This is a genomic window from Sphingosinicella rhizophila (genome assembly GCF_032378825.1).
GTDB lineage: Bacteria > Pseudomonadota > Alphaproteobacteria > Sphingomonadales > Sphingomonadaceae > Allosphingosinicella > Allosphingosinicella rhizophila.
Genome location: NZ_JAVUPU010000001.1, coordinates 114746 through 169884, shown reverse-complemented (window position 1 = coordinate 169884; position 55139 = coordinate 114746). Strand labels below are relative to the sequence as shown.

The window sequence follows — 55139 nt, the reverse complement described above, 5'->3', positions numbered from 1 at the left end:
CGAGATGAAGAAGACGACGGCCATCGGGAACAGCAATGGATTGAAGCCGAAGCCGTTGATGATCCAGACATGGCTCTGCTGGGCCATGACGATGGCGGAAAGGTTGAATGTCCCCGCCCAAAGCACGACGGAGATCAGGACGAAGCCGATCGAGACCTCGTAGCTGACCATTTGGGCAGCCGCGCGAAGTGCCGAATAGAAGGGATATTTGGAGTTGGACGCCCAACCGGCGATGACGACGCCATAAACGCCGAGCGAGGATATGGCGAGGATGTAGAGCAGGCCGACATTGATGTCGGCAAGCACCATTCCAGGTCCGAAGGGTATGACCGCCCAGGCCACCAGGGCCAGGGTGAAGGTAAGGATGGGTGCGATGAGGAAGAGGCCACGATTGGCCGCCGACGGAATGATCGTTTCCTTGAGGAACACCTTCAAACCGTCGGCGAAACTTTGCAGCAGTCCGAACGGCCCCACCACATTGGGGCCGCGCCTCAGCGCCATCGCCGCCCAGATCTTGCGATCGGCGTAGATAATCATCGCCACCGCCAGCATCAGCGGAAGCGCGATCATCAGGATGAGGATCAGCGTCGCGACGAACCAGCCGAAGCCGTAGCCGATGGCGCCCTGAAACCATTCCGTCATTCGGCGGCCTCCGCAAAGACCTGGCCGTGCAGGATCTCGGCCGAGCAGCGCTGCAGCGTCGGTGAAGAGCGCGCGATCGGATTGGTGAGATAGAAATCCTGGATCGGATAGACGATGCCGCCGCCGAGCTTCGGCGCCGGCCCCTTGGACGCGACCGGAAGGTCAAAGGCCGTCAGGCCCGGTTGGACGAGATGGGGATGATCCCGGCCGATCGCTTCGCGCAGCTGCGACAGATCGTCGAACTGCAGAGGCTTGCCGATCACTTCGGACAAGGCTCGGAAAATGGTCCAATCCTCGCGGCCTTCCCCCGGGGGGTGGACGGCCTTCTCCGAAAACTGCACCCGGCCTTCCAGATTGACGTAGATGGCGTGCTTTTCCGAATAGGCTGCGGCCGGTAGGATGACGTCGGCATGGCGGACGCCGCGATCGCCATGGCTGCCGATATAGATGGTGAACGTGTCGGCAAAGGGATCCGTCTCCATCTCGTCGACGCCGAGCAGGAAAAGGGCCTTGAGACTTGTCGCTCGCGCCTTGATCGCCTCGACGCCGCCCTCGGTGGTGAAGCCCAGATCCAGGGCGCCGACGCGCGCCGCGACGGTATGGAGGAGGTTGAAGCTTGCGCCGAGCAATGTGGCCGTTGCCCGCGCAGCTGCATAGACGCCGTCATGCGCCAGAGCGCCCATGCCGACAATGACAGCCCCCGCACCCGCCGCGAAGGCTTCGCGCGCCTCGGGCGGCAGCTTGCCGAGGGCCGCCAGATCATCGCCAAGCTCGGTTACGGGGTAGGTAAGATCGACCTCGGGGCCGATACGGAAGACCTTGGCGCCGGCTTTCACCGCCTTGCGGATACGGGTGTTGACGAGCGGCGCCTCCCAGCGCGGATTGCTGCCGACGAGCAGGATGGCCGGTGCCGTCTCCACTCCGGCGATGGTCGCGTTGAAGCGATAGGCGGCCGGGCTCGACACGTCATATTGCGCGCCATCCTGGCGGCATTCGTGCAGGCTCGACCCGAGCGATACCAGCAGCTGCTTCGCCGCATAGACGGATTCGACATCCTGGAGATCGCCGGCAATCGCCGCGACCTCTTCACCGGATGCTCCTTTCAACTGCTTGGCAATGGCGGCGAACGCCTCTTCCCAAGTCGCCGGTTGCAGTTTGCCGCCTTTGCGCAGCCAGGGCCGGTCGAGCCGATTGCGGACGAGGCCGTCGACGGCGTGACGCGTCTTGTCATGCGCCCATTCCTCGTTCACCTCTTCGTTGATGCGCGGGAGCGCGCGCATCACCTCGCGGAGGCGGTGATCCAGGCGGATATTGGTGCCGACCGCATCCATCACGTCGATGGCGGGCACCTTGCGCAATTCCCACGGCCGGGCCTCGAAGCTGTAAGGCTTGGAGACCAGCGCGCCGACCGGGCAGAGATCCACGACATTGCCCGAAAGCTCGCTGGTGACGGCGCCTTCCAGGTAGGAGGTGATCTGCATATTCTCGCCGCGGCCAATGGCGCCGATTTCCTCGACGCCCGCGACTTCCTCGGCAAAGCGGACGCAACGCGTGCACTGGATGCAGCGGGTCATGATCGTCTTGACCACCGGCCCCATATATTTTTCCGTGACGGCGCGCTTGTTCTCGGCAAAACGGCTGTGTCCGCGACCATAGGCGATCGCCTGGTCCTGGAGGTCGCATTCGCCGCCCTGGTCGCAAATCGGGCAATCGAGCGGATGGTTGATGAGCAGGAACTCCATCACCCCTTCCCGCGCCTTCTTGACCATCGGCGACATGGTTATGATTTCCTGACCGTCGCTGGCCGGAAGCGCACAGGAGGCCTGGGGCTTGGGCGGTCCCGGCTTCACCTCGACCAGGCACATGCGGCAATTGCCGGCAATGCTCAGCCGTTCATGATAGCAGAAGCGCGGAATCTCCTTCCCCGCCAGTTCGCACGCCTGCAGAACGGTCGCGCCCTGCGGAACTTCGATCTCGACCCCGTCTACCTTGACTGTCGGCATTATTCCGCAGCCTCCAATGCCTGACCCTGTTTTTCGATGATCCGCCGCTCGATCTCCGGGCGGAAATGGCGGATCAGGCCCTGGATCGGCCAGGCGGCGGCGTCGCCGAGGGCACAGATCGTATGCCCTTCGACCTGCTTGGTGACGTCCCAGAGCAGGTCGATCTCGCCGATATCCGCATTGCCTTCGCGCAACCGCTCCATAACGCGCCACATCCAGCCCGTGCCTTCCCGGCACGGCGTGCATTGGCCGCAGCTCTCATGCTTGTAGAAATAGGAAATGCGGCTGATCGCACGGACGATGTCGGTCGACTTGTCCATGACGATCACCGCCGCTGTGCCGAGGCCGGATTTGAGGTCGCGCAGACCGTCGAAATCCATCGGCGCGTCGATAATCTCATGGGCGGGGACCAATGGCACCGACGAACCGCCCGGAATGACAGCGAGCAGATTGTCCCAGCCGCCGCGGATGCCACCGGCATGCTTGTCGATCAGCTCCCGGAACGGGATCGACATCGCTTCCTCGACCACGCAAGGCTTGTTGACGTGGCCGGTCAGCTGGAAAAGCTTGGTGCCTTCATTCTTCTCGCGGCCGAAACCCTTGAACCAGGCCGCACCCCGGCGGAGGATGGTCGGGACGACGGCGATGCTCTCGACATTGTTGACCGTGGTCGGGCAGCCATAGAGGCCGGCGCCGGCCGGGAATGGCGGCTTCAACCGCGGCATGCCCTTCTTGCCTTCGAGGCTTTCCAGCAACGCCGTTTCCTCGCCGCAAATATAAGCGCCGGCGCCGCGATGGACGAACACGTCGAAATCATAGCCGGATCTGGCGGCATTCTTGCCGAGCAGGCCATAATCATAGGCTTCCTGCACGGCGGCGAAGAGCGTCTCCGCCTCGCGGATGAATTCGCCGCGAATGTAGATGTAGCAGGCCCGGGCGCGCATCGCGAAGCCTGCGATCAGGGCGCCTTCGATCAATTTGTGCGGATCGTGTCGGATAATCTCCCGATCCTTGCAGGATCCGGGTTCCGATTCGTCGGCATTGATTACGAGGAAATTGGGTTTTCCCTCTTTAGGCTCCTTGGGCATGAAGCTCCACTTCATGCCGGTCGGGAAGCCGGCGCCGCCACGGCCGCGCAGGCCCGATTCCTTCACCGCCTCGATGATCGCGTCCTGGCCGATCGCCATCAGCGCCTTGGTGTCGTCCCAATCCCCGCGCTTCTGGGCAGCCTTCAATCCCCAGGACTGGTAACCGTAGAGATTGGTGAAGATGCGATCCTTATCGTCAAGCATCGCTGCCTCCGGGCGTCGGGAGGATGGGGTTCGTTGCGTGGATCATTTCCACTGCCCCCGATAATCGTGATTGTCGGTGACCATTTCCTTGAGCGTCGTCGGCCCGCCTTCCGGAGCACTGGTCTTGCGGTCGACCTGCGGACCCGGCTTCGGCGTGTCGCCGCGGGCAAGGGCGTCGAGCAAAGCAGCCGTGCTTTCGAAGGTCAGGTCTTCATAATTGTCGTCGTTGATCTGGACCATCGGCGCATTGGCGCAGGCTCCAAGGCATTCGACTTCGGTCAGGGTGAAGAGGCCGTCGGCGCTGGTCGTGCCTTTCTTCATGCCCTTGGTATAGCAGGCAGCGAGCACGTCGTCCGAACCGCGCAGCATGCAGGGCGTCGTACCGCAGACCTGGACGTGAAAGCGGCCCACCGGGACCAGGTTGAACATAGTGTAGAAGGTCGCGACCTCATAGGCCCGCATGTAAGGCATGGCCAGATAGGCAGCGACATATTCGATCACCGGAACGGGCAGCCAGCCCTGGGTATTCGTCTGTGTCCCCACCTGCCTTTGGGCAAGATCGAGCAACGGAATGATCGCGCTGTGCTGGCGGCCAGGCGGATAGCGACCGATGACGACCTTGGCCTGCCGTTCATTCTCCGCGGTCCAGGCGAAGCCACCCCAACGGGCACGCAATTCACCGATGTCGGCGACGGGATTGGAGACATTGTCAGCCATCAGATCGTCTCGAGCTTCGAGCGTGTATATTCGGAAAGGGCACCACCCGTATTCGGTTCCCCATCCCGGTCGAGGAGCAGGATCTCGCATTCTTCCCGGGCGACGGGCCGGTGCTCCACGCCCTTTGGAACGACCAGTATGTCGCCGTTTTCGAGATGCCGGATGCCATCCCTGAATTCGATATCCAGCGCGCCCGACACGACCATGAACATCTCGTCTGTGTCGGCATGGCTATGCCAGGTGAACTCGCCCTTCACTTTCGCGACCCGCAGCTCGTTGCCGTTATAGTCGCCGACGATTCGTGGATTCCAATGATCCGAAAATGTGGCGAGTTTCTCGGCGATGTGAATGATTTGGGGAGGCATTATCGGTCCACTTCCCCGAAGACGATGTCCATCGCGCCCAATATGGCCGTGGCGTCGGCAAGCATATGGCCCTTGCTCATGAAATCCATGGCCTGGAGATGGCTGAAGCCGGTCGGGCGGATCTTCACCCGATAGGGCTTATTGGTGCCGTCGGAGACGATGTAGATGCCGAATTCGCCCTTGGGGCTCTCGGTCGCGACATAGACTTCGCCGGCAGGAACGTGGAAGCCCTCGGTATAGAGCTTGAAATGATGGATGAGCGCTTCCATCGACTGCTTCATCTCGGCACGCTTGGGCGGCACGACCTTCCGGTCGAGCGAGGCGATCGGCCCTTCCGGCATTTCATTGAGGCATTGCCGCATGATCCGTGCGGACTGGCGCACCTCCTCGACCCGCACCATCATCCGATCGTAGCAATCGCCGCGCGTGCCGACCGGCACCTCGAAATCCATCCGGTCATAAACGTCGTAGGGCTGGGACTTGCGGATATCCCAGGGAATGCCCGCAGCGCGGATCATGGGCCCGGAGAAGCCCCAAGCCAGTGCGTCCTCCTTGCCGACCGTGCCGATATCGACATTGCGCTGCTTGAAGATGCGATTGTCGGCCACCAGGCTGATCGAATCCTCGAACAGGCCGGGCAAACGCTTGTCGAGCCAAAGACCTATATCGTCCAGATAGCCTGCAGGCACGTCCTGGTGAACGCCGCCGGGACGGAAATAGGCGGCGTGCATGCGCGCGCCGGAAACCCGCTCGTAGAAGTTCATGATATCTTCGCGAAGCTCGAACAGCCACAGGTTCGGAGTCATCGCGCCGACGTCCATGACATGACTGCCGATGTTGAGCAGGTGATTCTTGATCCGCGTCATCTCGGCAAAGAACACGCGGAGATATTGGGCTCGGAGCGGCACTTCCAGGTCGAGCAGCTTCTCGATGGCAAGCACGTAGCTATGCTCCATCGACATCGGCGAGACGTAATCGAGCCGGTCCATATAAGGAAGCGCTTGAAGATAGGTCTTATATTCGCACAATTTCTCGGTGCCGCGATGAAGCAGGCCGACATGGGGATCGACCCGTTCGACGATCTCGCCGTCCAGCTCCAATATCAGCCGGAGCACGCCATGCGCCGCCGGATGCTGCGGCCCGAAGTTGATCGTATAATTGGCGATGTCGGACCGGGTCGCCCCCGTCGTGGCGGCTTCCTTCTCGGTCCAGATCTCGGTGGAGGCGCTGGTCATTTCTTGATCTCCTCCGCCTTCAACGGAGTCGGCGCGCCGGGTGCTTCGGGGACTTTCTCGTCACCCGGCAGAATATAGGCCGCGCCCTCCCAGGGGCTCAGGAAATCGAAGCTGCGGAAATCCTGGGCGAGCCGCACGGGTTCGTAGACCACCCTCTTCTGTTCTTCCGAATAGCGCAGCTCGACATAACCGGTGAGTGGGAAATCCTTGCGCAGGGGATGGCCACGGAAGCCATAATCGGTGAGGATCCGCCGAAGATCCTGATTGCCCTCGAACAAGACCCCATACAGGTCGAATACCTCGCGCTCGAGCCAGCCCGCCACCGGCCATAGGCCCGTGACGGAAGGCACCGGCCGTTCCTCGTCGGTCGTCACGCGGACGCGGACGCGGTGGTTCTTCGTCACCGACAGCAGATGATAGACGACATCGAAGCGCTCCAGGCGCTGCGGATAATCGACGCCGGCAATCTCCATCAGTTGCTGATATTCGAAGGTATCGCGAAGTATGCGGCAGACGTCGACGATAGCCTCGCGACGGACAGTGAAGGAAATCTCGCCGACTGCATCCTTGGCGTCCAGGAGGGAATCGCCAAGGGCGGTCCTGACCTCGTCAATCAGGCCTTCGCGTGGAGCGATCAAGGGTGCGGGGCTGCTCATTCCTCAACGCTCGATCGTGCCGATGCGGCGGATTTTCCGCTGCAATTGCATGATGCCGTAAAGAAGGGCTTCTGCCGTCGGTGGGCAGCCCGGGACGTAGATGTCGACCGGAACGATCCGGTCGCAGCCGCGCACCACCGAATAGCTGTAATGATAATAGCCGCCGCCGTTCGCGCAACTGCCCATGGAGATGACGTAGCGCGGCTCCGACATCTGATCGTAGACGCGGCGGAGAGCCGGCGCCATCTTGTTGCAAAGCGTGCCCGCGACGATCATGACGTCGGACTGCCGCGGAGAGGCACGCGGAGCCGCGCCGAACCGTTCGAGATCGTAGCGTGGCATATTGACGTGGATCATCTCCACCGCGCAGCATGCGAGCCCGAACGTCATCCACCAGAGCGAACCGGTACGGGCCCATTGGAACAGATCTTCGGTCGACGTGACCAGGAAGCCCTTGTCGGCGACTTCGGACTGGAGATCATTGAAGAAAGCCGCATCCGGCTGCTGCAGGTCGGACGGCAACGGATTTTCATGCCGGGGATCCAGGATCACTCCCATTCGAGCGCTCCTTTCTTCCAGGCATAGACGAAGCCCAGGGTGAGTTCGACCAGGAACAGCATCATCGCCGCCCAACCGGCAATGCCGATCGCGCCCAGCGATACGGCCCAGGGAAAGAGGAAAGCCGCTTCGAGGTCGAAGATGATGAACAAGATGGCCACCAGATAGAAGCGGACATCGAACTGCGAACGGCTATCCTCGAAGGCAGGGAAACCGCATTCATATTCGGCGAGCTTGTCCGGATAGGGGTTGTTGGCGCCAGTCAGCCGAGACACGATCATCGGCAGAAAGACGAACGAGGTCGACAGGGCCAAGGCCACGCCGAGAAACAGCAGGATCGGCAGATATTCGGCGGCGGTGGACGCCATCGAGAGTCTCCAGGGCACGTAAGTTGCGCGGCTTCTAGGCTAGCACTCCCGTCATCGCAACCGCTGTTGGCGCCATTGACAGCCCTTTTGGGGAGGCACAATTTGCGATCGGGCAGAAAAGGGGAACGGGAATGAAATCCGTGGCGCTTATCGCGGCCGGGCTGCTGGCTTTTCAAGCCGCGCCGGCCGCCGCCGAGATGGTCATGGCACAGGATCCGGAGTCGCTCGTAAAGGCGATGCAGGCGGAGGGCTATGCGGCCAAGCTGGGCACGGACAAGCTCGGGGATCCGATGATCACCAGCGGCGCTTCGGGGACGGCCTTCCGAATCTTTTTCTACAATTGCAAAGAAAATAAGGATTGCGCGACAGTGCAATTTTCCAGTGGCTATGATTTCAAGGAAGCACTCCCGCTTGAAAAAATCAACGAATGGAACAGCAGGAACCGTTTCGGCCGTGCCTATCTGGACAAGGAAAATGATCCGGTGCTCGAGATGGACGTGGATCTCGACGATGGTGGCATGTCTAGGGAATTGTTCATCGACAATGTCGAATTCTGGACCATCATATTAGGAAATTTCGAGCGGCATATCGGCTATCGCAACTAAGACGGCGCGCTTTGCGCGTCGGCAAAGGCCGGTTGGGAGCCAGTGGATGCCGATCACCGTCCGGATTTGCCGGAGCCCCGAAGACTGGCAGGCCGCCCGTTTGCTGCTTGGCGAATATTGGGCCTGGCTCGATCAGCCCCCGGGATTTCAGGATTTCGAAACGGAAAAAGCGACACTGGAGGGACTTTATTCGGGGCCCGCCGGCTGCTTCCTGCTCGCCTCATCCGATTGCCGACCCGTCGCGTGCGGCGCCTATCGCCGGCATGACGCAGCACGTTGTGAGGCGAAGCGCGTCTTCGTCAGGCCGGCATTTCAGGGTTCCGGTCTTGGCCGGATCATCGTGGAACGGCTGATCGGCGAAGCGCGGGAAGCAGGCTACAGTAACATGGTCGCCGACACGATGCCGTTCATGACCGCCGCGCTTGCCCTCTATCTGGATATGGGGTTCGAACGGCGCGGACCATATTCCGGCAAGCCGACACCCGGCGCGATATTCCTGACGCGGGCTCTTTGAGCTGAGACCGTCCCGGGAGCGCGGTCACCCGCGCAGTGCGCCGGCCAGCAATTTGTGCAGGCGGGAATGGAGCTGGTCGTTGGCGGCAAGGATCTGACCGCCGGCGATGCCGCGGTCGCCACCTTTATAGTCGGTCACGAAGCCGCCCGCCTCGCGCACCAGCAGAAGGCCGGCCGCCATGTCCCAATATTGGAGATCCTCCTCCCAATAGCCATCGTAACGGCCTGCGGCGACCCAGGCGAGATCGAGCGCCGCGGAGCCGAAGCGGCGGATGCCGGCCACCTCGGGGGAGAATGCATCGAGGATCCTCTCGAATCGCGCCAGATCGCCTCTGCCCTTCCAGGGAACGCCGGTCGCGATCAGCGCATCGGCGAGGTCACGCCGCGCGGATACGCGCAGGCGCCGTTCATTGAGCCATGCCCCCCTGCCCTTTTCGGCCCAGAAGCTTTCGTCGGTCAAAGGCTGATACACCAGCCCCTGGGTGATTTCGGGTCTTCCGCCGGGGCCCATCGGATCCTCGACCGCGATCGAAATGGCGAAATGCGGGATGCCGTGAAGGAAGTTGGTTGTGCCGTCGAGCGGGTCGACGATCCACCGCGGCTTGGCGGGATCGCCGTCGATCGATCCCCCTTCCTCCAGTGTCAGCCGCCAGTCCGGCCGGGCATGGCGAAGTTCTTCGACGATCACATCCTCGGCACGCTTGTCGGCCAGCGACACGAAATCAGCCGGACCCTTGCGGCTCACTTGCAGCTGTTCGACCTCGCCGAAATCCCGGCGAAGGCGCGGCGCAGCCTTCCGCGCGGCGCGCTGCATGACGGTGATGAGGCCGGAATGGGAAACCAAGGATTTGAACTCCGATATGTGCCAATTCTCCCCTCCTGCTTGCGGGAGGGATCAGGAAGATCAATCCGCCCGCTTCACATATTCCTGGTTATAGACGTCGACGACGATGCGGGTCCCGCTGCTGATGTGCGGCGGCACCATGACGCGGATGCCATTATCGAGGATGGCCGGCTTGTAGCTGGATGAAGCCGTCTGGCCCTTCACCACGGCATCGGCCTCCACGATCGTGGCTTCGATCTGGTCGGGAAGCTGGACGGAGATCGCGCGCTCCTCCCAAAGCTCCATGACTACGTCCATTCCGTCCTGCAGGAAGGCAGCGGCATCGCCGATCAGATCGCGCGGCAGGGTGACCTGCTCGTAATTTTCCTTGTCCATGAAGACCAGGCTGTCGCCCTCGGCGAACAGGAACTGGAAATCCTTCGTATCGAGGCGAACGCGCTCAACCGTCTCCGCCGAACGGAAGCGGACATTATTCTTGCGGCCGTCGATCAGATTCTTGAGTTCGACCTGCATATAGGCACCACCCTTGCCGGGCTGCGTGTGCTGAATCTTCACCGCGCGCCAGATGCCGCCTTCATATTCGATGATGTTGCCGGGACGAATGTCCACGCCGCTGATCTTCATGCATGTCTCACAAGGTTGGAAAGAGCCGGCGCCGCCTTTAGCGAACCGGCCTGTTTCCGGCAAGGAGCGGATAGGGATTGACCGGGGAGCCCTCGTGCCACTTCTCGCCGGGCGCCCTGCGAAGGATGGCGAAATGGAGATGCGGGCCGTCCGGGCTGGCATTGCCGGTGCTCCCCACCGTGCCGATCCGGTCGCCTCTCCGAAGCGCCTGCCCTTCGTGCAGGCCGGGCGCATAGGCATTCAGATGGGCGTAATAATAAGTCCAGCGGCCATCGGGGGAGCGGACATAGGCCGTGATGCCCCCACCGCCTTCGCTGAAAAACAGCCTCTCCACCCGGCCAGGCGCTGCGGCGATGACTGGAGTTCCCCGCGGCGCCATGATGTCGATTGCGTCATGGACACGGGCTCCTCCGGCGCGAGCCTGCGTGAAGGTGTCGACAAGCTTCTCCGGGGCGATGCCTGCCACGGGAATGGCCAGGCCGGCGGGTCCGACCACGAGGCCTTCGGCAACCTCGACCCGCGGCTTGCCGACGACGACACTGTCACCCGCCGGCTCGACCTTGCCATCGCCATCGGTCGCGTAGAGCGCCATCCAGAACATGCTGGTCAGCGTCGCGACCGCAACGGCAGTCATCGCGTTGGTGGCGATGAGTTTGAATTTGCTCAAGCTTCGAAATCCCCTTCATTCTGTCATGCACTACGTAAGGGAGCCGCACCATGCCTCCGTCGTCGAGCAGGACGGCGGAGCCAGGCCCACGCCCCTTGCAACGCGCCAGCGGGAAACTTCTTTCCCCGCAGCGCCGTTCGTTGCGACATGACTGTGCTCGGCAAAATCAGGATCGGCTGTTCGGGCTGGAACTATCGCCATTGGCGCGGACTCTTCTATCCCGAGAAGATGGCGGCGAGGCGCTGGTTCGATCATTATGCGGCGAGTTTCGAGACGGTGGAGCTCAACACCAGCTTCTACCATTTGCCGAAAGCAGAGACGTTTACCAAATGGAAGGAGCAGGCACCGCCGGGCTTCCGATATGCGGTCAAGGCGTCGCGATTCATAACGCATATGAAGAAATTGAAGGATTGCGACGAGCCGCTGGCGACGCTCTTGGGCCGCGCCCGAAACCTGGGCGAGGCGATCGGTCCCATTCTTTATCAGCTGCCGCCCCGCTGGACTTTCGATCGACAGAGGCTGGTGGATTTCATCAGCCTCCTTCCTGGCGATCTCGTCCATGTGTTCGAGTTTCGTGAAAAGAGCTGGGTCTGCGAGGAATCGCTTGCGCTGCTCGGCGCACATCACATTTCCTTTTGCGTTCACGACATGCCCGGTTCCGCGACGCCCCGATGGGCATCCGGTCCGATTGCTTATCTCCGCTTCCATGGAGGCACCGGGAAATATCGTGGCCGCTACGCCGAACGGGATTTGCTCGAATGGACCGACTGGATCCTTGCCCAGGCAAAATCGGGCCGGGACGTCTGGGCTTATTTCAACAACGATATTGGCGGGGCGGCGATCGAGGATGCGCTCACGCTACGCGCGATGATCGCGCAGGCGAGCCTCTAGGCTCGATGCGAATGGTTTAGGATCGGTCGAGTAGCGGTGCGAAAGCGCGAACGCCCGCGCCGGGTCCATCGGGATGCGTCCAGACCGCTCCGCACACTGCGAGGAAATCGGCCCCCGCCTCGACCAGGATCCTGCCATTGTCCGGGGTGATGCCGCCGATCGCGACACAGGGTAATTCGAAGAGAGTGGACCACCATCCGAGAATGGAAGGTTCGGCTCGATGCAGGACTTCCTTGGTTGTGGTCGGAAAGAAAGCGCCGAAGGCGACATAATCGGCTCCGGCCTCTCCCGCCTCCATCGCGAGGTGGCGGCTGTCGTGGCAGGTGACGCCGACTTGGGCAGCAGGACCGAGTATGGTTCGCGCTTCGCGCGGATCCCCATCTCCCTGGCCAAGATGAACGCCGTCGGCGCCAAGCCTTTTGGCGAGGCTTATGCTGTCATTGACGATGAAGGCCACATCGCGCTCGGAGCAGGCAAGCTGCAGCGGTTCGGCCATGCGGGCGATGGCATGTTCGTCCAGCCCCTTGAGACGTAGCTGGAAGGCCGCCACCGGGCCGGCATCGAGGGCCTCCGCAAGGATTTCGGCGAAATCCTCCGTGATTCGTGGCGGCGATACAAGATAGAGCTGGCAGCGCGAGCGCTGGCCCCGATCGAAGCGGGCCGGAAAGTCGGGGTCAAGTGTGAGATCGTCGTCCATGGGCCCCGTTCGCATCAACCGCATTCGCGCTCAAGCTTTAGCTCGTCGCGCTGGAGATGCGCGAACCCGCTTTGGTGATCGCGACCGTCATCACTCAGATCATCGGCGCAAGGCTGCGATGATAGGAAAAGGAGAGCGAAAACCCGGCGGGTGTCGCTCTCCCTTCCAGTTCATTCCTCGCCTTTGTAGATGCGAACCAGGCGATCCAGCATCGCCAGCGCATCGTCGCGTGAGCGCTGGAAGGTGTTCCGGCCGATGATGGAGCCGTTGCCGCCGCCGTCGCGAATGTCGCGGGCATCCTGGTAAACCGCATCGGTGCCCTTGGCCGCCCCGCCCGAGAACACAACCAGGCGTCGGCCGTTGAAGCAGCTTTGGACGACGTGGCGGACCCGGTCGGCCTGCGCCGACCAGTCGCTGCCTTCGTAGGACTTCTGGGCATCCTTCTGCTCGATATGGTTGCTTGGCAGCTTCACCTTGATGATATGGGCACCGAGCAGGGCCGCCATGTGCGCCGCGTAGGCACCGACGTCGAGTGCCAGCTCGCCATCCTTGGAAAGCTTGCCCCCGCGCGGATAGGACCAAATGACGGTCGCGAGTCCGGCAGCTTTGGCTTCGGCCGACATCTCCCGTATCTCCTCCATCATCTCGAAGATGCCGTCGGAACCAGGATAGATGGTGAAGCCGATTGCAGAGCAACCGAGCCGAAGCGCATCATCCACTGTGCCGGTGACGGCCTGGTCGATCGAGGTCGCCCAGCTATTGGAGCTGTTGACCTTGAGGATGGTCGGGATTTGGCCGGCAAAGGTGCTTGCCCCCGCTTCCAGCGCGCCCAGCGGCGCCGCATAGGCGTTGAGACCCGCGTCGATGGCGAGCTGGTAATGGTAATGGGGATCGTAAGCGGGGGCGTTGACCGAGAAGCTGCGGGCCGGACCATGCTCGAAACCCTGGTCGACCGGCAGGATGATCATCTTGCCTGTGCCGCCCAGGCGACCATGCGTCAGGATGCGCGCGATATTGGCCTTGGTCCCTGGATTGTCGCTTTCATAATTGTCGAGAATTGCTTTGACAGCTGGCGTGAAGGTCATCTCTTAAATCCCTGTCCTACAATTAAATCTATCGAGGCGTCCATGGCGGCCCTTTGAGTTCGACGGTATTTCCCTCCGGATCCATAAGGTAGACGGAGGGGCCGTCTCCCTCCGCCCCGTAGCGGGAGACGATCTCTGCCTCAATGCCGTGCCGCCGCAGCTGCGCCAATATGAGCTCGCCGTCCCATGGCATGACCCGGAAGCAGATATGATCGACGTTGCGTCCTTCCTTGCCGGGGGCAGCGCCACCCGCTCGGCCAAGTTTGCCGTCGACGGGCACAAGATCGATCAGGGCGTTGCCGACGCGGAGCTGGTAAAGGCCGATTTCCGGTTGTTCCTTCTCCGTCCGCGCACCCAGAACCTCGACATAGAAACGGGTCATGCGCTCGAGGTCTGAAATCCGGAGCACGACATGGTCGATGTCCCGGATGTTGATCATCCGGCTTCCAGCGCTTTCACTCCGGGCAGCTCCTTGCCCTCCATCCACTCCAGGAAGGCGCCGCCGGCAGTGGAGACGAAGGTGAAATCGCCAGCCACACCGGCATGATTGAGCGCCGCGACCGTATCGCCTCCGCCGGCGACCGATACGAGCGCTCCGCTTTGTGTCAGGGCTGCGGCCGTTTTGGCGAGTGACACGGTGGCGGTATCGAAAGGTGGCGTCTCGAAGGCTCCGAGCGGACCGTTCCAGACGAGTGTCCGGCAGGTCTTGAGCACATCGGCCAGCGCCTCGGTTGCTGCCGGGCCGACGTCGAGGATCATCTCGTCCGCAGCCACTTCGTGAACATTGACCGTCCGCATCGACGGCGGGCGGGCGGCGAATTCCTTCGCCACGACGACGTCATATGGCAGATGGACGGTGCAATCGGCGCGCTCGGCCGCGTCCAATATGGCAAGCGCCACGTCGGCCAGATCATGTTCGCACAAGGACTTGCCGACATTGATGCCGCGGGCGGCGAGGAAGGTATTCGCCATGCCACCGCCGATGATCAGGTGATCGACCTTGGCCACGAGGTGCTTGAGCACGTCTAGCTTGGTCGAGATCTTAGCACCGCCGACGACGGCCGCCACCGGACGTTCTGGCGCACCGAGGGCCTTTTCCAGGGCCTTCAGCTCCGCCTCCATCGCCCGGCCTGCATAAGCCGGCAATAGATGGGCCAAGCCCTCGGTCGATGCATGGGCGCGGTGCGCGGCGGAAAAGGCGTCGTTGACGTAGAAATCGCCCAGCTCGGCCATCGCCGCGGCCAGCGCCGGATCATTCTTTTCCTCCCCGGCGTGGAAGCGGGTGTTTTCGAGAATGCCGATATGGCCGCCTTCCATGGTGGCGATGGCCTGTTTCGCGCCCTCCCCCTCGCATGCGTCGATGAAACGGATCGGGCGACCAAGCACCTCGCCATAGGCGCGGGTCACGATCGACAGCGACATGTCCGGACGCTGGACGCCCTTTGGACGGCCGAAATGAGACAGGAGGAGGACGATCGCGCCACGATCGGCAAGCTCCGTCACCGTGGGGATCGTCGCGCGCAGCCGTGTGTCGTCGGTCACCTCGAGATCCGTCATCGGAACGTTCAGGTCGACGCGGACGAGGGCTACCTTGCCCTGAACGTCATCGAGATCGTCAAGGGTACGAAATGACGCCATGACGTCAGATCAACGCCGCCATGGCAGACGCCGTGTCGACCATCCTGTTGGAGAAACCCCATTCATTGTCGTACCAGGAAACCACGCGCACGAGCTTGCCTTCCAGCACTGCCGTCTCGAGGCTGTCCACCGTCGAACTGGCCGGATTGTGATTGAGATCGATCGAGACCAGTGGCTCGTCGGTATAGTCGAGGATGCCAGCGAGCGGTCCTCGTTCCGAGGCCGCTTTCAGCGCCCCGTTGATCTCGTCCACATTCGTGTCGCGAGACGGCGTGAAAGTGAGGTCGACGAGACTCACGTTCGGGGTCGGAACGCGGATGGCCGAGCCGTCCAGCTTGCCCTTCAGCTCCGGCAGCACTTCCGCCACGGCGCGCGCGGCGCCCGTGGTGGTCGGGATCATCGACATGCCGGCGGCGCGCGCACGGCGCATGTCCGGATGGATCTGGTCGAGAATCTTCTGGTCGTTCGTGTAGGCATGGATCGTCGTCATCAGGCCGCGCTCGATGCCGACCGTGTCGTGCAGCACCTTTGCGACCGGAGCCAGACAATTGGTCGTGCATGAAGCGTTGGAGACGATCAGGTGCTCGGCCGACAATTTGTCATGATTTACGCCATAGACGACGGTCAGGTCCGCTCCCTTGGCCGGGGCGGAGATCAGCACGCGCTTGGCGCCGGCGTTCAGGTGCGCCCCCGCTTTTTCGCGATCGGCGAAGAAACCGGTGCATTCAAGGGCGATGTCGATGCCTTCTTCGCCATGCGGTAGCTTGGCCGGATCGCGCTCGGCGGTCACGCGGATCCGGCGGCCGTCGATGATGATGTCGTTGCCTTCGTGGCTGACATCGCCCGGATAGCGCCCGTGGACGGAATCGCGCTTGAAAAGCAGCGCGTTCGACTTCGCATCGGCGAGGTCGTTGATCGCGACCAGCTCCAGCCCGCTATCGCCATTTTCGAGGATGGCGCGCGCGACAAGCCGCCCGATCCGTCCGAAACCGTTGATCGCAACTCTGGTCGCCATGTTATTGATCTCCTGCTGTTTTAAGTGCCGCCACGATTTGCGGCACAATCGCCTGGGCAGTGAAGCCAAAGCGTTCGAAAAGCTGCTCCGCCGGGGCGGACGCACCGAAACGGTCTATGCCGATGCGAAGGCCTGTCGGGCCGACATAGCGTTCCCAGCCCATGGTCGTACCGGCCTCGATCGACACACGGAGTGCATGCTCCGGCAATATATCGTCGCGATAGGCCCGCTCCTGCGCGTCGAACAGGGACCAGCACGGCATCGATACCACATCGGCGCCGATTCCCTGTCCTTCCAGATCCGCGGCGGTCGCCAGGGCAACCTCGACTTCGGAACCGGTCGCGATCAGGACGATTCGACGAGACGCCGAGGCAGAGCGGACGCGATAGGCTCCGCGGGCGCTGAAATTTTCCGACACCTGATCGCGAAACTGGGGCAAATTCTGTCGGGTGAGCGCAAGCAGGGACGGTCCGTCCTGCCGCTCCAGCGCCAGCGCCCAGCATTCGGCCGTTTCCACCGCATCGGCCGGGCGATAGACGGCGAGATTGGGAATCATGCGCAGGCTCATCACATGTTCGATCGGCTGGTGGGTCGGTCCATCCTCGCCAAGTCCGATCGAATCATGTGTCATCACATAGACGACACGTGCATTTTGCAGCGCCGACAGGCGTATTGCCGGCCGGCAATAATCGGAGAAGACCAGGAAGGTGCCGCCATAAGGAATGACGCCGCCATGCAACGCCATTCCGTTCATGGCTGCGGCCATGCCGAATTCGCGAATGCCATAATAGATATAGCGTCCGGAATAATCCTCTTTCGTCAGAGGCTTCTGATCTTTTGTTTTTGTATTGTTCGAACCCGTCAGATCCGCTGATCCGCCCAATGTCTCCGGCAGAGAGGCGTTAATGGCGCCGAGGGCAAGCTCCGAAGCCCTGCGGGTGGCGACTTTCTGCGGATTCGCCGCGAGGCCGGTCAGATAATCACCAAGCCCGGCTCCTTCGGGAATGCGGCCTTCCATGCGACGGACGAATTCGCTGCGCTGGCCGCTGGCAGCCAGCCGGGCGCGCCAAATTTCATGCGCCTCGCTGCCACGGCTGCCCGTTTGCCGCCAGGTCCGGACAATCTCTTCGGGTATCTCGAACGGAGCCGAGCTCCATCCCAGATTTTCCCGGGCTGCAGCGACCTCGTCGGGCCCCAATGCCGCGCCATGCGTCGCCGACGTGCCCTGTTTGTTGGGCGCGCCCCATCCGATAATAGTACGGCAATCCACCAGCGACGGGCGCGGATCGGCGATCGCTTCGTCCATCGCCCGGCGGATGTCCGCAAAATCATGCCCGTCGCACGAAACGACGTGCCAGCCGCACGCACGGTAGCGGCCCGGAATGTCTTCCGACGTCGAAAGATCGGTCGCGCCGTCGATCGTGATCTTGTTATTGTCCCACAGGACGTTGAGGCGACCGAGCTGGAGGTGGCCGGCCAGCCCCACCGCCTCGTGATTGACGCCTTCCATCAGGTCGCCGTCGCCCGAAATGACCCAGGTGCGATGATCGACCAGATCATCGCCGAAAACCGCATTCAGGTGGCGCTCCGCGATCGCCATGCCGACCGCCATCGCGAATCCCTGGCCGAGCGGCCCAGTGGTCGCTTCGACGCCCTTGAGCATGAAATTCTCCGGATGTCCGGCACAAGGCGATCCGGTCTGCCGGAAATTGCGGATCTCCTCCATCGTCGGATGGGCATAGCCGGTCAGGTGCAGGAGCGAATAGATCAGCATCGACCCGTGCCCGGCCGACAGGACGAAGCGGTCGCGATCGTGCCAGTCGGGATCGGCAGGATCAAATTTCAGATATTCGGTGAAAAGTATGGTGGCGACGTCCGCCATTCCCATCGGCATGCCGGGATGACCCGAATTGGCTGCCTGAACCGCGTCCATGGAAAGCGCGCGGATGGCATTGGCAAGCAGTCTCGGTTCGAGGGCCATATTCTTCCCTGGATGGAATGAAGAGGAGACTCGGAGCGCTCCCCGTTGGCGCTCCTTTAGGGTCCGTACCCAAATCCCGCAATGGCCGGGACCAGCGCTCGGTCGGCAGGCGTTTGCGGCGCCGCACCGCCATGCTATGAAGGCCTTATGGGGGATCAGCGCATGGACATGGCGATCGTGCGGATCGAACGGGCACTGGCCCGAATCGAAGCGGTCGCTGCGCATCAGCCGGCGCGCCCCGAGGATGACGGCGAAGCCAGGCGACTGCGCGAGGAGCATCAGGCACTTCGCGCCCGTGTCGCGGAGGCTATATCGCAGATCGACGAGCTTCTCGCTTCCCGGAGCCAAAGCTGATGGCGAGCATCGAAATCGAGATCGCAGCGCGAAAATATCTGGTGTCCTGCCGGGACGGGGAGGAAACGCATCTTCGCTCCGTCGCAGCCATTGTGGACCGGAAGGCGCAGGAGGCATCAGCAGCGCTCGGCAACCTCACCGAAGCACGGCAATTGCTGTTCGCCTCCTTGCTGCTCGCGGACGAGATCAAGGAGCATCGTTCCGGGACGGTATCCGCCCAGGCGTCCGAGCCCGATCCGGCGGTGGCCGAGGCGTTGGAACAGCTGGCTCAGAGGATGGAAAAGCTCGCCGACGCGCTGGAGGGTAGCCCAACGGGAGGCTAGCGCATGATTCGCGCCCGGCGCATGTTGCGGCAGCCCGTCAGTCACCCTAGATAGGCATTGACGGGTACTGCCCGGTACGAGCTTTTGAGAACATCCCTGAGGCGATATTGACATCCTCGGGGGCTGTCCCTGAACCGGGTCCTGGCCCGGAGCATATGGTCCCCACCTGACGTTGAGGCGTCAGAGGATATTCCAGCAAACGGCCATGGCGGTCCCGTCACTCCCCAAAAGCGCGCAACGCATGCAGGCTCTTGCGGCACGCCGCGACTATGCGCATGCGCTGACTCCCGCACTCAGGAGCGATCTGGAGGCGAAACTTGCCAGGATCGTACTGCCGCATCTGATCGGCGCCCGCATCATCGCTTTCTATCATCCCTTGAAGGCCGAGATCAGCCCCTACCCTATCCTTGCCGGGATCGGCGCCGACCAGAAGGCGGCTTTTCCCTGGTTCCTGGATCGTGACGCCCGGATGATGTTTCGGGAGGCCCCGGCGGTCACGCCGAGCCCTTGGGGCGTTCTCCAGCCGTCGGCCGAAGCCGAAGCGCTGGCGCCGGACCTTGTGCTGGTGCCTTTGGTGGCGGCCGATCGGCACGGTACCCGCATCGGTCATGGCAAGGGCCATTATGACCGCGCGCTCGCTCATCTGCGGGAAAGCGGAACCGTCTTCACCATAGGTCTCGGCTGGGAGCCTCAGATTGTCGAAGATCCGATCGAGGCCGATTCCTGGGATATCAGCCTCGACGCGATCGCTACTCCGGCGGAATGGATAATCACGAAATGAACCCATCCTGGCGCAAGCCTGCGGGCGTCGGCCTGATCCTGCTGCTCATCCTGCTTTGGGCGATCCTGGTCGTCAGCGTTGCCGGGTGGCTCGACGGCCTGCCTTGGCCGGTCCATGCCGCCTATTATCTGGTCGCCGGAATCATCTGGATATTGCCGCTAAAGCCATTGCTCCGGTGGATGGAAACCGGAAAATGGCGCGAGTGACGGGGCTCGAACCCGCGACCTCCGGCGTGACAGGCCGGCGCTCTAACCAACTGAGCTACACCCGCTTGGGAGCCGGCGACCTAGGAGATGGTCCGAAGGCTGTCAAGCAAGCTGCGATCAGTTCCGCAAAAGTGTATTTGGGAGGGCCTGGAAAGACGGGACCTGGCGCTTAAAGCGTAGACGCGGGGTGGACGTTTTCGTCGGCATGCTCCTCGGCATGATGCCCGGTCAGGGTTCCTTCCTCAAACAGGAATCCTGCGATGTCGGGCTTTCCCGCGGCGTCCAGCACCGTCTTCATGATGATCAGCAGCGGCACTGCCAGCAAGGCCCCGGTCGTCCCCCAGACCCAGGCCCAGAAGCTCAAGGCGACCAGGATCAGGAGCGGATTGATGGTCAGGCGCCGCCCCACCAGCATGGGAGTGATCAGATTGGCTTCCAGCAGGTGGATCGCGGCGAAGCTGAGCGCAGGAAGCAGGGCGTACCAGGGATCGGCGAACGCCATCAGGCCACCCAGCGCCAGCAGGACTACCGAGGCGATGGGGCCGAGATAGGGAATATAGTTGAGCACGGCGACGATGCCGCCCCACATCAGCGGCGTCGGCATGTCGAGCAGATAGAGGACAAGGGCCACGACGGCACCCATCGTCACGTTCACGATGGTGATCGTGCCAAGATAGGTCGAGGTGGCATCGACCACCTGCTGGATCGCGCGCGCGGTGGTCATCGCACCGTCGAAACTCGCGCGGGTGGTGATGGTTCGCCGCCGCATCCGCGTCCATCCGGCCAGGAAGAAGAAGATGACGAGAATCGCGAAGAACATCTGGATCGCCGCGAAGGGCGCCGAGGTCGCGACGATGTCGAGCAGCGAATTGGGCGTCTCCAGCGCAACCATACGCTGCCCGGCGCCCGGCGCCACTTCGAACTGACGGAAAATATCGTCGATGAAACGTTCGAGATTGGCGTAGACGTCGAGCAGCGGATCGAGGGTGTCCCGGATTCGTCCGATCCTTTCCGGCAGGAGACGGACCCATTCCGCCGCCGGCAGAACGATGGAAGCGACGGCGATATTGGCCACGGCTATCAACAGGATCACGCACAGCAAAGCGGCGAGCGCCGAGGGTACACTCCTCCTTTCCAACCACTCGAGCAGCGGCACGAGCGCGACCGCAATGACGAGGGCGGCTGTCACCGGCAGGAAGAATTCGGCCCCTGCCCTCAAGGCGAACGGCAGAGCCAATGCGAAACCGGCGCCGGCAATCAGGGTCAAGGCGGCGAGCAACCGGTCGCGGCGATAGGCGATCATCGCCGGTTCGAGCTGGTCGTCATGCGCCTCGGCTGGCCGTGACGTCGAGCCATCGATGCCCCCGGCCTTGTTCATTTCGCCCGGCACATGGTCTGGGCCACGATTTTGTCCCTTGTTTCGATGACGAATATGTTCACCGACCATGCCTGCTTATCGCGCGGCTTACCAGTGGTTCGGAGCTGCCGGGGCGCTTTAGGCTTACAATTTTCATTTCCGGCTACAGCGCGCTTGAGCAAGCCAAATTTTCCGGGCAAGCATTGGGCATCAAATCGGAGCCCGTTATGCAGTGAAGGCGCAAGACGCCTCCCTTGCGCGGATTCCTGCCAACTGGAGAAGATGAATGAAAAAGCATGTGCGCAATTTGTTGCTGGGAGCGTGTCTGGCGCCGCTGTTCGGTGCCGTTCCGGTGGCAGCGCAAGGGTCCGGATACGACATCGTTATCAAGGGCGGGCGGGTCATCGATCCGGCGAGCGGACGCGACGAAATTGCAGATGTCGGCATCAGCGGCGGGACCATCGCCGCCATTTCCACATCGCCGCTCAGCGGAAAGCGGGTGTTGGACGCCAAGGGACAGGTCGTTGCTCCCGGCTTCATCGATTATCACGCCCACGGCCAGGATCCCAGGAGCCAGAGCTTCCAGCTCCTGGACGGGGTCACTACCGCCATGGAAATGGAATCCGGCGTAATGCCGATCGCCCAATTCTATGCCGGCAAGCAGGGCAAGGCGCTGATCAACTTTGGCGCCACCGCGAATTTCATCTGCGCGCGCATGGAGGTGCTGACCGACTTGCGCTGTGGTCAGTCCACGTCCGACGAGACGACGATGTCGCGGGATGCCCTCCTCAAATCCGCCAATGAAGAGGAAGAAGGCCGAATCATCGCGGCCGTGGAGCGCGAAATCGACGCAGGCGCCCTCGGCATCGGAATCGGCCTCGAATATGCGCCGGGCACGGGCCGTCGGGAGATTTACAAGGCGTTCAAGGCCGCTGCGAAGCATAAGGTGCCCGTCTTCGTCCACGTCCGGATGCGCGAAGAAAGCCGCGCAACCGGCATGCCCATTGCTGTCGCCAACGAGCTGATCGCCGATGCCGCCGCTACGGGTGCCGGCCTGCAGTTGGTGCATGTGACTTCGACTGCGCTCGGCGATACGCCGACGGTGATCGAGATAATGAAGGGCGCTGCCGCCCACGGCGTCGACGTAACCACCGAAGCTTATCCCTATGAGGCGGGATCGACCGCGCTTGGCTCCGAATTCTTCTCGGAAGGGTGGCAACAGCGATCGGGCATCACCTACAAGGATCTGCAATGGACCGCGACCGGCGAGCGGCTCACCGAGGAGACGTTCAACAAATATCGGAAGGAGAATCCAACCGGCACCGTCGTCGTCTTCATGATACCGCAGGCCGCGATCGATGCCGCCATGGCCGATCCTTTCGTCTCGATCGCTTCGGACGGCATGGTGATGAGCGATCCGAAGGTCCATCCGCGCGGCGCCGGAAGCTATAGCCGCGTACTCGGCCACTATGTCCGCGATCGCAAGCTGCTGGACCTCAAGACCGCTCTCACGAAGATGACGATTCTCCCCGCCCGCCGGCTGGAAAAGGTAGCGCCGGCCATGGCGCGCAAGGGACGCATCCAGGTCGGTGCGGATGCCGACATTACCGTCTTCGACCCTGCCACCGTCAAGGACAATGCCACTTATGAAAACCCGCTCCAGGCCTCCAGCGGCTACCGCTACGTCCTGGTCGGCGGAAACGTGATGGTCCAAAACGGCAAGATCACGCCGAACCTCTTCCCCGGCGTCGGCATCAAGCGCGGAGCCAAATAATACCGGTGGGCCCCGGCTGCGTCCGGGGCCGACGCTTCGAACCGAGCTGGTCGGACCGTCCCGGGAGCGAGATTCGTAGCGGAAATGCAGACGCGATCCATCTATGGAAAGGGTGGGAGGCGGATGCGTTATGTGGCTTGATGACCAGGTGATGAGGCTGGCGGCCCGTGGCTGCCGGATCATGCGGCAGCTGCGCCTGCACATTGTGGTGCCGATGGCCCTGCTTGGCGCCGGTTCCGTCGCGGTCCTGGCATCAGGCCCTCCCCCCGCGAGCGGAACGGTCGTGCTGAGGGCGGCGCGGATGTTCGATGGCACGAGCGAGAGATTGCGCGAAGATGCCGTCATCGTCGTGCGTGGTGGCAAGATCGTCTCTGTCGGTGGGAATCCTGAAATCCCGGCGGGCGCCGATATAGTAGATCTCGGCGACGCCACTTTGCTTCCCGGCTTCATCGACGCGCATGCTCATCTGACCTTGGAGCCCGATTCCGATTATTACCGCAAGGCCTATAACGAGCTGATGCGCACGCAATCGGAACAGGCTTTTTATGCCGCCGTAAATGCTCGCAAGACACTGGAGGGCGGCTTCACGACCGTGCGCCACGTCGGCGCGCGCTATTTCATCGACGTCGGCCTCCGCAACGCCATCGATGCAGGTTTGACGCCCGGCCCGCATATGCTGACCGCCGGCAACGCGATCACCGCCCGGGGAGGGAGCTGCGATCAGGCCCCCTTCCCGCCAGAACGCGTGCCGCCGAAGACGGTCGTCGACGGCGTCTGTTCCGGCCCCGGAGAATGTCGGGAAGCGGTGCGCAGCCAGATCAAGTGGGGTGCCAGCGTGATCAAGCTGTGCGTCTCCGGCGGCGTCCTGTCCCACGACCCGGTCGACGTGCCACAGCTTACCGCCGAGGAAATGAAGGCGGCGATCGAAGAGGCTCATAATTGGGGGCGCAAGGTCGCTGCACATGCCCATGGCGACACTGCCGCGAGAATGGCCGTCGAAGCGGGGGTCGATTCCATCGAACATGGCAGCTTCCTCAGCGAAGAGACCCTGAGCCTCATGAAGAAGAAGGGCGTGTTCCTGGTGCCCACGATCACTGCGCTCGACTGGGTTTCGAGCAATGCCGGAAATTACCCCCCCAATATCGCCGAAAAGGCTCGGGTGGCTGGTGCCGCCTCCGGCGCAATGTTTCGATCCGCGCTCCGGTTGGGCGTCCCCATCGCGCTCGGCACCGATATCACCGTCCGTCCCAACGACCATGGCAAGAACGCCATGGAGTTCGTGCTCATGGTCCGTCACGGCATGCGGCCCGCGGCAGCCCTCTTGGCCGGGACGCGGGAAGCCGCGCGCTTGCTCGGTCTGGAACGGGATATCGGTACCCTGGAGACGGGCAAAACCGCTGATATCGTTGCCGTTGCCGGCAATCCGATCGCCGACATAGGGGCGACCGGGCATCCGGTCCTGGTGATGCAGGCCGGCCGTCTGGTGACGAAGCGGCCCTGAACCGTCCATTCCGCTTCTCACGGCGAACGGAACGCCGACAAGACGGCGGTGGTGCCCCTGGCCCGAGTCGAACGGGCACTCCTTGCGGAACTCGATTTTGAGTCGAGCGCGTCTACCAATTCCGCCACAGGGGCACGGCAAGTGGTGCTAGCGAAGGCACCCTCGCGCCGCAACCATCAGTTTCCCCTGACCGCCATATAGGTTGGTATTGCCCATTCCATGCATTTGTGCATTTAATGTGTGCGATGACGTGGAGCGTCGGGCCTTTGGGGGGATATTGATTATGGACCAGAAAGTTGACCGCAGGCAGTTCATTGGCGGTTCGATCGCTGGAATGGCAGCTGCCGCTTCACTTTCATTCGCGTCCGGCAGCGCCAACGCACGTGTCACGGGAACGGGGGCCTGGAGCCCGCCTTCCGACGAGGAGCGCCGGAGCCTCATCTCGACGGCCGAATTCGGGCGCAAGAAGAGCGTCGCGGGCAAACAGGGCGTTGCCATTTGCACGCATCCTCTCGCCACCTCGGTCGCGATCGACATTCTCGAGATGGGCGGGAATGCCTGCGACGCGATCTGCGCCGCTTCGCTCGCGCAGACCGTGGTCGAACCGCATATGACCACGCTCTCGGGCGTCTTTTCGATGCTCCATTACGACGCTCGCAGCGGGTCTTATTCCTACGTCAACGGTTCCATGAACGCGCCGAAAGCCCATCCCATTTTCAAGGGCGGAACGAAAGCGTTCGAGGCCTTGGTGATGTCGGGACAACGGGACGGCACCCTCGTTCCCGTACCGGGATTCTGGGGCGGCGTGGAAGCGTCACATGGCAAATACGGGCGCTTGCCGATGAAGACGGTGATGGCGCCGGCCATCCATTATGCCCGGCACGGGTTCGAAATCCATCCGTTCCTCTGGGGCGAGATGTTCGTCGAATCCTCCACCTTGGGGGCGGTGGCCCAGGGCCAGGAAATGTATTTCAAGGATCGGCGCCTATTGAACGTCGGCGAAAAGCTGGTTCAGTCCCGGCACGCGGACACGCTCGAGCGGCTGGCCGAAGAAGGCAGCGACTATTTCTATCGTGGAGAATTCGCACGCAAATATGCAGAAGCGGTGCAGAAGGCCGGGGGCTTCCTGACCATCGAGGACATGGAAGCTTGGCGACCGATCATCGATGAGCCGGTTCGATCCTCATATCGCGACTATGAACTGATCGCCGCGCCTGCTCCGGATTTCGGCGGCCAGGCGCTCATCGAGATCATGAACATGATCGAACTGATGGACGTCCAGAAGCTCGGCCCGGCCTATGCCTCGGCGGAAACCACCCGCCGCCTGCTCCAGATCATCAAGAAGGTCTATGCCGACGCGGCGACGCAGCGCCGAAACGGAGCCGTTGAGCCGGTCGAAAAAATGATCTCGAAAGCCTTGGCGGCCCAACGCTTCGCAAGCCTGGATGAAAAGCCGGCCGCGGCGCCCCCAGCCCTCGCTCCTCCAGGGTCGGCCCACATCACCGTCGTCGACGCGGACGGCAATGTCGCCACCGTGCTTCATTCGGTCATGTCGATGCCTTACACGACCGGTATCTTCGTCGATGGCGTCTATGTCTGCGCCGGACTGCTTCATCTCGCCTCGGGCACTCCCGGCCCGGACGGCCGGGTTCACTCGCGCATCGCGCCCAACATATTCGCACGAGACGGAAAGCCCGTCTTGGCGTCCGGCTCGCCCAGCGTCTCGCTGACCGAGAATATTGTTCAGAACACGATGAACATGCTCGATTTCGGCCTCGACATAGAAGCTTCGGTGCACAAGCCGCGCTTTGGCGGTTCGGATCTCAAGGTTCCCGGCGCGAACATGATAGAAGTCGATATGGGCCAGGATCTTATCGGCCAGGTCAGGGCGCGCGGAGAGATGCTGGTAGGCACCAGCCCATGGGACTGGATGCATGGATCGTTCGACGGGATCCGGATCGCCGAGAATGGCATGGCATCGGCCTGCGGCGATCCTCGCCGCACGGCGCAGGCCATGGCGCGCTGAAGCAATGACCTGTCCGAGACTATGATCGATTCAGATTGAATCAACCTGAAGCGCAAATCATGGTTTCAACATTTGGATGGAGCCTCGACGGGCAACGGGTTCAGCCGTCGGCCGACCAATTCTCCAGGACCTCCACGAAGCGGCTGAGCCAGGTGTTAGTCTGGTGCCCGTCGACCACGCGATGGTCGATCGTGAGCGAGACGTAGGACATTGGCCGGATCTGGATCGTGTCGGCGCCGTCCACCTCACGCACGACCACTCTCTTTTCCAGTTTGCCGACGCCGAGGATCGCCGATTGCGGCTGATTGATAATGATCGGTGCGGCGAAGAGGGAACCCGACACGCCGTGATTGGAGATAGTGAAGGTGCCGTCCTTCACGTCCGCAGCGGTCAGCTTCTCGGCTCTCGCGCGGGCGACCTGTTCCTCCAAGGCAGAGGCGATGCCTTTCAGCGAAAGCTTCTGCACCTGGCGCAGGACCGGTACGATCAGGCCTTTATCGCCCAGAGCGGTGCCGACGCCGATATTGATATCGTCGTAAATCTCGAGCCTGTCGTCATGCCAGCGGCTGTTGATCGCCGGCGCGACCTTCATCGCTTCCGCGCAGGCAGCGACGAGGTAGGCGGTGTAGCTGAGCTTCACGCCTTGCTTTGCCCATTGGTCCTTGTGGCGCGCGCGGTGGCGGATGATGGCGCTGAAATCCGCCTCGAAGACGGCCGTGACATGCGGCGCACGCGTGACGGAGCCAAGCATGTTTTCGGCAATGCGCAGCCGCATCCTGTCGTGCGGCACGCTGTGCGAGGCAATGCCGCTGGACGCCCGCGGGATTACGCCTTCAACAGGGCGCGCCTGGGTCGCTTGCGCTGCGGCGCGGTCCACGTCCGCCCGGGTGATGCGCCCCCCCCGCCCTGTGCCTTCGATCACAGCCGGGTCGATATCGTGCTGCAGAAGGGCGCGCTTCACCGCCGGCGACAATCGCAGCTCCGGATCGAGCTGGGCGCGCCTGTTGCCAGATTCCGCTGACTTCGGCCCCGCGGCGGGAGCCGCCGACGTCACCTGCTCGGTCGCGCCAGAGGCCTCGTCACTTTCATGCCCGGTGACCTCGGCAAGCGGCGCGATCCGGCCCAGCACGGCACCCGGCACGGCCTCGGCATCGCTTTGCAGCAGGATTTCGCGGAGGACGCCGGCGGCCGGCGCAGGCACTTCCACAGCCACCTTGTCGGTTTCGAGTTCGACCAACGGATCATTTTCCTCGATCCGGTCACCGACCTTGCGGAGCCACGCGCGGACCACGGCCTGCGTGCCTTCCTGCTCCAAGGGAACCAGGATATCTATCATCAGAAGCTCACCAGCTCGTCTATCTTGGCCCGGATCCGCTCCGGTGAGGGCACCGCCCAGTCGAGGAGGACCGGATTATGCGGGCTTGGAATGTCCGGCATGGTCAACCGCGACACCGGCGCGTCGAGATCCAGGAAGGCCTCGTCGGCGACCACCGCCGCGATCTCGCCGCCGAAGCCGCCCGTCCTCAAATCCTCATGCACGATCAGGCAGCGCCGCGTACGCTTGACCGATTCCAGCACCATCTCGCGGTCCCACGGCATCAAGGTGCGAAGATCGATGATGTCGACACTCCGGTCCGCGGCTGCTTCCTCGCAGCGTGGCACCATTGCGCCCCAGGTGACGATGGTCAGCTCGTCCCCTTCCTTCACCTTCTTGGCGCGGCCGAACGGCAGGACATAATCGTCGCCCGGATATGGCCGCCGCGCCCAGCTATCGTCGAGCATGGCGCGATGTTCGAAGAAGATGACCGGATCGTTGCCGCGAAGACCGGCGCGAAGGAGGCCGACCGCATCCTCGGCATTACTCGGCACCGCCACCAGCCAGCCGGGATTGTGGACGAACTGCACCTCGTTCGTCTGGCTGTGCCAGGGATCGCCGCATTTGAAGAAGCCGCCGGGAATGCGGAGCACCATCGGCGCCGCGAAGCGGTTGGCGGTACGCCAGCGCATCGTCCCGCAATCGTTGATCTGCTCCAGCGCGGGTTCGGCATATTTGCGGAACTGGATCTCCGGCACCGGCATCAGGCCAGCCAGCGCCATCCCAACCGCGCGGCCGACAATTCCTTCCTCCGAGAGGCTGGTGTCGAAAACCCGCTCCACTCCATATTTGGCCTGCAGGCCCAGGGTCACGGCGTGAACGCCGCCCTTTGGGCCGATATCCTCGCCGAACATCAGTACCCGCGGGTTGATCTCAAGCTCATGGTCAAGGGTTCGGCGGATAGCCGTCACCATGTTGATCCTCTGGCCTTCGGGACGAGGATCTTCGTGGCAGGCGGGCGGCTGATAGCCGTGCGACCATTGCCCGCCAATGGCCTGCATCTCGCCTTGGTAGAAGACATTGTCGAGCACGGTTTCCGGCCGGGCGACGGGCCTGGCCTCCGCCTGCTCCCGCGCCCCTTCCACGGCCTCACCCGCTTCGCGAGCGATCCTGTCCCATTCGTCTTCGTCCATGACGGGCCCGACCAGGAAGGATTTGAGTTTCGGCAGCGGGTCGCGCGCCCATTCCGAGCGCACGAAGGCTTCGTCCTTGTAGGTCTGCGTGTCCTGAAAACTGTGGCCCTGCAGGCGCGGCACCGTCAGCCTGAGGAGAGCGGGCCCCTTCCGGCCGCGGACATGCGCTACAGCTGCCTTTTGCAGGCGCGCCGCCTCCGCCGGCTCTGTGCCGTCGCCCGAGAAAATCTCGAGATTGGCAAAGCTGGCAAGGTTGCGCGCGATATCGCCCCCCGGCGTCTGGTAGGTGGAGGGCACGGAAATACCGTATTGATTGTCTTCGATATAGAACAGCATCGGCAGCTTCTGGGTCGTCGCTACCGTCAACGCCGCCCAGAAGCCGTTGGTCGCGACCGAGGCGTCGCCGCCCAGCACGACCGCCATCGCATCCCCATGAGGGTCGCTGCCCAGCACCGTTCGATAATATTCGATCGCCTGCGCCCAGCCCACCGTCGGCGTATATTGGGCGCCCACGCCCCCGCTCATGGGAAGCGCCGGCGGTCCACCCAGATTTGGATAATTGAAGACGACGCCGATGTCGCGGCCGTCGGAATAGCCGCCGGCCCGGCCCATGCCGGAGGCGAGCGCGTCCTCGATGGGGACGCCAAGCGCCAACAGCAGGGGCCGGGAACGATAATAGCCGCAGGCAGCGTCTTTCGCGTTGGTCAGCTGGCTGCCCAGCATGACCTGAGCCATGTCATGGCCGCGCGCCGAAAATTGGTAGAGAACCTTTCGCTCGGGAACGAGCTTCTCTTCCTCCAGCTTGTCCATCGCTCGGCTGAGCTGGACGAGATAGGCGATCCGGCGCCAATCGAAATCGGGGTCAGGGGCGTTAGCCTGGCTTGCTCGCTTCTCCAGAATAACACCCTCCGCCATTAAAGCTTTTCCACCACGGCCGCCGCAAAGCGATCGACGCTCTCGTCCGACAGGCCGACAACGTTGAAGCGGCCGGAATCGGCCATATAAATTCCATGCTCCGACCTGAGCGCCACGACGGCTTCCTTGCTCAAGGGCAGCATCGAAAACATGCCGTTCTGGCCGTCGATATAAGCGAGCCGGGGATCGAAGGCCGCCAGGCGGGCCCTGAGCGCCCGGATTCGGGCGCACATTTCCTGGAGCTCCGTGTTCCAGTCGGCGCGCAGCTCGGCATCGTCGAGGATGATGCGGACCACTGCAGCGCCATGGTCCGGCGGCATGGACCACATGGTCCGGGCAAGCGACATAAGATTGCCGAACACCTTCCCGGCCTCGGTCCGATTCCTGCCCTTGATGAAGAGCGAGCCCGTCCGTTCGCGATACACCCCGAAATTCTTGTCGCAGCTATGGGCGACCAGAGCCTGCTCCGCGGCCTCGACGACGAGCCGGGTGCCGGCGGCGTCGGGTTCAAGGCCATTGCCAAGACCCTGATAGGCGAGGTCGACGAAGGGCACGAGACCGTTGCGGGCGACAAGATCGGCCACCGCTTTCCATTGATCCAGGTCGAGATCCGCGCCGGTGGGATTGTGGCAGCAGCCATGCAGAAGGAGGAGATCGCCTGCACGCGCTTCGTTCAATGCGTCCATCATCGCATCGAATGTTATCGAGCGGCTGTCGCGGTCATAATAAGGATGGGCGACCATCTTGACGCCAGCGCACTCGATCAGCGGCATGTGGTTAGGCCATGTCGGCTGCCCCACAAAGATACGCGCCTCGGGATTGGCCTTGGCGATCAGGTCGGCGCCGAGCCGAAGCGCGCCGCACCCACCGGGTGTCTGAACGCCGACGATGCGATCTTGATCGCCGGCGTCGCCGAAGATGATCGGGCGGAGCAGTTCGACATAATGTGCGTCGCCCTGAGATCCCAGATAGGTCTTCGTCTGCTGGGTCTCGAGTAGGATCTTCTCCGCGGCCTTGACCGCCCGCAGGATCGGCGTGCCCCCCGCGGAGTCGCGATAGACGCCGACGCCGACATCGATCTTCTCCGGTCGCGGATCGGCGTTGCACATGCCGATCAGCGCCAGCAATGCGTCAGGCTTTTGCTCTTCAAGCCCGCCGAAAAGATTTGCGTCCTTCGTCAATGTGGAACCGTCTGCCATTTCTACTCCCCGTCTCGCCCGGATTGGGCGCGAGGCGTGCGTTACAGCTATCGCGCCGCCGCTCAAAATATTTCTCAAAGAGACGTGCCTTGATCACAGATATGAAACATTTTACGCTGCTACAGGTGAATTATGAAAGAGAATAATCAAATGGATGCGATCGACCGGAAAATCGTCCGGGAATTGCAGCGAGATGCGAGTCTCAGTCACGCCGCATTGAGCGAAAAGGTCGGCGCCTCGGCGGCCTCGGTGTGGCGGCGGGTTCGCAGCCTCGAAAAGGCGGGCGTGCTCGGCAAGACCGTAAGGCTGGCCGATCCCGAGCATCTTGGGCGCGCGGTCAACGTGCTCTGTCAGGTCCGGATGACGCGCCAGACCGTGTCGGCGCGGTCGGAGTTCGAGGAGTTCATCCAGTCCCGGGAAGAAATCGTCGAATGCTATGCGATGTCTGGCGAATGGGATTATCTGCTGCGCATCGCCGTCCGCGATGTGGCCGATTACGATCGCTTCATCATGCGCGGCGTGCTGACCCATCCAAGCGTCGCCCATGCCGCGTCGAACTTCGCACTTCGGCAGGTGAAATATACGACCGAAATTCCAGTCTAGAATCTGACCGTTCGAGGGGAAGCGCCTCGCGCTTCGGCCGACGACGCGGATCAGGCGCCTTTCAAATGTCCAGGAGATTGCGGGAACCGCTCCCCTCCCCGCGGATTGAATGGTTCGCAATAGGATTGGAGGATCGAGATGGCCGCGCGCGCCTATTGGAAGGGACAGATCAGGCTGGCATTGGTCTCGATCCCCGTCGAAATATTCTCCGCCACCAAGAGCGGTGCCACCATCGCCTTCAACCAGATCCACGAGCCCACCGGCAAGAGGATCAAATATGAAAAGGTGGTGCCCGGCGTCGGCCCGGTCGAGGCCGAGGATATCGTCAAGGGATTCCAGTATGAGAAGGGAAGCTATGTCCTCCTCGAGGAGGATGAACTGGAGGCGGTGAAGCTCGAATCGAAGAAGACGCTCGAACTCACCCAGTTCGTCGATCATGATGAGATCGACGTCCTCTATTACGAAAAGCCTTATTATGTCGTGCCCGCGGACGATCTCGCCGAGGAGGCCTTCATCGTCCTTCGCGAGGCCTTGCGGCGAACCAAGAAGGTCGGGCTTGGTCAGCTCGCATTGCGCGGCCGCGAATATGTTGTCAGCATCAAGCCGTGCGGCCGCGGCATCGTTCTGGAAACGCTCCGTTACGCGGATGAAGTCAACAAGGCGCAGGGCTATTTCCGGGACATAGCCGACGCCGCGCCGGACGAGGAATTGCTCGATCTCGCCGAGACGCTGATCGAGAAGAAGACCGCAGCCTTCGATCCATCCAAATTCCACGACCGCTATGTGGATGCGCTGCACGATCTGATCGAACGCAAGCGAAAGCTGAAGGGCGGCAAGATCCATGCCGAGGAAGAGGAGGCGCCGGCCCGCGGCTCCAACGTCATCGACCTGATGGCGGCGCTCAAGAAGTCGATCGAGCGCCCCGGCGGGAGCGAGGGGGGACGCAAGGCCAGCACCGCGAAAAAGCCAGGCGCGAAGAAGCCGCCCGCAAGAAAGGCGCCCACCAAATCCGCGCCGGCTCGCAAGCGAGCCTGATGGATGGCGCGCAAGCCCGGCCCCCTGGCAACCTACAACAAGAAGCGCGACTTCACGAAAACGGCGGAGCCGGCCGGCAAGGTTGGGGACCAGGACGGCTTCAATTTCATGGTCCAGAAACATGATGCGACCCGGCTCCATTATGATTTCAGGCTGGAGCTGGACGGCACATTGAAAAGCTGGGCGGTGACGCGCGGCCCAAGTCTCGACCCGAACGACAAGAGACTGGCGGTCCGCACCGAGGACCATCCGTTGAGCTATGCCACCTTCGAAGGGACGATCCCGAAGGGGCAATATGGGGGTGGTACCGTCATGTTGTGGGATCGCGGCACCTGGACGCCGCATGCGGGCAAGGACCCCCGCAAGACCCTGGCCGAAGGCCATCTCCATTTCAGCCTCGATGGCGAGCGGATGAAAGGGGAATGGGTGATGTTCCGGCTCAAGCCTCGGTCCGGCGATCGCACGGAGAATTGGATCCTTCGCAAGGTCGAGGATGAGCATGCCGGCAGCTCCGCCGGCCTCACCGAAAAATATCTCACCAGCATCAAGACTGGCCGGACCATGATCGAGATAGCGGACGGCAAGAAGGCGAAGCTTCTGGCGAGCTGGACGAAGCCGCCCAGGCGCGGTGGGCCAGCCGGTGGGACCACGCGCCGCCGCGCGCAATCCGGATCGTCGACCAAGGCCCGATCGTCGACCAGGCCTCCGCCATTTCGCGAACCGCAAAAGGCCACGCTGGTCGACGCTGTCCCGGCTGGAACGGGATGGATCCACGAAATGAAATTCGACGGCTATCGCTGCCTCCTGGGCATCGGCGGCGGCAAGGCGAAGCTCTACACCCGTTCCGGGCTGGACTGGGCGGACAAATTCCCGGAGATCGCCGAAGCCGCTCTTGGCATCGAGGCCGATTCCGCCTTGCTCGACGGGGAGATCGTCAAGCTCGACGACCAGGGAAGAAGTGGATTCTCCGCGCTCCAGCAAGCGATCAGCGAGGGGGGGCGTGGGCTCACATTGTTCCTGTTCGACGCGCTGCAGATCGATGGTGAGGATTTGACCCGCCTTCCCAATATCGAGCGCAAGCAGAAGCTGGCGTCCCTTTTAGGCGACGGACGGCCGCCCTTCATTCTCTATGCCGACCACATCGTCGGCCACGGCGAAAAGCTGTTCGACGCCATGTGCGAAGCCGGCCAGGAAGGGATCATTTCGAAAAGGGCCGATGCGCTCTATCGCGGTACTCGGACCAAGTCCTGGCTGAAGGTCAAATGCACCCGTCGGCAGGAATTCGTGATCATCGGATGGTCGGAGAGCGACAAGAAATCGCGAGCCTTTCGCGCCTTGCTGCTGGGTCTCCACGAGGACGGCAAGCTTCGCTACGCCGGCAAGGTCGGTACCGGCTTTTCGATGGCCGTGCAGCAGACCCTCATCGAGGAATTGCAGGCATTGCAAACCGACAAGGCGCCTGCCCCGGTTCCGCGCCCGGAGGCACGCGGCGCACATTGGGTGAAGCCACAGCTGGTGGCAGAGGTGGCTTTCGCCGAATTCACCGCGGACAATGTCGTCCGCCATGCCAGCTTCCTCGGTCTGCGCAGTGACAAGAAGGCGTCGGCAATTGTCGCGGAAACGCCGCAGCCGCTTCCAGGCTCTCAGACCGATGCCGAGGCCGAGGTGAAGATCACCAATCCGGATCGGCTGATCTTTCCCGATGGCAACGTCACCAAAGGGCAGTTGGCCGATTATTATCGCCAGGTCGGGGCCCTGATGAGCGAATGGACGGCCAATCGGCCGATCAGCCTCGTCCGCTGCCCGCAGGGGCGCGAAAAGAAATGCTTCTTCCAGAAACATGATGCCGGCAGCTTCGGCAAGCATGTCCATCATGTTCCGATCCGGGAGAAGAATGGGAAGACCGAAGATTATCTCTACGTCGCCGACGTGGCGGGGATACTCGCCTGCGTACAGATGGGAACGATCGAGTTTCATGGCTGGGGCAGCAAGGTCGACGATGTCGAACGTCCGGACCGGCTGATATTCGATCTCGACCCGGACATCGGGCTCGGCTTCGACGAAGTGAAACGGGCGGCCCGCGATCTCCACCGGCACCTGGCGGACATGGGGCTTCAGGCATTTCCCTTGCTTACGGGCGGCAAGGGCCTGCACCTGGTCGTCCCGCTGACACCCAAGGCCGAATGGCCGGAGGTCAAGGATTTCGCCCAGCGTTTCGCGATCGCTCTCGCCACGGCCGAGCCCGATCGATTTACCGCCAACATGGCCAAGGCCAAGCGAAGCGGACGGATCTTCCTCGATTATCTGCGCAACCAGCGCGGCGCGACGGCGATCATGCCCTATTCGGCGAGGGCGCGCGAAGGCGCGCCCGTTTCGGCGCCCGTGAGCTGGGACGAACTCGATGACATGACGAGCGGCGCGCGTTTCACGGTGAAGGATGTTGAATTGCTGATAGAGCGCGCCTCGGCCCGTCCCTTGCAAGGCTGGGGAGAAGCTTCGCAGGTGCTCCCGAACCTCTAATGTATCGCCAGCGGGCGCTAACTTCGATCAGTGAAATCGTGGCCGTAGCGCGGAACGCGTCCTGTGCCGAAGGGTTGTTCCGACAAAACCCACAGATAGGACCAAGTCACAATGGCTACGGCATTCAAGGCCGCCCAACCCCTCGCTTTCACCTCGCAATTCCTGACAGATACATTCCAGCAGGGCCTGGCGGCCTGGAACCGTCAACGACTCGCACCGGCATTTCCGACACCCGATTGGCAGCTGACGCTCGAGCGCGACGCTCGGATGCTCCGGCTCGAAGGCGATTTCCTGGAGGAGCTCAGGGATGAGGTAGCGGAAGAGGCAGCGGCGGTCCCATCCGATCCCGAAGGGTTCATCGCCTGGTTCGAGGGATTGAAGGAGAGCGGCCCGGGCCAGGGCGATCCCCTCTTTCCCTGGATCGCCGAGCAAGCCAATCGGGAAGAGCTGCGATGGTTCCTCGAACAGGAAGCAGCCGGAGAAGCCGGCTTCGATGATCTGGTTGCCTATACTCAGGTCAAGATCCCGATGCGCGCGAAACTGGAGCTCGCGCGAAACTATTGGGATGAAATGGGCCGCGGCAATCCGCAGGGCGTCCATGGGACGATGCTGGACAGTCTGGTCCAGAACCTGGAGTTGCAGCCGCGCATCGAAAATACGGCCTGGCAAAGTCTGGCGCTTGCCAATGCCATGACGGCGATGGCAACGACCCGCCGTTACGCCTGGCACAGCGTCGGCGCGCTCGGGGCCATTGAGCTCACCGCGCCGGATCGTTCCGCAGCCACCGCCGCGGGTCTCAAGCGACTCGGCTTCTCCGGCAAGGACAGCCGCTATTTCAATGTCCACGCCGTTCTCGACGTCAAGCATAGCGAAGCCTGGAATCGCGAGGCATTGCGCCCGCTCGTTGCAGAGGATCCCCGCCGCGCCGTCGCCATTGCCGAAGGTGCGTTGATCCGGCTGAATTGCGGGGCGCGCTGCTTCGACCGCTATCGTTCCGAATTCTTCTGATCGCGGTCATTGCGCCGCTCAGCGCCGCTGCGTCGGCTGGCAACGCAGCGCCAGTCCCGATAGTGTCGGGCAGGATGCCGACGCCCATTCATGCTTCGCTGCCTGATAGCGATGCGGTCCGAGCCGATGCGATATTGGCCGAGTTGCTCTCCTTTCTGGAGGATCGGCACTATCGCTTCGTGACGCCGACGCCGGCGACCCATAGGCGGGTGCTGGAAAGGCCCGGCAAGGATCTTGCGCGGGACTTGCGCGATGCGCTTGGCTGGAGCCGTCCATTCGAGAAAGACCTGTTGCCGCAGCGCCTCCTGGAATTGCTGATGGAATATGGATGGTGCGGCAGTTGGAAGGGAGCCCTGAAATTCGGCATCAGGGTTTCGACGATCTCTGATCGCCTGTTCGTGCATTCCGCTTTCCCCACCGACGATCCGAACTCGGTATTCCTTGGGCCGGACAGCTATCGTTTCGCGGATTTCGTCCGCCGCGAGCTGATCCAGCACCCCGGCGGGAGCCGCCTCGTCGATATTGGCGCGGGCGCCGGCGTAGGTGCGATCACGGCGGCTCCCCTCCTGCCCGGCGCCCGGCTCGCGCTGACCGACATCAATCCGCTTGCGCTGCGTTTCGCCCGTGTGAACGCGTTCCATGCCGGGATTGAAGTCGAAACCTTCGAGGGGAGCTGCCTGGAAGGGATATCGGGCCCGATCGATCTCGCAATCGCGAATCCGCCCTTCATCGTCGATGACGGCAAGCGTGCCTATCGCGATGGCGGCTCGATGCATGGCGCCGAGCTTTCGCTGATGTGGGCCAAAGCCGCCATGGCGCGGCTCGAGCCCGGCGGTCGAATGCTCCTCTATACCGGCAGCGCCATTGTCAATGGACGCGACGCGCTCGAGGATGGGCTGAAGGCAGAAGCCGGCCGGATCGGCGCCAAGCTTCGCTATCGTGAGATCGATCCGGATATTTTCGGGGAAGAGCTGGACCGCCCAGCCTATGCGACGGTCGATCGGATCGCGGCCGTGGGGGCCGTCATCCGCTGCTGAGCCTGACAATTCGAGGCTGAAAGCGAATGAAATCTCAAGCCACAGCCAACTGACAGGCATGCAGGGCTGGGCGTTTGCACTGCTCGCGCCAATGTGTCTGGGAATTCAATATCCATGGAGCCAGGTCCTGCGCTCGCATCGGTCTCGCCATCAGGAATCCTTGCGCCTGGTCGCAGCCGAGATCGACCAGAAACTCGAACATTTCCTCGGTCTCGACGCCCTCCGCGGTGGCGACCAGGCCCAGACCATGGGCAAGGTCGATGATCGATCTGACGATCAGCCGCGCTTCGGGGTCATCGGCCACATCCCTGATGAAGCAGCGATCGATCTTCAGTTCAGTATAGGGAAGCTGGCGGAGCTGGAGCAGAGACGAATAGCCGGTGCCGAAATCGTCGAGCGCGAGGCTCATACCCTTGATTCGAAACCGCGTGAGTGTGTCCAGCAGCCTTATCGCGTGCTGGGTGGCGCCTTCCGTCACCTCCAGCGTCAGTTCCTCGCAAGGCATGCCTTCGATCTGGCAGAGCCGTTGCAGATAGTCGGGAAAATGGACGTCGCGCAACGTCAGGGCTGATATATTATAGGCGATGTTGATCTTGAATCCCTGTTCTCGCCAATCGAGCCACTGCCGGATCACCTGCCGCACGCCCCAGTCGGTAAGGCTGTCGATCGCGCCCGACCGCTCCGCAATCGGAATGAACTCGGAAGGCTTCATCAGGCCGAATGCCGGGCTTTCCCATCGAAGCAATGCCTCCACGCCTGCCAGTCCACCGGTGACCAGGTCGATCTTCGGCTGGTAGAGGAGGAAGAGCTCCTGCCGTTCGGCGGCCAGTTGAAGCTCGGCTGCGGCTGCGGCCTCGCGGGCGGGAACGATCTTCATCGCGTGGATCCTTTCACCGTCTCCAGCAGTGCCTCGAGCTCGTATAGCCGCACCGGCTTGGACAAGGGCCCGATCATCCTCAGGCCGAGCGCCCTGCCCAGGCGCATTGCCGAATCCAGTACCCGCCGATCGAAGCCACTGATGATGATGATCGGCGCTTCGCATTTTTCCTGGGCCAGAAAGCGGAGTAGCTCGATCCCGTCCGCGCCGGGAATGGCCAAGTCCAGAGCCAATATATCCGGGCGCAGCAGCCTATATTCCCGCCGGAAGCTCTCGGGGCTGATCGTTGCCAGCGCCCGGCACCCGCATTCCTCGGCGGCATGGGCCAGGAAGCGGCCGACGCTTGGCTCGTCGTCGATCAGCAGCATCAGCGGCGAGGCAGGCACCGGATTGGGTGCTGGTGCATGCGCGCGGCTCTTATCGACGGCTTTCCGCTGGGCCGTCTCAAACATGCCGGTGCCCCCAGCTGCGCGCATTCTTGCGGCTGCTTTCGCCCTTCTTCCGCTTTCGGTCGGCCAGTTTGAAAATCTGGAGATGGGTGGTTTGCAGCCCGCGAACGCCGTGACGGTAGAGCGCCTTTTGCCAGCTGTTAAATTCTTCGAGGGACAATCTGTAGCGTATCAACGCCTCTTCGATTGTCAGGAGGCCGGCCTGTACGGCGGCCACTACCTGGGCTTTGCGCCGCGCCACCCAGCGGGTCGTATCGGGTGGCGGCAGATTGGCGAGCGTGATCGGTCCGCCAAGCGGGTGCGGCCTATTGTCCTGCTGCGTCTGATAATGTCTGGCCATCGGCGCCTCATCTGATTGCGCCCCGCCCCGGTAGATCAATCTGAACCTATGATCGTTGACAAAGCGTAAAGGCAACTGGTTAACGTGCAGATTCGACGTGTATTGTCTACATAATACACTTTTGCCCTTGCGCTTGCCTGCCCCCCTGCCCCATTTATCGGGAACCTAGATCAGGGGACTGCAATGGCTACCGAAACCAAGCTGAAGCTCGACGCGCCGGAGGCGCTGACCACGGTTGCACCGGAAGAGGCAGCGGGACTCGTCCCGGTCGAGGAGGGTGTGAAGACGAAGCTTCAGGCCGTCGTCGACAAGTTCGTCGATGAACTTGTCTCCGTCGATGCGAACAGTCCGGAATTCGGCAAGAAAGTCGATGAGCTCACCAATATGGGCCGCAAGCAGATCGCCGACGCCGCCAATCAAACCAACCGCTTCCTGGATCGTCCGGTGAAGGCGATCGACGCGGACAGCGGTATCGGCGCCGATCTGACCGAATTGCGCCGGACCGTCGAGGATCTCGATCCGAGCCGGCGCGGCAATCTTACCGCGCCGCGCAAGCTATTCGGCATCATCCCCTTCGGATCGAAGCTTCGCGGCTATTTCGATGGCTACAAGTCCGCCCAAAGCCATATCTCCACAATCCTTGCCCGCCTGGCCTCGGGCAAGGATGAGCTGCTGATGGACAATGCCGCCATCGCCACCGAGCGCTCCAATCTTTGGAAGACGATGGGCCAGCTCGAACAGATGATCCATATCTCCAAGACGATGGACGCAAAGCTCGAAGAGAAAGCGAACGAGCTGGATGCGACCGACCCGGCCAAGGCCAAGGCAATCCGGGAGACCGCCCTCTTCTACACGCGGCAGCGGACTACCGACCTTTTGACGCAGATGGCGGTGTCGGTTCAGGGCTATCTGGCGCTCGACCTGGTCAAGAAGAACAATGTCGAACTGGTGAAGGGCGTTGACCGGGCATCGACCACCACGGTTTCGGCGCTCCGCACCGCGATCACCGTCGCCCAGGCGCTTACCAACCAGAAATTGGTATTGGAACAGATCACCGCCCTCAATACGACGACGGCCAAGGTGATCGACGGCACGGGCGAGATGCTGAAGAACCAGACGGGGGAGATCCACAAGCAAGCGGCCTCTGCCACCATCCCGCTCGAGACGCTTCAGCGCGCCTTTCAGAACATCTACGATACGATGGACACGATCGACCGGTTCAAGCTTGAGGCGCTGGGCAATATGAAGCAGACCGTCGACACGCTTTCGAGCGAGGTCGAGAAATCGCGCGGGTATATCGCGCGCGCTGAAGGAACGGAACAGAACCGCCTTTCCGGATCGACTTCCCCGCTGATCCCGATCGAGGGATAGGACGCCTATGGCCGTGCATCCCCGCAGCGTCGACGAAGCCATCGCCCGTTTCGATGAGGTCGTTGCCCGCTATGACGGCCGCAATGCCGCGGCAATCGGGGCGCGCCGACGTTACTACAGTCGGGCGGCACGCTCGGTCGCCCGCCGGATCGGCTATATGGGTGTGGCGCTTGCCGGCCTGGTCATCGCTACGATCGGCTTCGGCCTGACCATCGGCCCGATCGGCTGGACCGGCCTCTTCGTCGTGTCCCTCGCCGTGCTCGGGATCTTGGTGCTGTTTTCAATCTGGCCGGGGGAAACTGAGCGAACGCCGTATAGCGAGCAATTGCCTACCCGGTCTGTGATCCGGCAGCTGGACACTTTGCTGATGCGGGAACGCTCCGCTTTGCCGATGCCGGCGGCGCGCCGTCTCGACGAGATCAGCGCGCAACTGCCCTTGCTCGAATCGCGGCTCGCCGAGATCGACCTTCTCGATCCGCTCGCGCAGGATGCGCGCCGCCTGATGGGCAAACACCTCCCCGAGCTGATCGATCGCTATGAACGGGTTCCAGCGGCCTACAGGAACGAGCGGGACGGTGATGGCCTCACCGTCGACGAACGACTTGTGGCAAGTCTCGATGCCGCCCGCTCGGCGCTGGACGACATCGGCGCGAGACTCACACGAGAGGATCTGGACGCTTTCGAGACACAGGGACGTTTTATCGAGAGCCGCTACAAGGACGGCGGTTTCAAGAGCGAATAGGAGGCCGTCAGTCGGCCGCCGCGATCACTCGTTGCGCCTGGACCAGATGCGGCCGGTCGATCATCTTGCCATCAAGGGACAATGCCCCGGCGCCTGGATTGGCTTCGAAGGCCGCAACGACAGCGCGCGCCTGGTCCAGTTCCGCCTCGGTCGGCGTGAAGGCTCGGTTGATAACCGGTACCTGATCCGGATGGATGGCCATCATGCCGACGAACCCGTCGCGGCGGGCACGGGCGGCATAAGCGGCGAGCCCGTCAAGGTCACGGTAGGCCGGATAGACCGTTTCGATCGGAGCAACGCCGGCGGCGGCGGCCCCGAACAGGCACAAGGATCGGGCCAGTTCGATGGGCGGGGTATAACGGCCGTCTTCTTCCCGCGCGGAGACGGCGCCGACCGCCGCCGGCAAATCCTCCGCGCCCCAAGTCAGTCCGGCCAGGCGCTTGGCGCCGCCATAAGTGCCGAGCTGGAAAATGGCGGCGGGAGTTTCGGTCGCGATCGCCAGGATTTGGGCGGTGGCGTTGCCGCGCTCGGTCAAGCGGCGTGCGAGTTCGGCCACCGAGGTCCCGCCTTCGGCCTTGGGGAGAACGATCCCGTCTGGGCGCCCGGAGAGAATTGCGTTCAGATCCTTGTCTGCTTCCCCTCCGTCGAGGGGATTGACCCGCACCCATAGCCTCGACGCTGGATGCGCCGCGAGAAACTCGGCCACTTTGTGCCGGGCCTCCGGCTTGGCCCCTGGCGAAACTGAATCCTCCAGGTCGAGGATCAGAGCGTCGGCGCCGGATTTCAGCGCCTTTTCCATTCTGTCCGGCCTGTCGCCGGGCACGAAGAGAAGTGACCGCATCCTCATTTCTGTCTCAGCATCAGCGCACTGCGTTCGCAGACGCAGACGATTTCGCCACGTTGGTTGAGCAAGCGATGCGCGAAGGTGACGATGCCCGCGTCCGGGCGCGATCCCGAATCACGAAGTGCGATCACTTCGGTTTGGGCGCGCAGGGTATCGCCGACGAAGACGGGTTTGGGCATCTTCACTTTGTCGTAGCCGAGATTGGCGACCAAAGTCCCGAGAGTCGTATCGCCGACGGATAGGCCGACCATCAGCGCGAAGGTGAATGTGCCATTCACGACAATTTGTCCGAACTCGGTCGCGGAGGCATATTCGGCGTCCAGATGAAGCGGTTGTGGATTATGGGTCAGCGCCGAGATGAGCAGATTGTCGGTCTCCGTGACCGTGCGGTGGGGCTGGTGTTCAAGGCGGTCGCCGATTGACCATTGATCATAAAAGCGCCCAGCCATCAGTCCTCCCCCTTCTCGATGCGAGCCAGCATGCTCCCTTCCGCGACCTGCCCACCCGCGACTGCCTCGAGTTCGGCGACAATCCCGTCAAATGGCGCGGCGAGACTATGCTCCATCTTCATGGCCTCGAGCGTCACCAGCTTCTGCCCCTTGGTCACCTTGTCACCCTGCCGTATTTCGACCGCGAGGACCCGCCCCGGCATTGGCGATAGCAGGACGCCGTCCGACGCCGCGCCTGCTCCCGGGCCGCCGCCCGCGCCGGGCAAGGTGAAGGCAAAGGCCTGTCCGTCGGAAAAGACGAGCATCGTGTCGCCGTTCGCTGTGGCGACGCCATCGAGATCCTGATTGGCACCAACCTCCACGACGCGCGTCTCGCCCGCGTGGCGGAGGGCAATCCGAAGATCGTCGCTCGCATTGGAGCGGAAGCCCGGCAAGGATGCCCATGGATCCGGGACAGCCGTACGCGCGCCGAAGTCGGTAGCGAGAAAGGCGTTGGCGGCCAGATTCCAGACCCCGTCCGATGGGCTCGCATCCGGGACCAGCCTGTCGATTCGCGCGGGGATGAAGGCCGTATCGATGGCAGCCGCCCGGAAATCGGGATCGGCTGCAGCCCTCGCCAGAAATGCCGCATTGGTCTTGACCGGCCAGACCTCCACCTGTTCGAGCGCCTCCAGGAGGCTGTCGATGGCGTCTTCTCGGGTGGCGCCGCTTGCGATCAGCTTGGCGATCATCGGATCGTAATAGGGGCTGATCCTGTCGCCTTCCTCCACGCCTGTATCGATGCGGATGCTGCGGCCCAGATCGAAATGATCCAGCCGTCCCGTCGAAGGCAGGAATTCATGGGTCGGATCCTCGGCATAGAGCCGCGCTTCCATCGCCCAGCCGCGAATCGACAATTCGTCCTGCCGCTTGGGAAGCGTCTCGCCGCTAGCGACCCTAAGCTGCCATTCCACGAGGTCCTGACCGCTAATCTCCTCGGTCACCGGATGCTCGACCTGAAGCCGCGTGTTCATCTCCATGAACCAGATTCGGTCGGGACGCAGGCCTTCGGAAGCATCGGCGATGAATTCGACGGTGCCCGCGCCGATATAATCGACCGCCTGCGCGGCCTTGACTGCCGCTCCGCACACGGCAGCGCGGGTCGCCTCGTCCATCCCCGGGGCGGGCGCTTCCTCGATCACCTTCTGGTGGCGCCGCTGGAGCGAGCAGTCGCGCTCGAACAGATGGACGACATTGCCATGGCTGTCGCCGAACACCTGGACCTCGATATGGCGCGGCCGCTCGATATATTTTTCGATAAGGACGCGGTCGTCCCCGAAGGAGGCGGCCGCCTCCCGCTTGCAGCTTTCCAGCATGTCGGCGAATTCGGACGAAGCATTCACCTTGCGCATGCCCTTGCCGCCACCGCCGGCGACCGCCTTGATCAGCACCGGATAACCGATCCCGTCCGCCTTTGCGCGCAGGACATCGGGCGCCTGATCTTCGCCGAGATATCCCGGCGTGGTCGGAACGCCTGCTTTGTCCATCAGCTTCTTGGCCGCATCCTTCAGTCCCATGGCCAGGATGGACGAGGGCTTGGGACCTACCCACACCAGGCCGGCATCGGTCACGGCCTGGGCGAAACCGGCATTCTCCGACAGGAAGCCGTAACCGGGGTGAATGGCCTGTGCGCCGGTTGCCTTGGCGGCGGCAATGATCTTGTCGCCGATCAGATAGCTTTCGCGTGCCGGCGAAGGGCCGATATGGACAGCCTCATCAGCCTCCCGGACATGCATCGCCCGCGCGTCGGCGTCGGAATGAACGGCTATGGTGCGTATGCCGAGACGGCGGGCCGTGCGGATGATGCGGCAGGCAATCTCGCCGCGATTGGCAATGAGCAGGGAACGGATCATCGCGACGCCCCGATCAACGCGCTGGACAGTCGGAGCGCTGGTTCCAGGCAATGCTGGCGATCTTCCACTGGCCTTCGACCCGAACCAGGTCGATCAGATCGGTCCCGCAATGATGGATCTTTCCGTCGATCCGGAAATCATAGGCCGCCCATACGAAGGCGAGGTCGCCATCCACCCGGACCAGCGGATCGTAAATCGGCTCCTCGAACTTCTGGGGGCTTGGCTTGATGGTTGCCAGGAAGTCGGTCATCGGAAACTGCCGCACCTTCCCGTCGGCGACATGGGTGGCGGTGGCGGTCGGCAGCAAAGTTGCCGCCATCGCCTCTTTGTCGCGATTGCCGAGCGCGTCTAGCATGGCCTGGACGGTCGCCAGGGGAGCGGCCTCTTCGGCCGAGATCGAAGCGGATTGCAGCGCGGCGGCGATCAAGAAGGCTGACATCATGGCGATTACATCCTGAAAAGGCCGAACTGGGCACGTTCGGCGATGGGAGCATTGAGCGTTGCCGAAAAGGCGAGGCCCAGGACGTTGCGGGTCTGGGCAGGGTCGATGACGCCGTCATCCCAGAGGCGCGCAGTGGCGTAATAGGGATTGCCCTCATCCTCATAGCGTTGGCGAATCGGCGCCTTGAACGCTTCGGCCTCCTGCAATGTCCAGCTCTCCGCATCCTTGTGCACGGTCGCAAGCACCGATGCCGCCTGCTCTCCCCCCATCACGCTGATGCGGCTGTTGGGCCAGGTGAAGAGGAAGCGCGGGGAATAAGCGCGTCCCGACATGCCGTAATTGCCTGCGCCGAAGCTGCCGCCGATCAGCAACGTGATCTTCGGAACCTGTGCGGTGGCGACCGCGGTCACGAGCTTCGCGCCGTCCTTGGCGATACCGCCTGCTTCATATTTGCCGCCGACCATGAAACCCGAGATATTCTGCAGGAACAGCAAGGGCGTCCGCCGTTGGCAGGCCAGCTCGATGAAATGCGCGCCTTTCAGCGCGCTTTCCGAAAACAATATTCCGTTATTCGCGATGATCGCCACCGGCATGCCCCAGATCCGGGCGAAGCCGCAGACCAGGGTCGTGCCGTAAAGCGACTTGAATTCATGGAATTCGGATTCGTCGACGATGCGCGCGATAACCTCGTGAACGTCATATGGCGTCCGGACGTCGTCCGGGATGATGCCGTAAAGCTCGGCCGGATCATATTTCGGCTCGACCGGCTCGGCGATGTCGAGATCGACGGTCTTCACGCTGTTGAGCCGCGCAACGATGCTTCGGACGATGGCCAGCGCATGATCGTCATTCTCGGCGACATGGTCGACCACGCCCGATTTGCGACCGTGAAGGTCGCCGCCGCCCAGATCCTCGGCCGATATCACTTCGCCCGTGGCGGCTTTCACGAGCGGCGGTCCGCCGAGGAAGATCGTGCCCTGGTTACGGACGATCACGGTTTCGTCGGACATTGCGGGAACGTAGGCGCCGCCCGCGGTGCAGCTTCCCATCACGCAGGCGATCTGGCTGATACCCATGCTGCTCATCTGCGCCTGATTGTAGAAAATCCGGCCGAAATGCTCGCGGTCGGGGAAGACCTCCGCCTGATGCGGCAGGTTGGCGCCGCCCGAATCGACGAGATAGACGCAGTGAAGACGGTTCTGCATCGCTATTTCCTGCGCGCGCAGATGCTTCTTGACCGTCATCGGGAAATAGGCGCCTCCCTTCACCGTGGGATCATTGGCGACGATCATCACTTCGCGGCCTGAAACACGGCCGATACCGGCAATCACGCCAGCGCCCGGGGCTTCGTCCTTGTACATGCCGTTGGCAGCGAGCTGGCCGATCTCCAGGAAGGGCGATCCCGGATCGAGCAGCCGCGTCACGCGGTCGCGCGGGAGCAGCTTCCCGCGCGCCACATGGCGTTCGCGGTGCTTTTCCGACCCGCCGAGCGAAGCCTCCGCCACCTTTTGCCGCAGCGCTTCGGCAAGCTGCCGGTTATGCGCCGAATAAGTGCGGAACGAATCCGATCCGTCGTCAATCTTGCTGGTCAGAACCGTCATGCTTGCACCGGCTTTTTGCGAATGAGATAGCGATAGACGCCGAACACGTTGATCGCGAGCAGGACCAGGTTGAGACTAGCGATCGCCTCTTCCGGTCGCGGATCGAGAAAGCCGTAGAGAATGAAGGCGACCGACGACGTCACGAACAGGACGAATGCCCATCCGGTGGGTCGCCGGCCCAGGTCCAGCGACACCACGAAGGCGGCAATGGCGGCGGCGATCGCACCATACCATTGCAGGACGAAAAGCATGGCTGGACTCATCAGGCGCCGATCAGCTCGCGGCCGATGAGCATCCGGCGAATCTCGTTGGTTCCCGCACCTATGTCGAGCAGTTTGGCGTCGCGCGCAAATCGTTCGACCGGCCAATCCTTGGTATAGCCGGCACCGCCCAGGGCCTGGATCGCCTCCAGCGATGTCTTCACCGCGTTTTCCGACGCGAGCAGGATCGCTCCGGCCGCGTCGAATCGGGTTGTCTTGCCCGCATCGCAGGCCTTGGCGACCGCATAGACATAGGCCCGTGCCGAATTGAGCGCGACATACATGTCAGCGACTTTGGCCTGCATCAGCTGAAAGCTGCCGATCGGCTTTCCGAACTGCTTGCGTTCGCGGAGATAGGGAATCACGACGTCGAGGCAGGCCTGCATGATGCCGATCTGAATGCCGGCAAGCACGGTCCGCTCGTAATCGAGGCCGGACATCAAAACGGCAACGCCGCCATTTTCCGGGCCCATCACATTTTCCTCGGGGACCTCGCAATCATTGAAGACGAGCTCAGCGGTCGGCGATCCGCGCATGCCCATCTTGTCGATCTTCTGGCCGATCGAGAAACCGGGCATGCCCTTTTCGATGATGAAGGTGGTGATGCCCTTCGACCCCTCGCCGGTCTTGGCGTAAACGACCAGAGTATCGGCATAAGCGGCGTTGGTGATCCAGAATTTGGTGCCGTTGAGCACATAGCCGCCCTGCACCTTGTCGGCCCGCATCTTCATGCCGACGACATCCGATCCCGCCCCCGCCTCCGACATGGCGAGCGAGCCGACATGCTCTCCGCTGATCAGTTTAGGCAGATATTTGGCCTTCTGGTCCGCATTGGCCCAGCGGCGAATCTGGTTGACGCAAAGGTTGGAATGGGCACCGTAGCTAAGGCCGATCGATGCGGAAGCGCGTGCGATCTCTTCCTGCGCGACGACATGCTCGAGATAACCGAGGCCAAGTCCGCCATCTTCCTCCGAGACGGTGATGCCGTGGAGCCCAAGCGCGCCCATTTCCGGCCAGAGATCCTCGGGAAACCAGTCCTCCGCATCGATTCGCGCCGCCAGCGGCGCAATGCGGTCGGCCGCGAAGCGACTCGTGGTCTCGCGGATGGCGTCAGCCATCTCGCCCAGCGCAAAATCGAGACCAGGATCGGACATGGATTGCTCTCCTCTTTCGCGGCCCCTAGCAGAGCCGCGACGATTTGAACAAGCGACGCCGAACGCCTACATGAGCGCCGATTGAAGATAAGGAAACAGCATGTCCAACGATCCGATTGTCATACTGTCATATGCCCGCACGCCGATGGGTAGCTTCCAGGGGAGCTTGTCCGGCGCCAGCGCGACCGATCTCGGCGCGGCTGCCGTCGGCGCGGCCATGGAGCGCGCCGGCGTAGCGCACGATCAGGTCGACAGGATCTATATGGGCTGCGTTCTCCCGGCCGGCCTTGGCCAGGCGCCGGCGCGCCAGGCGGCGTTGAAGGCGGGATTGCCGAACCATATCGAGGCGACGACGATCAACAAGATGTGCGGATCGGGCATGCAGGCTGCAATCATGGCGGCGGATACGATCGCCGCGGGATCGGCCGACGTCATCATCGCGGGCGGCATGGAGAGCATGACCAACGCGCCTTACCTCATGACAAAGCATCGTGCCGGCGCCCGAATTGGCCACGACAAGATGTACGATCATATGTTCCTGGACGGTCTCGAGGATGCTTATGAACCCGGCCGCCTGATGGGCAGCTTCGCGGAAGAGACCGCGGGTCTCTACCAGTTCACGCGCGAAGCCCAGGACGAATATGCCATCGCGTCGCTGGATCGGGCCCAGAAGGCCCAGGCGAGTGGCGCATTCGATCGCGAGATCACGCCGGTCGAGGTGGCCGGCCGCAAAGGAAGCGTTACAATTTCCCAGGATGAGCAGCCGGGCAAGGGCGATGCCTCCAAGATTCCGTCGCTCAAGCCCGCCTTTGCCAAGGACGGCACCATCACGGCGGCCAATGCCTCTTCCATCTCCGACGGTGCCGCCGCCCTCGTGATGACGCGGCAAAGCGTCGCCGACAAGCTCGGCCTGAAGCCGGTGGCCCGCGTCGTTTCCCATGCCGCTCACGCCCACGAGCCCGCAAGATTTACCACGGCTCCCGTCGGTGCCCTCAAAAAGGCTCTGGAACGAGCAGGTTGGGACGTGAAGGATGTGGATCTGTTCGAAGTGAACGAGGCCTTCGCATGCGTCGCCATGATCGCGATGCGCGATCTCGGCATCAGCCACGACATCATCAACGTTCATGGCGGCGCGACCGCGCTCGGCCACCCGATCGGCGCCAGCGGCGCGCGCGTGCTCGCGACCTTGATTTCCGCCCTGCAGACGCATGGCGGCAAGAAAGGCGTCGCTTCGCTGTGTATCGGCGGCGGCGAGGCCACCGCCATGGCCGTCGAACTGGTCGATTAGGGCCTGATCGTTTGAGGTGGAAGCGCTTCTCGCTTCCGCCGATGAGGTCGATCAGGTTCTATTCAAATGTTTGGACCTTTGGACGTTGCCGCGCATCCCTCCAGTTCCGCCACAAACTGGTGGCGCCATTTGACGACGTCGTCCTCCCGGACGCTGCGGATCATGGCCTCCCAGCGACGGATCCTTTCGTCGCGCGGCATCTCGAGCGCGCGGTGGAGTGCATCGCTGATTTCGTCCTTGCTGTAAGGGTTGACGAGGAGCGCATCCTCCAGTTGCAGTGCCGCGCCCGCGAAGCGGGATAAGATGAGCACACCCGGATTGTCGGGATCCTGGGCGGCGATATATTCCTTGGCGACAAGATTCATCCCGTCGCGAAGCGGTGTGATCAGGGCAATCTCGGATGCGCGGTAGAAGCCGGCCAGTTCCTCTCGCGGATAGCCTTGGTTGACGTAGCGGATGGGAACCCAATCCACATCCGCGAAATCGCCGTTGATGCGTCCCGAAAGCTCGTCGAGATGTTCCCGTATGGCTTCGTAAGTATGGACTTCGCCGCGCGACGGCGGCGCTATCTGCAGAAGGAAGATGTCGCCGCGGCGATCCCCATGTTCCTCCAGGAATCGCCGATAGCCGGCGAAGCGCTCCTCGAGTCCCTTGGAATAATCGAGCCGGTCCACGCCGATGACCACGTGCTTGCCGCCCGCGCTTTTGCGCAAGCGAAGGCAGGCTTCGCGGGCGACCTCGCTTCCTGCGGCTTCCTGAAACTCCTTATAGTCGATTCCAATGGGAAAAGCGGCAGCTTTCACCGTCCGGCCATCGACATGGACAGTGCCGTCCGGATCGACATGGCCGCCAAGTTCGCGCTCGATATAATGCCGGAATGAGTCGAGCCACTCCTCGGTCTGAAAGCCGATCAGATCATAGGCAAGCAGTGACCGCACAAGCCGTTTGTGGAACGGCAGCGACACCAGCAGCCGCGACGGCGGCCAGGGGATGTGGAGGAAAAAGCCGATCCGGTTCGTTATTCCCCGCTCCCGCAATTGGGAGCCCAGCGGGATCAGGTGGTAATCGTGCACCCAGACCAGATCGTCCGGCTCGATCAGCGGCGTCACGGTCTCGGCGAAACGTTCGTTGACCCGTTCATATCCGCTGCCGAAGCTGCGGTCATATTCCGCTAAATCGATGCGATAATGGAAGAGAGGCCAAAGCGTCCGGTTGGCATAGCCATTATAATATTCGTCGACGTCCTGCTCTTCGAGATCGATGGTCGCAGTGGTGACCCCGTCATGGCGCTGGAGGTCGATATGGCCCGTGAAATGCTCGGTCTGGTTGCCGGACCAGCCGAACCAAAGGCCGCGATATTCGCGGAGCGCCGCTGCCAGCGCGACCGACAGGCCGCCCTGTGCGGCCGGGTTTCTCTGCCCGGACACGCGGTTGGAAATGACGATCAGGCGGCTCATCGAATCGAGCTCCAAGGTCTGGAAAGGAGGCCCGCGCAGTTTATCAGCCCAACCAGCGAATAAGTCTGCGGATAGTTGCCCCACAATTCGTGGGTGGTGAAATCGCTATCCTCCGACAAGAGGCCGGCTGGGGTCAGCTTGGTTAGCATGTTCTCGTAGAGCGCCCTCGCCTCCTCGCCGCGCCCGACCAGATGCAGCGCTTCGATCAGCCAGAAGGTGCAGAAATTGAACGCGGTTTCCGGCAGTCCGAAATCATCCTCATTGGCATAGCGCAGCATATGTTCGCCGCGGCGGAGTCCCTTTTCGACCGCATCGAACGTGCTGAGGAAGCGTGGGTCGTCGGGGGCGAGAAAGCGCAGATCGAGGAACTGGAGCAGACTGGCGTCGAGATCGTCGCTGCCAAAGCTGGCTGCAAATCTTTTCCCGGGTTCGTACCAGGCCGCTTCTTCGATCTTCTGGCGGATCGTCGCTGTCCGATCGCGCCACAAGGCGGCGCGGTCCTCCAGGCCCAGCGCGACCGCGGCATTGGCGAGACGATCGCAGGCAGCCCAGCTCATTACGGAGCTGTAGGTGTGAATCTGGGCCCGGGTTCGAAACTCCCATAGACCCGCGTCGGGCTGGTCATGCATCTGCCAGGCGAGCTCGCCGACCTTCTCCAGGGAACAGAAATCGTCTACTGTCGCCTGGCGAAACAGGCGCTGGTCGAAAAAGGCCTGCACGTTGGACAGGACGATCTGCCCATAGGCGTCATGCTGCACCTGGGAATAAGCGGCATTGCCCACGCGAACCGGTCCCATACCGCGATATCCGGCCAGTGCCTCTGCTTCCCATTCCTCCAATTTAGGTTCGCCTGAGACCGCGTAGAGCGGCTGGATATGACCGCTTTTGGCCTGGTCTACGATATTACGTAGGTAGGACAGATAATTTTCGAGCACATCGAGTGCGCCCAGCCGATTCAAGGCCTGCACGGTGTAATAAGCGTCGCGTATCCAGCAATAGCGATAGTCCCAGTTGCGCCCGCTGTCCGGTGCCTCGGGTATGGAGGTGGTCATCGCGGCGACGATCGCTCCCGTTTCCTCATGCTGACAGAGCTTCAGGGTGATCGCCGCGCGGATGACGATCCTCTGCCATTCGAGCGGAATCGCAAGGCCGCGCACCCAGTCGCGCCAGTCGTCGGCAGTCTGGTGAAGCATCGCCGCCAGGACATGGCCGACATTGCCTGCGAACGGTTCGTCTGGGCCCAGAAAGAAATGGAGCGACTTTTCGAGACGAAAGGACCGGCTTTCCAATATCGCACTGATCGGTGCGTCGGTGGTGAGCCTGAGCGGCTGCGGTTTCAGAAGGTAACGGATATGATTGGTGCCGCTGGTTCGTTCCGCGCTCGCGGCGCCCCAATTCGATGCCGGATCGAGGTGGACGCTGAGCCTCGGAACCCCGGTGATGGGACGCACGATCCGGACGAAGGCCACGGGCCGATACATGCGTCCGGATCGTTGGAAACGTGGACAGAAATCAAGAACCTCCGCCACGGCTCCACTGGCATCGGTGAGGCGGGTAACGAGAATCGGTGTGTTGCGCAGATAGCGCTGCTCGGCCGACACCTGATCTTCGATCGTCACGCGCCATTCGCCGCGCGGCTCCTCGGCTTTGGGCGACAGCAGGGTGCAGAATAAAGGGTCGCCGTCGACCTGTGGCGCACAGCCCCAGACCAGGCCTGCCGCCTCGTCGACCAGCGCGCTGACCTGGCAATTGCCGATCGGCCAAAGCGATAGGGAGGTCATTGGCCCTGTTCCGCAAAATCGTTCAGCCAACGGGCCACCGCAGCCACGTCGCGCAGCCGCCATCGCGCAACGGTCGCACGCGCCGGACCGACCAGGACCCCGCCTCCGCCAAGATCGGCGGCCGCCGAAAAGGCGTCTTCGTCTGTCAGATCGTCTCCCACGAAAATGGGACGCCCACCGGCAAAGACTGGTTCCCTCATCAGCGCGCGTACCGCATCGCCTTTATGCGCACCCCCCGGGCGCAATTCCGCAACCATCTTGCCGCGCTGCAGGCTCATCCCGGTCCGGGCCGCAAGATCGCGAACGAGAGCGACGACCTTGGCTTCCTCGGCCGGCGCCTGTCGATAATGAGCGGCAACGCCGAAAGGCTTGTCCTCGATCAGGATGCCGGGCGTGGACGCCGCGAAGGCCGCAAGTTCCGATCGGGCCGCTGCCAGTCTCTCGGGGACTTCCGGGCACAGGCGGCGCCCGTCCGGCATGAGCAATTCCAGCCCATGCGAACCGGCAATGGCGACGCCCGAACAATCGAGATGATCCTGGAGATCGCGGATGGCGCGCCCGCTGACGATCGCGACCCTTCCTTCCAGCTTTTCGGACAACGCCCCAAGCAGATGGCCGAGCTTTGCCGGGACGTTGATCGAGGCGGGCGTTTCTGCCAACTCGACCAGGGTGCCGTCGAAATCGAGAAAGAGGGCAGCCCCGTTCAGAATCGAGGAATGCACCGCGTCAGCATCAGCCATGAGGTTCGTTGGCAAGGGCGGGCGGGGATCGCAAGTTCTGATTGCGAAGATTGGCCTCTCAGTCGATGCTTTCGCCCGGGTCCGTGCCCCAGATATGATCGCGATTGATAAAGCCGCGCCGTCCGCCGACGTCGAACTGGCACCAATTGCCTTCGCATTCCGAAATCCTGCCGACCACGCCAGCCTGTACCTGGTAGCGGATTTTCGAGCCTGTGTCGGGCGATTCGTACATCGGATGCGGCCCTTCGCCAGTCACCAGCGCAGTGCGCGTATCGCTCAGAAGGTTGACCAGCATCCATCCGGTTACGCCCTCTGGATCCTGGATCTTGCGCCAGCTTGGATAGGTCTCGATCACCTTGATCGGAAGGTCGGCGCGGACATAGAGCCACGTGGCCGGGTAGGTCGTGGCGGGACCGGTCCGCATCATTGCCTTCCCCGACGAGATCGAAGCCCAATAGGGAGTCTTCCTCTCCGTCTGCGCTTGGGCACTGCTCAGCATCGTGGCCGTCAATGCGAACAGCGCGATGATCGCCGGTCGTTTCAGCATGCATGCCCCTTATCGGTTTCGCGCATTGTAGGACCTGAGGGGCCGCATCATCAACCGCCATCTGGCTTGACGGTTCACATTGGGACGGCCTAGCGAGCATCGCATGAAAGAACGCCCGGCACGGCCATCTGTCATCGTCACACGCAGGCTGCCGGCGGCGGTCGAAGCTCGGATGGCGGACCTGTTCGACGCAAGCTTCAACAAGGAAGACAAACCACTCACGCGGGCCGAACTGTCAGATGCGATGAGCGCTTGCGACGTATTCGTGCCGACCGTCACGGACACGATCTATGCCGGCCTGATCCGAGGCGCGGGAGAAAGGCTGCGCCTGATCGCGAATTTCGGTGCCGGCACCGACCATCTCGATCTTGCCGCCGCTCGCCAAAAGGGCATCGTCGTCACCAACACGCCCGGCGTCCTCACCGAAGATACGGCCGATCTGGTAATGGCGCTCATCCTTGCCGTGCCTCGACGCCTGGCGGAAGGCGAGAAAGTGCTCCGTGCCGGTCAATGGGCAGGCTGGGCACCCACGGGGCTCGAAGGCCATAGCGTCACGGGCAAGAAGCTCGGCATCTTGGGGATGGGGCGAATCGGCCGGGCCGTGGCCAAGCGCGCCCGCGCCTGCGGACTCAAGATCCATTATCACAATCGCGAGCGGCTTCCGGCAAATGTCGAGCGGCGCCTCGGCGCGAAATATTGGCCGGATCTCGACGCGATGCTGGCGGCCATCGACGTGCTGACGATAAACGCGCCGTACAGCCGCGAGACCCATCATATGATCGATGCACGGCGCCTGAAATTGATGAAGTCCGACGCCTATCTGATCAACGCGGCGCGCGGCAGCATCGTCGATCAGGAGGCGCTGATCGGCGCGCTTCAGACGGGTACCATCGCGGGTGCCGGGCTCGATGTCTTCCCGGACGAGCCCAATGTGGATCCTCGTTTGCTGAGGCTGAGCAACGTGGTTCTGCTTCCGCATATGGGCTCGGCGACCTTCGAAGGCCGCGTCGGCATGGGCAATAAGGTAATCGCCAATATCCGGGCCTGGGTGGACGGACACCGGCCGCCGGACCAGGTATTGGAGGGCTGGGCCTGATCCTGCCGGCCTTGGGGGCGCTATCGCGTCCCGGGAGAGCCGTGACGAGATGAGCAAATCACCGCAGGATAGGCAATTGGTGGGAAAAAGACCGATCCGCCGGTCTCCCGATCAGTCGCCGGTCCGGATCCTCTCGATCAACTGCTTGACGGTAGGAACGAAGCCGTTCGAATAGAAGGGATCCTTCTTGAAACGGAAAGCCGCATGGCCCGCAAACATCAGGTTCTGCTCGACAGGCCCGCCATGGGCGATGTCCTGAAGCGTTT

Annotated in this window: 56 protein-coding genes, 2 tRNA genes and 1 other RNA gene (2 of these 59 running past the window's edge); 20 read left to right on the top strand and 39 right to left on the bottom strand. The window is 62.4% G+C overall.

Annotated elements, in window-relative coordinates:
- The 9 genes in view from nuoH to ndhC are tightly spaced (at most 42 nt apart) and all read right to left on the bottom strand, a layout consistent with a single transcriptional unit that may run on beyond the window.
- Positions 1–642: the 5' portion of an NADH-quinone oxidoreductase subunit NuoH gene (gene nuoH, locus RQX22_RS00775; protein ID WP_315722751.1), read on the bottom strand. The gene continues 405 nt to the left of window position 1, outside the view; 642 of the gene's 1047 nt are visible here — the first part of the coding sequence; its start codon is at positions 640–642; its stop codon lies beyond the left edge, outside the window.
- Positions 639–2645 (bottom strand): NADH-quinone oxidoreductase subunit NuoG, encoded by a 2007-nt coding sequence (gene nuoG, locus RQX22_RS00770; protein WP_315722749.1) that lies wholly within the window; start codon positions 2643–2645, stop codon positions 639–641. The genes nuoH and nuoG overlap by 4 nt, the downstream gene beginning before the upstream one ends.
- Positions 2645–3937 carry an NADH-quinone oxidoreductase subunit NuoF gene (gene nuoF, locus RQX22_RS00765; RefSeq protein ID WP_315722747.1) on the bottom strand — a complete coding sequence of 431 codons (1293 nt, stop codon included), beginning with the start codon at positions 3935–3937 and terminating at the stop codon, positions 2645–2647. Before nuoF ends, nuoG begins: the two co-directional genes overlap by 1 nt.
- Positions 3938–3979: 42 nt before the next feature.
- On the bottom strand, positions 3980–4654 hold the full coding sequence (gene nuoE, locus RQX22_RS00760) for an NADH-quinone oxidoreductase subunit NuoE (protein ID WP_315722745.1): 675 nt from the start codon (positions 4652–4654) through the stop codon (positions 3980–3982).
- On the bottom strand, positions 4654–5019 hold the full coding sequence (locus tag RQX22_RS00755; RefSeq protein ID WP_315722743.1) for a cupin domain-containing protein: 366 nt from the start codon (positions 5017–5019) through the stop codon (positions 4654–4656). The genes nuoE and RQX22_RS00755 overlap by 1 nt, the downstream gene beginning before the upstream one ends.
- Positions 5019–6254, bottom strand: coding sequence for an NADH-quinone oxidoreductase subunit D (locus RQX22_RS00750; RefSeq protein ID WP_315722741.1), 1236 nt, complete (start codon positions 6252–6254; stop codon positions 5019–5021). Before RQX22_RS00750 ends, RQX22_RS00755 begins: the two co-directional genes overlap by 1 nt.
- On the bottom strand, positions 6251–6910 hold the full coding sequence (locus RQX22_RS00745) for an NADH-quinone oxidoreductase subunit C (RefSeq protein ID WP_315722739.1): 660 nt from the start codon (positions 6908–6910) through the stop codon (positions 6251–6253). Before RQX22_RS00745 ends, RQX22_RS00750 begins: the two co-directional genes overlap by 4 nt.
- 3 nt (positions 6911–6913) lie before the next feature.
- A complete protein-coding gene (locus tag RQX22_RS00740) occupies positions 6914–7468 on the bottom strand; it encodes a NuoB/complex I 20 kDa subunit family protein (protein WP_315722737.1) in 555 nt (184 codons plus the stop codon).
- Positions 7459–7836 (bottom strand): NADH-quinone oxidoreductase subunit A, encoded by a 378-nt coding sequence (gene ndhC, locus RQX22_RS00735; protein WP_315722733.1) that lies wholly within the window; start codon positions 7834–7836, stop codon positions 7459–7461. The genes RQX22_RS00740 and ndhC overlap by 10 nt, the downstream gene beginning before the upstream one ends.
- A gap of 131 nt (positions 7837–7967) precedes the next feature.
- On the opposite strand from ndhC, the gene RQX22_RS00730 reads away from it, so the two are divergent.
- Entirely contained in the window at positions 7968–8441 is a 474-nt protein-coding gene (locus RQX22_RS00730) for a YbjN domain-containing protein (protein ID WP_315722732.1), read from the top strand.
- A 46-nt stretch (positions 8442–8487) separates the two neighbouring features.
- A complete protein-coding gene (locus tag RQX22_RS00725; RefSeq protein ID WP_315722730.1) occupies positions 8488–8955 on the top strand; it encodes a GNAT family N-acetyltransferase in 468 nt (155 codons plus the stop codon).
- Positions 8956–8979: 24 nt separating this feature from the next.
- Here RQX22_RS00725 and RQX22_RS00720 read toward each other — a convergent pair whose 3' ends face one another.
- The 3 genes from RQX22_RS00720 to RQX22_RS00710 are packed head-to-tail and all read right to left on the bottom strand — an operon-like array spanning position 8980 to position 11089.
- A complete protein-coding gene (locus tag RQX22_RS00720; RefSeq protein WP_315722728.1) occupies positions 8980–9798 on the bottom strand; it encodes an inositol monophosphatase family protein in 819 nt (272 codons plus the stop codon).
- Positions 9799–9858: 60 nt separating this feature from the next.
- Positions 9859–10422, bottom strand: a complete 564-nt coding sequence (gene efp, locus RQX22_RS00715; protein WP_315722726.1) for an elongation factor P — start codon at positions 10420–10422, stop codon at positions 9859–9861.
- Between the two features lie 37 nt (positions 10423–10459).
- A complete protein-coding gene (locus RQX22_RS00710) occupies positions 10460–11089 on the bottom strand; it encodes a M23 family metallopeptidase (RefSeq protein ID WP_315722724.1) in 630 nt (209 codons plus the stop codon).
- A 147-nt stretch (positions 11090–11236) separates the two neighbouring features.
- Here RQX22_RS00710 and RQX22_RS00705 point away from each other — a divergent pair, with 147 nt between their 5' ends.
- Positions 11237–11980, top strand: coding sequence for a DUF72 domain-containing protein (locus tag RQX22_RS00705; RefSeq protein ID WP_315722722.1), 744 nt, complete (start codon positions 11237–11239; stop codon positions 11978–11980).
- A 16-nt stretch (positions 11981–11996) separates the two neighbouring features.
- On the opposite strand, the gene thiE is transcribed toward RQX22_RS00705, so the two are convergent.
- The 6 genes from thiE to tkt form a co-directional block, all read right to left on the bottom strand.
- The gene (thiE, locus tag RQX22_RS00700; RefSeq protein WP_315722720.1) at positions 11997–12692 is read right to left on the bottom strand and encodes a thiamine phosphate synthase; all 696 of its coding nucleotides are present in this window, start codon (positions 12690–12692) and stop codon (positions 11997–11999) included.
- Positions 12693–12847: 155 nt separating this feature from the next.
- A complete protein-coding gene (locus RQX22_RS00695; protein WP_315722718.1) occupies positions 12848–13762 on the bottom strand; it encodes a class I fructose-bisphosphate aldolase in 915 nt (304 codons plus the stop codon).
- A gap of 28 nt (positions 13763–13790) precedes the next feature.
- Positions 13791–14201 carry a VOC family protein gene (locus tag RQX22_RS00690; RefSeq protein ID WP_315722716.1) on the bottom strand — a complete coding sequence of 137 codons (411 nt, stop codon included), beginning with the start codon at positions 14199–14201 and terminating at the stop codon, positions 13791–13793.
- The gene (locus tag RQX22_RS00685; protein ID WP_315722714.1) at positions 14198–15400 is read right to left on the bottom strand and encodes a phosphoglycerate kinase; all 1203 of its coding nucleotides are present in this window, start codon (positions 15398–15400) and stop codon (positions 14198–14200) included. Before RQX22_RS00685 ends, RQX22_RS00690 begins: the two co-directional genes overlap by 4 nt.
- Before the next feature lie 4 nt (positions 15401–15404).
- Positions 15405–16415: a type I glyceraldehyde-3-phosphate dehydrogenase gene (gap, locus tag RQX22_RS00680; protein ID WP_315722712.1), complete on the bottom strand. Its 1011-nt coding sequence runs from the start codon at positions 16413–16415 to the stop codon at positions 15405–15407.
- Position 16416: 1 nt separating this feature from the next.
- The gene (tkt, locus tag RQX22_RS00675) at positions 16417–18396 is read right to left on the bottom strand and encodes a transketolase (protein ID WP_315722710.1); all 1980 of its coding nucleotides are present in this window, start codon (positions 18394–18396) and stop codon (positions 16417–16419) included.
- Between the two features lie 81 nt (positions 18397–18477).
- On the opposite strand from tkt, the gene RQX22_RS00670 reads away from it, so the two are divergent.
- The 5 genes from RQX22_RS00670 to RQX22_RS00655 all read left to right on the top strand — a co-directional run bounded on the left by RQX22_RS00670 (position 18478) and on the right by RQX22_RS00655 (position 20060).
- Entirely contained in the window at positions 18478–18750 is a 273-nt protein-coding gene (locus RQX22_RS00670; RefSeq protein ID WP_315722709.1) for a hypothetical protein, read from the top strand.
- Positions 18750–19073, top strand: a complete 324-nt coding sequence (locus RQX22_RS00665) for a cell division protein ZapA (RefSeq protein WP_315722706.1) — start codon at positions 18750–18752, stop codon at positions 19071–19073. Before RQX22_RS00670 ends, RQX22_RS00665 begins: the two co-directional genes overlap by 1 nt.
- Before the next feature lie 61 nt (positions 19074–19134).
- Positions 19135–19292: non-coding RNA, 6S RNA (ssrS, locus tag RQX22_RS19385), on the top strand.
- Positions 19279–19854, top strand: coding sequence for a 5-formyltetrahydrofolate cyclo-ligase (locus tag RQX22_RS00660; RefSeq protein ID WP_315722704.1), 576 nt, complete (start codon positions 19279–19281; stop codon positions 19852–19854). The genes ssrS and RQX22_RS00660 overlap by 14 nt, the downstream gene beginning before the upstream one ends.
- Entirely contained in the window at positions 19851–20060 is a 210-nt protein-coding gene (locus RQX22_RS00655) for a DUF2842 domain-containing protein (protein ID WP_315722702.1), read from the top strand. Before RQX22_RS00660 ends, RQX22_RS00655 begins: the two co-directional genes overlap by 4 nt.
- Here the strand turns inward: RQX22_RS00655 and RQX22_RS00650 are convergent.
- Positions 20049–20125: transfer RNA gene (locus tag RQX22_RS00650), tRNA-Asp, on the bottom strand. The genes RQX22_RS00655 and RQX22_RS00650 overlap by 12 nt on opposite strands.
- A gap of 104 nt (positions 20126–20229) precedes the next feature.
- Entirely contained in the window at positions 20230–21438 is a 1209-nt protein-coding gene (locus RQX22_RS00645; protein ID WP_315722700.1) for an AI-2E family transporter, read from the bottom strand.
- Positions 21439–21703: 265 nt separating this feature from the next.
- Between RQX22_RS00645 and RQX22_RS00640 the strand changes: the two genes are divergently transcribed.
- Both RQX22_RS00640 and RQX22_RS00635 read left to right on the top strand, forming a co-directional pair.
- A complete protein-coding gene (locus RQX22_RS00640) occupies positions 21704–23191 on the top strand; it encodes an amidohydrolase family protein (RefSeq protein ID WP_315722698.1) in 1488 nt (495 codons plus the stop codon).
- Between the two features lie 130 nt (positions 23192–23321).
- Positions 23322–24692 carry a metal-dependent hydrolase family protein gene (locus tag RQX22_RS00635; RefSeq protein ID WP_315722696.1) on the top strand — a complete coding sequence of 457 codons (1371 nt, stop codon included), beginning with the start codon at positions 23322–23324 and terminating at the stop codon, positions 24690–24692.
- A 49-nt stretch (positions 24693–24741) separates the two neighbouring features.
- Here the strand turns inward: RQX22_RS00635 and RQX22_RS00630 are convergent.
- Positions 24742–24826: transfer RNA gene (locus RQX22_RS00630), tRNA-Leu, on the bottom strand.
- A gap of 149 nt (positions 24827–24975) precedes the next feature.
- On the opposite strand from RQX22_RS00630, the gene RQX22_RS00625 reads away from it, so the two are divergent.
- The gene (locus tag RQX22_RS00625; RefSeq protein WP_315722694.1) at positions 24976–26718 is read left to right on the top strand and encodes a gamma-glutamyltransferase; all 1743 of its coding nucleotides are present in this window, start codon (positions 24976–24978) and stop codon (positions 26716–26718) included.
- Between the two features lie 100 nt (positions 26719–26818).
- On the opposite strand, the gene RQX22_RS00620 is transcribed toward RQX22_RS00625, so the two are convergent.
- Genes RQX22_RS00620 through RQX22_RS00610 form a run of 3 tightly spaced genes read right to left on the bottom strand, consistent with a single transcriptional unit; the run spans position 26819 to position 31340 of the window.
- Entirely contained in the window at positions 26819–28054 is a 1236-nt protein-coding gene (locus tag RQX22_RS00620) for a dihydrolipoamide acetyltransferase family protein (protein ID WP_315722692.1), read from the bottom strand.
- Positions 28054–30141: an alpha-ketoacid dehydrogenase subunit alpha/beta gene (locus tag RQX22_RS00615; RefSeq protein WP_315722690.1), complete on the bottom strand. Its 2088-nt coding sequence runs from the start codon at positions 30139–30141 to the stop codon at positions 28054–28056. Before RQX22_RS00615 ends, RQX22_RS00620 begins: the two co-directional genes overlap by 1 nt.
- The gene (locus RQX22_RS00610) at positions 30141–31340 is read right to left on the bottom strand and encodes an amino acid aminotransferase (protein ID WP_315722688.1); all 1200 of its coding nucleotides are present in this window, start codon (positions 31338–31340) and stop codon (positions 30141–30143) included. The genes RQX22_RS00615 and RQX22_RS00610 overlap by 1 nt, the downstream gene beginning before the upstream one ends.
- 150 nt (positions 31341–31490) lie before the next feature.
- Here RQX22_RS00610 and RQX22_RS00605 point away from each other — a divergent pair, with 150 nt between their 5' ends.
- The 5 genes from RQX22_RS00605 (at position 31491) to RQX22_RS00585 (ending at position 37543) form a co-directional block, all read left to right on the top strand.
- Positions 31491–31943, top strand: a complete 453-nt coding sequence (locus RQX22_RS00605; RefSeq protein WP_410001578.1) for an Lrp/AsnC family transcriptional regulator — start codon at positions 31491–31493, stop codon at positions 31941–31943.
- A gap of 138 nt (positions 31944–32081) precedes the next feature.
- Complete coding sequence (gene ku / locus RQX22_RS00600) at positions 32082–32978, top strand: non-homologous end joining protein Ku (protein WP_315722685.1); 897 nt, start codon at positions 32082–32084, stop codon at positions 32976–32978.
- Positions 32979–32981: 3 nt separating this feature from the next.
- Positions 32982–35498 carry a DNA ligase D gene (gene ligD / locus RQX22_RS00595; RefSeq protein WP_315722683.1) on the top strand — a complete coding sequence of 839 codons (2517 nt, stop codon included), beginning with the start codon at positions 32982–32984 and terminating at the stop codon, positions 35496–35498.
- Positions 35499–35609: 111 nt separating this feature from the next.
- On the top strand, positions 35610–36506 hold the full coding sequence (locus RQX22_RS00590) for an iron-containing redox enzyme family protein (protein ID WP_315722681.1): 897 nt from the start codon (positions 35610–35612) through the stop codon (positions 36504–36506).
- Between the two features lie 74 nt (positions 36507–36580).
- Positions 36581–37543, top strand: a complete 963-nt coding sequence (locus RQX22_RS00585; protein ID WP_315722680.1) for a methyltransferase — start codon at positions 36581–36583, stop codon at positions 37541–37543.
- A gap of 34 nt (positions 37544–37577) precedes the next feature.
- Here the strand turns inward: RQX22_RS00585 and RQX22_RS00580 are convergent, their stop codons facing one another.
- From RQX22_RS00580 to sciP, 3 genes are read right to left on the bottom strand one after another with little or no spacing between them, the layout of a single operon-like run.
- Positions 37578–38420, bottom strand: coding sequence for an EAL domain-containing protein (locus tag RQX22_RS00580; RefSeq protein ID WP_315722679.1), 843 nt, complete (start codon positions 38418–38420; stop codon positions 37578–37580).
- On the bottom strand, positions 38417–38872 hold the full coding sequence (locus tag RQX22_RS00575) for a response regulator (protein WP_315722678.1): 456 nt from the start codon (positions 38870–38872) through the stop codon (positions 38417–38419). Before RQX22_RS00575 ends, RQX22_RS00580 begins: the two co-directional genes overlap by 4 nt.
- The gene (gene sciP, locus RQX22_RS00570; protein ID WP_315722677.1) at positions 38865–39209 is read right to left on the bottom strand and encodes a CtrA inhibitor SciP; all 345 of its coding nucleotides are present in this window, start codon (positions 39207–39209) and stop codon (positions 38865–38867) included. The genes RQX22_RS00575 and sciP overlap by 8 nt, the downstream gene beginning before the upstream one ends.
- A 183-nt stretch (positions 39210–39392) precedes the next feature.
- Here sciP and RQX22_RS00565 point away from each other — a divergent pair, with 183 nt between their 5' ends.
- Together RQX22_RS00565 and RQX22_RS00560 are read left to right on the top strand one after the other, a co-directional pair.
- Positions 39393–40580 (top strand): toxic anion resistance protein, encoded by a 1188-nt coding sequence (locus RQX22_RS00565; RefSeq protein WP_315722675.1) that lies wholly within the window; start codon positions 39393–39395, stop codon positions 40578–40580.
- Positions 40581–40587: 7 nt separating this feature from the next.
- Complete coding sequence (locus RQX22_RS00560; RefSeq protein WP_315722673.1) at positions 40588–41322, top strand: hypothetical protein; 735 nt, start codon at positions 40588–40590, stop codon at positions 41320–41322.
- A 7-nt stretch (positions 41323–41329) separates the two neighbouring features.
- Here the strand turns inward: RQX22_RS00560 and RQX22_RS00555 are convergent, their stop codons facing one another.
- From RQX22_RS00555 to RQX22_RS00525, 7 genes are read right to left on the bottom strand one after another with little or no spacing between them, the layout of a single operon-like run.
- On the bottom strand, positions 41330–42169 hold the full coding sequence (locus tag RQX22_RS00555; RefSeq protein ID WP_315722672.1) for an HpcH/HpaI aldolase/citrate lyase family protein: 840 nt from the start codon (positions 42167–42169) through the stop codon (positions 41330–41332).
- The gene (locus RQX22_RS00550; protein ID WP_315722670.1) at positions 42166–42615 is read right to left on the bottom strand and encodes a MaoC family dehydratase; all 450 of its coding nucleotides are present in this window, start codon (positions 42613–42615) and stop codon (positions 42166–42168) included. Before RQX22_RS00550 ends, RQX22_RS00555 begins: the two co-directional genes overlap by 4 nt.
- Positions 42615–44507, bottom strand: coding sequence for an acetyl/propionyl/methylcrotonyl-CoA carboxylase subunit alpha (locus RQX22_RS00545; RefSeq protein WP_315722668.1), 1893 nt, complete (start codon positions 44505–44507; stop codon positions 42615–42617). Before RQX22_RS00545 ends, RQX22_RS00550 begins: the two co-directional genes overlap by 1 nt.
- A gap of 13 nt (positions 44508–44520) precedes the next feature.
- Positions 44521–44949 (bottom strand): nuclear transport factor 2 family protein, encoded by a 429-nt coding sequence (locus RQX22_RS00540; protein WP_315722666.1) that lies wholly within the window; start codon positions 44947–44949, stop codon positions 44521–44523.
- Positions 44950–44954: 5 nt separating this feature from the next.
- Complete coding sequence (locus tag RQX22_RS00535) at positions 44955–46550, bottom strand: carboxyl transferase domain-containing protein (protein WP_315722664.1); 1596 nt, start codon at positions 46548–46550, stop codon at positions 44955–44957.
- Entirely contained in the window at positions 46547–46813 is a 267-nt protein-coding gene (locus RQX22_RS00530) for a hypothetical protein (RefSeq protein ID WP_315722662.1), read from the bottom strand. Before RQX22_RS00530 ends, RQX22_RS00535 begins: the two co-directional genes overlap by 4 nt.
- Positions 46813–47964, bottom strand: coding sequence for an isovaleryl-CoA dehydrogenase (locus RQX22_RS00525; RefSeq protein WP_315722661.1), 1152 nt, complete (start codon positions 47962–47964; stop codon positions 46813–46815). The genes RQX22_RS00530 and RQX22_RS00525 overlap by 1 nt, the downstream gene beginning before the upstream one ends.
- A gap of 100 nt (positions 47965–48064) precedes the next feature.
- Between RQX22_RS00525 and RQX22_RS00520 the strand changes: the two genes are divergently transcribed.
- Positions 48065–49252 carry an acetyl-CoA C-acyltransferase gene (locus RQX22_RS00520; protein WP_315722659.1) on the top strand — a complete coding sequence of 396 codons (1188 nt, stop codon included), beginning with the start codon at positions 48065–48067 and terminating at the stop codon, positions 49250–49252.
- 62 nt (positions 49253–49314) lie between these two features.
- Here RQX22_RS00520 and otsA read toward each other — a convergent pair whose 3' ends face one another.
- From otsA to RQX22_RS00500, 4 genes are read right to left on the bottom strand one after another with little or no spacing between them, the layout of a single operon-like run.
- A complete protein-coding gene (gene otsA / locus RQX22_RS00515) occupies positions 49315–50709 on the bottom strand; it encodes an alpha,alpha-trehalose-phosphate synthase (UDP-forming) (protein ID WP_315722656.1) in 1395 nt (464 codons plus the stop codon).
- The gene (locus tag RQX22_RS00510) at positions 50706–52490 is read right to left on the bottom strand and encodes a glycoside hydrolase family 15 protein (protein ID WP_315722655.1); all 1785 of its coding nucleotides are present in this window, start codon (positions 52488–52490) and stop codon (positions 50706–50708) included. The genes otsA and RQX22_RS00510 overlap by 4 nt, the downstream gene beginning before the upstream one ends.
- Positions 52487–53230, bottom strand: coding sequence for a trehalose-phosphatase (gene otsB / locus RQX22_RS00505; protein WP_315722653.1), 744 nt, complete (start codon positions 53228–53230; stop codon positions 52487–52489). The genes RQX22_RS00510 and otsB overlap by 4 nt, the downstream gene beginning before the upstream one ends.
- A 58-nt stretch (positions 53231–53288) precedes the next feature.
- Positions 53289–53777: an SH3 domain-containing protein gene (locus RQX22_RS00500; RefSeq protein ID WP_315722651.1), complete on the bottom strand. Its 489-nt coding sequence runs from the start codon at positions 53775–53777 to the stop codon at positions 53289–53291.
- Positions 53778–53880: 103 nt separating this feature from the next.
- Here RQX22_RS00500 and RQX22_RS00495 point away from each other — a divergent pair, with 103 nt between their 5' ends.
- The gene (locus tag RQX22_RS00495) at positions 53881–54873 is read left to right on the top strand and encodes a 2-hydroxyacid dehydrogenase (protein ID WP_315722649.1); all 993 of its coding nucleotides are present in this window, start codon (positions 53881–53883) and stop codon (positions 54871–54873) included.
- 111 nt (positions 54874–54984) lie between these two features.
- Here the strand turns inward: RQX22_RS00495 and RQX22_RS00490 are convergent, their stop codons facing one another.
- A protein-coding gene (locus RQX22_RS00490) for an NAD(P)H-dependent flavin oxidoreductase (protein ID WP_315723496.1) crosses the window boundary here: on the bottom strand, positions 54985–55139 show its final stretch. It continues 1252 nt past the right edge of the window; 155 of the gene's 1407 nt are visible here — the last part of the coding sequence; its start codon lies off the right edge, out of view; its stop codon occupies positions 54985–54987.

Bases quoted from the DNA above. Each gene is read 5' to 3' on its own strand.
- nuoG (WP_315722749.1), bottom strand. From the start codon at position 2,645: ATGCCGACAGTCAAGGTAGACGGGGTCGAGATCGAAGTTCCGCAGGGC.
- nuoF (WP_315722747.1), bottom strand. From the start codon at position 3,937: ATGCTTGACGATAAGGATCGCATCTTCACCAATCTCTACGGTTACCAG.
- nuoE (WP_315722745.1), bottom strand. From the start codon at position 4,654: ATGGCTGACAATGTCTCCAATCCCGTCGCCGACATCGGTGAATTGCGT.
- RQX22_RS00755 (WP_315722743.1), bottom strand. From the start codon at position 5,019: ATGCCTCCCCAAATCATTCACATCGCCGAGAAACTCGCCACATTTTCG.
- RQX22_RS00750 (WP_315722741.1), bottom strand. From the start codon at position 6,254: ATGACCAGCGCCTCCACCGAGATCTGGACCGAGAAGGAAGCCGCCACG.
- RQX22_RS00745 (WP_315722739.1), bottom strand. From the start codon at position 6,910: ATGAGCAGCCCCGCACCCTTGATCGCTCCACGCGAAGGCCTGATTGAC.
- RQX22_RS00740 (WP_315722737.1), bottom strand. From the start codon at position 7,468: ATGGGAGTGATCCTGGATCCCCGGCATGAAAATCCGTTGCCGTCCGAC.
- ndhC (WP_315722733.1), bottom strand. From the start codon at position 7,836: ATGGCGTCCACCGCCGCCGAATATCTGCCGATCCTGCTGTTTCTCGGC.
- RQX22_RS00730 (WP_315722732.1), top strand. From the start codon at position 7,968: ATGAAATCCGTGGCGCTTATCGCGGCCGGGCTGCTGGCTTTTCAAGCC.
- RQX22_RS00725 (WP_315722730.1), top strand. From the start codon at position 8,488: ATGCCGATCACCGTCCGGATTTGCCGGAGCCCCGAAGACTGGCAGGCC.
- efp (WP_315722726.1), bottom strand. From the start codon at position 10,422: ATGAAGATCAGCGGCGTGGACATTCGTCCCGGCAACATCATCGAATAT.
- RQX22_RS00705 (WP_315722722.1), top strand. From the start codon at position 11,237: ATGACTGTGCTCGGCAAAATCAGGATCGGCTGTTCGGGCTGGAACTAT.
- thiE (WP_315722720.1), bottom strand. From the start codon at position 12,692: ATGCGAACGGGGCCCATGGACGACGATCTCACACTTGACCCCGACTTT.
- RQX22_RS00695 (WP_315722718.1), bottom strand. From the start codon at position 13,762: ATGACCTTCACGCCAGCTGTCAAAGCAATTCTCGACAATTATGAAAGC.
- RQX22_RS00690 (WP_315722716.1), bottom strand. From the start codon at position 14,201: ATGATCAACATCCGGGACATCGACCATGTCGTGCTCCGGATTTCAGAC.
- RQX22_RS00685 (WP_315722714.1), bottom strand. From the start codon at position 15,400: ATGGCGTCATTTCGTACCCTTGACGATCTCGATGACGTTCAGGGCAAG.
- gap (WP_315722712.1), bottom strand. From the start codon at position 16,415: ATGGCGACCAGAGTTGCGATCAACGGTTTCGGACGGATCGGGCGGCTT.
- tkt (WP_315722710.1), bottom strand. From the start codon at position 18,396: ATGGCCCTCGAACCGAGACTGCTTGCCAATGCCATCCGCGCGCTTTCC.
- RQX22_RS00670 (WP_315722709.1), top strand. From the start codon at position 18,478: ATGGCCGGGACCAGCGCTCGGTCGGCAGGCGTTTGCGGCGCCGCACCG.
- RQX22_RS00665 (WP_315722706.1), top strand. From the start codon at position 18,750: ATGGCGAGCATCGAAATCGAGATCGCAGCGCGAAAATATCTGGTGTCC.
- RQX22_RS00660 (WP_315722704.1), top strand. From the start codon at position 19,279: ATGGCGGTCCCGTCACTCCCCAAAAGCGCGCAACGCATGCAGGCTCTT.
- RQX22_RS00655 (WP_315722702.1), top strand. From the start codon at position 19,851: ATGAACCCATCCTGGCGCAAGCCTGCGGGCGTCGGCCTGATCCTGCTG.
- RQX22_RS00645 (WP_315722700.1), bottom strand. From the start codon at position 21,438: ATGAACAAGGCCGGGGGCATCGATGGCTCGACGTCACGGCCAGCCGAG.
- RQX22_RS00640 (WP_315722698.1), top strand. From the start codon at position 21,704: ATGAAAAAGCATGTGCGCAATTTGTTGCTGGGAGCGTGTCTGGCGCCG.
- RQX22_RS00635 (WP_315722696.1), top strand. From the start codon at position 23,322: ATGTGGCTTGATGACCAGGTGATGAGGCTGGCGGCCCGTGGCTGCCGG.
- RQX22_RS00625 (WP_315722694.1), top strand. From the start codon at position 24,976: ATGGACCAGAAAGTTGACCGCAGGCAGTTCATTGGCGGTTCGATCGCT.
- RQX22_RS00620 (WP_315722692.1), bottom strand. From the start codon at position 28,054: ATGATAGATATCCTGGTTCCCTTGGAGCAGGAAGGCACGCAGGCCGTG.
- RQX22_RS00615 (WP_315722690.1), bottom strand. From the start codon at position 30,141: ATGGCGGAGGGTGTTATTCTGGAGAAGCGAGCAAGCCAGGCTAACGCC.
- RQX22_RS00610 (WP_315722688.1), bottom strand. From the start codon at position 31,340: ATGGCAGACGGTTCCACATTGACGAAGGACGCAAATCTTTTCGGCGGG.
- RQX22_RS00605 (WP_410001578.1), top strand. From the start codon at position 31,491: ATGGATGCGATCGACCGGAAAATCGTCCGGGAATTGCAGCGAGATGCG.
- ku (WP_315722685.1), top strand. From the start codon at position 32,082: ATGGCCGCGCGCGCCTATTGGAAGGGACAGATCAGGCTGGCATTGGTC.
- ligD (WP_315722683.1), top strand. From the start codon at position 32,982: ATGGCGCGCAAGCCCGGCCCCCTGGCAACCTACAACAAGAAGCGCGAC.
- RQX22_RS00590 (WP_315722681.1), top strand. From the start codon at position 35,610: ATGGCTACGGCATTCAAGGCCGCCCAACCCCTCGCTTTCACCTCGCAA.
- RQX22_RS00585 (WP_315722680.1), top strand. From the start codon at position 36,581: ATGCCGACGCCCATTCATGCTTCGCTGCCTGATAGCGATGCGGTCCGA.
- RQX22_RS00580 (WP_315722679.1), bottom strand. From the start codon at position 38,420: ATGAAGATCGTTCCCGCCCGCGAGGCCGCAGCCGCAGCCGAGCTTCAA.
- RQX22_RS00575 (WP_315722678.1), bottom strand. From the start codon at position 38,872: ATGTTTGAGACGGCCCAGCGGAAAGCCGTCGATAAGAGCCGCGCGCAT.
- sciP (WP_315722677.1), bottom strand. From the start codon at position 39,209: ATGGCCAGACATTATCAGACGCAGCAGGACAATAGGCCGCACCCGCTT.
- RQX22_RS00565 (WP_315722675.1), top strand. From the start codon at position 39,393: ATGGCTACCGAAACCAAGCTGAAGCTCGACGCGCCGGAGGCGCTGACC.
- RQX22_RS00560 (WP_315722673.1), top strand. From the start codon at position 40,588: ATGGCCGTGCATCCCCGCAGCGTCGACGAAGCCATCGCCCGTTTCGAT.
- RQX22_RS00555 (WP_315722672.1), bottom strand. From the start codon at position 42,169: ATGAGGATGCGGTCACTTCTCTTCGTGCCCGGCGACAGGCCGGACAGA.
- RQX22_RS00550 (WP_315722670.1), bottom strand. From the start codon at position 42,615: ATGGCTGGGCGCTTTTATGATCAATGGTCAATCGGCGACCGCCTTGAA.
- RQX22_RS00545 (WP_315722668.1), bottom strand. From the start codon at position 44,507: ATGATCCGTTCCCTGCTCATTGCCAATCGCGGCGAGATTGCCTGCCGC.
- RQX22_RS00540 (WP_315722666.1), bottom strand. From the start codon at position 44,949: ATGATGTCAGCCTTCTTGATCGCCGCCGCGCTGCAATCCGCTTCGATC.
- RQX22_RS00535 (WP_315722664.1), bottom strand. From the start codon at position 46,550: ATGACGGTTCTGACCAGCAAGATTGACGACGGATCGGATTCGTTCCGC.
- RQX22_RS00530 (WP_315722662.1), bottom strand. From the start codon at position 46,813: ATGAGTCCAGCCATGCTTTTCGTCCTGCAATGGTATGGTGCGATCGCC.
- RQX22_RS00525 (WP_315722661.1), bottom strand. From the start codon at position 47,964: ATGTCCGATCCTGGTCTCGATTTTGCGCTGGGCGAGATGGCTGACGCC.
- RQX22_RS00520 (WP_315722659.1), top strand. From the start codon at position 48,065: ATGTCCAACGATCCGATTGTCATACTGTCATATGCCCGCACGCCGATG.
- otsA (WP_315722656.1), bottom strand. From the start codon at position 50,709: ATGAGCCGCCTGATCGTCATTTCCAACCGCGTGTCCGGGCAGAGAAAC.
- RQX22_RS00510 (WP_315722655.1), bottom strand. From the start codon at position 52,490: ATGACCTCCCTATCGCTTTGGCCGATCGGCAATTGCCAGGTCAGCGCG.
- otsB (WP_315722653.1), bottom strand. From the start codon at position 53,230: ATGGCTGATGCTGACGCGGTGCATTCCTCGATTCTGAACGGGGCTGCC.
- RQX22_RS00500 (WP_315722651.1), bottom strand. From the start codon at position 53,777: ATGCTGAAACGACCGGCGATCATCGCGCTGTTCGCATTGACGGCCACG.
- RQX22_RS00495 (WP_315722649.1), top strand. From the start codon at position 53,881: ATGAAAGAACGCCCGGCACGGCCATCTGTCATCGTCACACGCAGGCTG.